Origin of the sequence: Aeromonas sp. QDB54, from assembly GCF_027707385.1 — a bacterium.
Taxonomy (GTDB): domain Bacteria; phylum Pseudomonadota; class Gammaproteobacteria; order Enterobacterales; family Aeromonadaceae; genus Aeromonas; species Aeromonas hydrophila.
This window is the reverse complement of record NZ_JAPCIT010000029.1, coordinates 1-43,196: the sequence shown is the minus strand read 5'-3', so window position 1 is coordinate 43,196 and position 43,196 is coordinate 1. Positions and strand designations below refer to the sequence as shown.

General features: G+C 58.2%; 49 protein-coding genes, 2 tRNA genes, 1 pseudogene and 1 other annotated feature. Of the genes and pseudogenes, 15 read left to right on the top strand and 37 right to left on the bottom strand.

Going from position 1 to position 43,196, the window contains the following annotated elements; translation table 11 throughout:
• From PG881_RS21280 to PG881_RS21260, 5 genes are all read right to left on the bottom strand, one after another.
• Positions 1 to 302: contractile injection system protein, VgrG/Pvc8 family (locus PG881_RS21280; RefSeq protein WP_270802723.1), on the bottom strand; the 302-nt coding region annotated here is incomplete at its 3' end.
• A 10-nt stretch (positions 303 to 312) separates the two neighbouring features.
• Positions 313 to 612, bottom strand: a complete 300-nt coding sequence (locus PG881_RS21275) for a hypothetical protein (protein WP_270802721.1) — start codon at positions 610 to 612, stop codon at positions 313 to 315.
• Between the two features lie 186 nt (positions 613 to 798).
• Complete coding sequence (gene hcp1, locus PG881_RS21270; RefSeq protein WP_270802719.1) at positions 799 to 1,317, bottom strand: type VI secretion system effector Hcp1; 519 nt, start codon at positions 1,315 to 1,317, stop codon at positions 799 to 801.
• Between the two features lie 230 nt (positions 1,318 to 1,547).
• Entirely contained in the window at positions 1,548 to 2,318 is a 771-nt protein-coding gene (locus PG881_RS21265; protein WP_270802717.1) for a LuxR family transcriptional regulator, read from the bottom strand.
• 563 nt (positions 2,319 to 2,881) lie between these two features.
• Positions 2,882 to 2,969: transfer RNA gene (locus PG881_RS21260), tRNA-Ser, on the bottom strand.
• A gap of 198 nt (positions 2,970 to 3,167) precedes the next feature.
• Between PG881_RS21260 and PG881_RS21255 the strand changes: the two genes are divergently transcribed.
• A complete protein-coding gene (locus PG881_RS21255) occupies positions 3,168 to 3,917 on the top strand; it encodes a DsbA family protein (protein ID WP_270802715.1) in 750 nt (249 codons plus the stop codon).
• A gap of 174 nt (positions 3,918 to 4,091) precedes the next feature.
• On the opposite strand, the gene galE is transcribed toward PG881_RS21255, so the two are convergent.
• The 21 genes from galE to PG881_RS21150 all read right to left on the bottom strand — a co-directional run bounded on the left by galE (position 4,092) and on the right by PG881_RS21150 (position 21,842).
• On the bottom strand, positions 4,092 to 5,117 hold the full coding sequence (gene galE, locus PG881_RS21250; protein WP_270802713.1) for a UDP-glucose 4-epimerase GalE: 1,026 nt from the start codon (positions 5,115 to 5,117) through the stop codon (positions 4,092 to 4,094).
• Positions 5,118 to 5,201: 84 nt separating this feature from the next.
• Positions 5,202 to 6,221: a hybrid-cluster NAD(P)-dependent oxidoreductase gene (locus PG881_RS21245; protein WP_270802711.1), complete on the bottom strand. Its 1,020-nt coding sequence runs from the start codon at positions 6,219 to 6,221 to the stop codon at positions 5,202 to 5,204.
• A gap of 114 nt (positions 6,222 to 6,335) precedes the next feature.
• The gene (gene hcp / locus PG881_RS21240; protein ID WP_043168651.1) at positions 6,336 to 7,985 is read right to left on the bottom strand and encodes a hydroxylamine reductase; all 1,650 of its coding nucleotides are present in this window, start codon (positions 7,983 to 7,985) and stop codon (positions 6,336 to 6,338) included.
• Positions 7,986 to 8,272: 287 nt separating this feature from the next.
• Positions 8,273 to 8,740, bottom strand: a complete 468-nt coding sequence (locus PG881_RS21235) for a Dps family protein (protein ID WP_011705037.1) — start codon at positions 8,738 to 8,740, stop codon at positions 8,273 to 8,275.
• Positions 8,741 to 8,863: 123 nt separating this feature from the next.
• Positions 8,864 to 9,418 (bottom strand): DUF3833 domain-containing protein, encoded by a 555-nt coding sequence (locus tag PG881_RS21230; RefSeq protein ID WP_270802708.1) that lies wholly within the window; start codon positions 9,416 to 9,418, stop codon positions 8,864 to 8,866.
• Positions 9,418 to 9,969, bottom strand: coding sequence for a chalcone isomerase family protein (locus PG881_RS21225; RefSeq protein WP_242543170.1), 552 nt, complete (start codon positions 9,967 to 9,969; stop codon positions 9,418 to 9,420). The genes PG881_RS21230 and PG881_RS21225 overlap by 1 nt, the downstream gene beginning before the upstream one ends.
• On the bottom strand, positions 9,926 to 10,144 hold the full coding sequence (locus tag PG881_RS21220; protein WP_011705034.1) for a TIGR02450 family Trp-rich protein: 219 nt from the start codon (positions 10,142 to 10,144) through the stop codon (positions 9,926 to 9,928). The genes PG881_RS21225 and PG881_RS21220 overlap by 44 nt, the downstream gene beginning before the upstream one ends.
• On the bottom strand, positions 10,141 to 10,620 hold the full coding sequence (locus PG881_RS21215) for a DUF2878 domain-containing protein (RefSeq protein ID WP_270802703.1): 480 nt from the start codon (positions 10,618 to 10,620) through the stop codon (positions 10,141 to 10,143). Before PG881_RS21215 ends, PG881_RS21220 begins: the two co-directional genes overlap by 4 nt.
• A 2-nt stretch (positions 10,621 to 10,622) precedes the next feature.
• Entirely contained in the window at positions 10,623 to 11,879 is a 1,257-nt protein-coding gene (locus PG881_RS21210) for an SAM-dependent methyltransferase (protein WP_270802700.1), read from the bottom strand.
• Positions 11,879 to 12,661, bottom strand: coding sequence for a DUF1365 domain-containing protein (locus tag PG881_RS21205; protein ID WP_029301628.1), 783 nt, complete (start codon positions 12,659 to 12,661; stop codon positions 11,879 to 11,881). The genes PG881_RS21210 and PG881_RS21205 overlap by 1 nt, the downstream gene beginning before the upstream one ends.
• Positions 12,658 to 13,917 carry an NAD(P)/FAD-dependent oxidoreductase gene (locus PG881_RS21200; RefSeq protein WP_270802697.1) on the bottom strand — a complete coding sequence of 420 codons (1,260 nt, stop codon included), beginning with the start codon at positions 13,915 to 13,917 and terminating at the stop codon, positions 12,658 to 12,660. Before PG881_RS21200 ends, PG881_RS21205 begins: the two co-directional genes overlap by 4 nt.
• On the bottom strand, positions 13,914 to 14,651 hold the full coding sequence (locus tag PG881_RS21195; protein WP_270802696.1) for an SDR family NAD(P)-dependent oxidoreductase: 738 nt from the start codon (positions 14,649 to 14,651) through the stop codon (positions 13,914 to 13,916). Before PG881_RS21195 ends, PG881_RS21200 begins: the two co-directional genes overlap by 4 nt.
• The gene (locus PG881_RS21190) at positions 14,648 to 15,076 is read right to left on the bottom strand and encodes a nuclear transport factor 2 family protein (protein WP_043162963.1); all 429 of its coding nucleotides are present in this window, start codon (positions 15,074 to 15,076) and stop codon (positions 14,648 to 14,650) included. Before PG881_RS21190 ends, PG881_RS21195 begins: the two co-directional genes overlap by 4 nt.
• Position 15,077: 1 nt before the next feature.
• Entirely contained in the window at positions 15,078 to 16,499 is a 1,422-nt protein-coding gene (gene phrB, locus PG881_RS21185; RefSeq protein WP_270802693.1) for a deoxyribodipyrimidine photo-lyase, read from the bottom strand.
• Positions 16,496 to 17,383, bottom strand: a complete 888-nt coding sequence (locus PG881_RS21180) for a MerR family transcriptional regulator (protein ID WP_270802691.1) — start codon at positions 17,381 to 17,383, stop codon at positions 16,496 to 16,498. Before PG881_RS21180 ends, phrB begins: the two co-directional genes overlap by 4 nt.
• Positions 17,384 to 17,446: 63 nt before the next feature.
• On the bottom strand, positions 17,447 to 18,391 hold the full coding sequence (locus PG881_RS21175) for a YbgA family protein (protein WP_016349814.1): 945 nt from the start codon (positions 18,389 to 18,391) through the stop codon (positions 17,447 to 17,449).
• A gap of 172 nt (positions 18,392 to 18,563) precedes the next feature.
• Entirely contained in the window at positions 18,564 to 19,193 is a 630-nt protein-coding gene (locus tag PG881_RS21170; protein ID WP_016349813.1) for an outer membrane beta-barrel protein, read from the bottom strand.
• 183 nt (positions 19,194 to 19,376) lie between these two features.
• The gene (locus tag PG881_RS21165) at positions 19,377 to 19,925 is read right to left on the bottom strand and encodes a DUF3157 family protein (RefSeq protein ID WP_016349812.1); all 549 of its coding nucleotides are present in this window, start codon (positions 19,923 to 19,925) and stop codon (positions 19,377 to 19,379) included.
• A 95-nt stretch (positions 19,926 to 20,020) separates the two neighbouring features.
• Positions 20,021 to 20,893, bottom strand: coding sequence for a hypothetical protein (locus PG881_RS21160; RefSeq protein ID WP_011705023.1), 873 nt, complete (start codon positions 20,891 to 20,893; stop codon positions 20,021 to 20,023).
• A gap of 45 nt (positions 20,894 to 20,938) precedes the next feature.
• A complete protein-coding gene (locus tag PG881_RS21155; protein ID WP_011705022.1) occupies positions 20,939 to 21,217 on the bottom strand; it encodes a DUF6482 family protein in 279 nt (92 codons plus the stop codon).
• Positions 21,218 to 21,242: 25 nt separating this feature from the next.
• Complete coding sequence (locus PG881_RS21150) at positions 21,243 to 21,842, bottom strand: HAD family hydrolase (protein ID WP_270802681.1); 600 nt, start codon at positions 21,840 to 21,842, stop codon at positions 21,243 to 21,245.
• A 169-nt stretch (positions 21,843 to 22,011) separates the two neighbouring features.
• Positions 22,012 to 22,146: a sequence feature (Phe leader region), on the top strand.
• Between the two features lie 38 nt (positions 22,147 to 22,184).
• On the opposite strand from PG881_RS21150, the gene pheA reads away from it, so the two are divergent.
• Entirely contained in the window at positions 22,185 to 23,357 is a 1,173-nt protein-coding gene (pheA, locus tag PG881_RS21145) for a prephenate dehydratase (protein ID WP_011705019.1), read from the top strand.
• Between the two features lie 101 nt (positions 23,358 to 23,458).
• Here the strand turns inward: pheA and PG881_RS21140 are convergent, their stop codons facing one another.
• Positions 23,459 to 23,890, bottom strand: a complete 432-nt coding sequence (locus PG881_RS21140) for an LPP20 family lipoprotein (protein ID WP_011705018.1) — start codon at positions 23,888 to 23,890, stop codon at positions 23,459 to 23,461.
• Positions 23,891 to 23,905: 15 nt separating this feature from the next.
• A complete protein-coding gene (locus PG881_RS21135) occupies positions 23,906 to 24,526 on the bottom strand; it encodes a FlgO family outer membrane protein (RefSeq protein WP_016349807.1) in 621 nt (206 codons plus the stop codon).
• A gap of 194 nt (positions 24,527 to 24,720) precedes the next feature.
• Here PG881_RS21135 and PG881_RS21130 point away from each other — a divergent pair, with 194 nt between their 5' ends.
• The 5 genes from PG881_RS21130 (at position 24,721) to PG881_RS21110 (ending at position 29,237) form a co-directional block, all read left to right on the top strand.
• Complete coding sequence (locus PG881_RS21130) at positions 24,721 to 25,875, top strand: flagellar assembly protein FlgT (RefSeq protein ID WP_029303764.1); 1,155 nt, start codon at positions 24,721 to 24,723, stop codon at positions 25,873 to 25,875.
• A gap of 50 nt (positions 25,876 to 25,925) precedes the next feature.
• Positions 25,926 to 26,002: transfer RNA gene (locus tag PG881_RS21125), tRNA-Arg, on the top strand.
• Positions 26,003 to 26,237: 235 nt separating this feature from the next.
• Positions 26,238 to 27,188 (top strand): DUF932 domain-containing protein, encoded by a 951-nt coding sequence (locus tag PG881_RS21120; RefSeq protein WP_234577999.1) that lies wholly within the window; start codon positions 26,238 to 26,240, stop codon positions 27,186 to 27,188.
• Between the two features lie 94 nt (positions 27,189 to 27,282).
• Positions 27,283 to 28,272, top strand: coding sequence for a YqaJ viral recombinase family nuclease (locus PG881_RS21115; protein ID WP_234578001.1), 990 nt, complete (start codon positions 27,283 to 27,285; stop codon positions 28,270 to 28,272).
• A complete protein-coding gene (locus tag PG881_RS21110) occupies positions 28,269 to 29,237 on the top strand; it encodes a recombination directionality factor (protein ID WP_234578002.1) in 969 nt (322 codons plus the stop codon). Before PG881_RS21115 ends, PG881_RS21110 begins: the two co-directional genes overlap by 4 nt.
• Here PG881_RS21110 and PG881_RS21105 read toward each other — a convergent pair whose 3' ends face one another.
• On the bottom strand, positions 29,238 to 29,588 hold the full coding sequence (locus PG881_RS21105; RefSeq protein WP_139392551.1) for a helix-turn-helix domain-containing protein: 351 nt from the start codon (positions 29,586 to 29,588) through the stop codon (positions 29,238 to 29,240). It abuts the gene before it with no gap.
• 207 nt (positions 29,589 to 29,795) lie between these two features.
• Here PG881_RS21105 and PG881_RS21100 point away from each other — a divergent pair, with 207 nt between their 5' ends.
• The 8 genes from PG881_RS21100 (at position 29,796) to PG881_RS21065 (ending at position 33,223) form a co-directional block, all read left to right on the top strand.
• Positions 29,796 to 30,131 carry a hypothetical protein gene (locus tag PG881_RS21100; RefSeq protein WP_042658366.1) on the top strand — a complete coding sequence of 112 codons (336 nt, stop codon included), beginning with the start codon at positions 29,796 to 29,798 and terminating at the stop codon, positions 30,129 to 30,131.
• Between the two features lie 48 nt (positions 30,132 to 30,179).
• Entirely contained in the window at positions 30,180 to 30,629 is a 450-nt protein-coding gene (locus tag PG881_RS21095) for a hypothetical protein (RefSeq protein ID WP_234578004.1), read from the top strand.
• 83 nt (positions 30,630 to 30,712) lie between these two features.
• Positions 30,713 to 31,060, top strand: a complete 348-nt coding sequence (locus PG881_RS21090; protein WP_024941034.1) for a YkvA family protein — start codon at positions 30,713 to 30,715, stop codon at positions 31,058 to 31,060.
• 19 nt (positions 31,061 to 31,079) lie between these two features.
• The gene (locus tag PG881_RS21085; protein WP_139392553.1) at positions 31,080 to 31,505 is read left to right on the top strand and encodes a DUF2787 domain-containing protein; all 426 of its coding nucleotides are present in this window, start codon (positions 31,080 to 31,082) and stop codon (positions 31,503 to 31,505) included.
• Between the two features lie 9 nt (positions 31,506 to 31,514).
• Positions 31,515 to 31,925, top strand: a complete 411-nt coding sequence (locus tag PG881_RS21080) for a hypothetical protein (protein ID WP_139392554.1) — start codon at positions 31,515 to 31,517, stop codon at positions 31,923 to 31,925.
• A complete protein-coding gene (locus tag PG881_RS21075) occupies positions 31,918 to 32,214 on the top strand; it encodes a hypothetical protein (protein ID WP_139392555.1) in 297 nt (98 codons plus the stop codon). Before PG881_RS21080 ends, PG881_RS21075 begins: the two co-directional genes overlap by 8 nt.
• A 71-nt stretch (positions 32,215 to 32,285) precedes the next feature.
• A complete protein-coding gene (gene radC, locus PG881_RS21070; RefSeq protein ID WP_139392556.1) occupies positions 32,286 to 32,783 on the top strand; it encodes a RadC family protein in 498 nt (165 codons plus the stop codon).
• 95 nt (positions 32,784 to 32,878) lie between these two features.
• The gene (locus PG881_RS21065) at positions 32,879 to 33,223 is read left to right on the top strand and encodes a type IV toxin-antitoxin system YeeU family antitoxin (protein WP_139392557.1); all 345 of its coding nucleotides are present in this window, start codon (positions 32,879 to 32,881) and stop codon (positions 33,221 to 33,223) included.
• 59 nt (positions 33,224 to 33,282) lie between these two features.
• On the opposite strand, the gene brxL is transcribed toward PG881_RS21065, so the two are convergent.
• The 8 genes and pseudogenes from brxL to PG881_RS21025 form a co-directional block, all read right to left on the bottom strand.
• Positions 33,283 to 35,529, bottom strand: a complete 2,247-nt coding sequence (brxL, locus tag PG881_RS21060) for a protease Lon-related BREX system protein BrxL (protein WP_270802671.1) — start codon at positions 35,527 to 35,529, stop codon at positions 33,283 to 33,285.
• A gap of 102 nt (positions 35,530 to 35,631) precedes the next feature.
• Positions 35,632 to 38,277: a BREX-1 system phosphatase PglZ type A gene (gene pglZ / locus PG881_RS21055; protein WP_234578008.1), complete on the bottom strand. Its 2,646-nt coding sequence runs from the start codon at positions 38,275 to 38,277 to the stop codon at positions 35,632 to 35,634.
• Between the two features lie 220 nt (positions 38,278 to 38,497).
• Positions 38,498 to 39,448, bottom strand: a complete 951-nt coding sequence (locus PG881_RS21050; protein ID WP_234578010.1) for a hypothetical protein — start codon at positions 39,446 to 39,448, stop codon at positions 38,498 to 38,500.
• A gap of 39 nt (positions 39,449 to 39,487) precedes the next feature.
• Positions 39,488 to 40,198: a DUF3944 domain-containing protein gene (locus PG881_RS21045; RefSeq protein WP_153006715.1), complete on the bottom strand. Its 711-nt coding sequence runs from the start codon at positions 40,196 to 40,198 to the stop codon at positions 39,488 to 39,490.
• 155 nt (positions 40,199 to 40,353) lie between these two features.
• Positions 40,354 to 41,922 (bottom strand): annotated as a pseudogene (gene pglX / locus PG881_RS21040) (BREX-1 system adenine-specific DNA-methyltransferase PglX); the annotation flags it as partial.
• Positions 41,923 to 41,934: 12 nt separating this feature from the next.
• Positions 41,935 to 42,141, bottom strand: a complete 207-nt coding sequence (locus tag PG881_RS21035; protein ID WP_270802665.1) for a hypothetical protein — start codon at positions 42,139 to 42,141, stop codon at positions 41,935 to 41,937.
• Positions 42,138 to 42,686: a hypothetical protein gene (locus PG881_RS21030; RefSeq protein ID WP_270802663.1), complete on the bottom strand. Its 549-nt coding sequence runs from the start codon at positions 42,684 to 42,686 to the stop codon at positions 42,138 to 42,140. Before PG881_RS21030 ends, PG881_RS21035 begins: the two co-directional genes overlap by 4 nt.
• A gap of 16 nt (positions 42,687 to 42,702) precedes the next feature.
• The gene (locus PG881_RS21025; RefSeq protein WP_270802725.1) at positions 42,703 to 43,077 is read right to left on the bottom strand and encodes an Eco57I restriction-modification methylase domain-containing protein; all 375 of its coding nucleotides are present in this window, start codon (positions 43,075 to 43,077) and stop codon (positions 42,703 to 42,705) included.
• Positions 43,078 to 43,196: the final 119 nt, after the last annotated feature.

Genomic DNA, 43,196 nt, shown 5'->3' with positions numbered 1-43,196 from the left:
CACAGCGCCGGCTGCACCAGCAGCTGATAGCGGGTGCGGCGAAAACCGCTGTCACCCTGCGCGAAGTTACTGACCACCCCGCACACCCGGCGCTGCAGCTCACCGTTGTACCACACCAGCAGCTCGCACGGCTGGTCCAGCACGGCACCAAAGTCGATGTCGGGCTGGGCACTCGCCAGCTCCAGGCGCAGGTTGAACGGGCGGTTGAGCGCTTCCTCCAGCGCAAACTCGGCCACCACGAAGGTGTTCTCGGGCAGGGCCCCCACTTTGACGGTAAATTGTAATCCTGTGCTGTCTGCCATGAAGCGCTCCTTAACCTGCCTGTCCGCTGCCTGAACCAATCACCACGCCGCCACAGCCGACGGCGGTACCGGTCACGGCGATGGACTTGCCACCACACCGCGAAGTACGCAGCCCACAGCCGACCCCGCCCGAGATGCTGCGCGGATGGGGTGGATTGTTGGGTTTGTCGTGGGGGGCCAGCGGCTCATCCTGCCGGGACGCCAATTTGCCACCGAGGGAACACTCAGAGCTGACTGAAATCACGAGAGATGGGAAAAGCCCATCGCGATCGATGAGCACATCACCGGACGATGCAATGGTGGAACACATGACGACTGGCCTCTGTTGTGCTTTGCAATAAGGTCGCCTCGCAGCCATATGGCAAAACACAAAAGCTCCGACCGCATCCAGCTGAACAGGTCGGAGAAAGCTTGCACGGGCCTGACGACAGCTGACACTGCCATCGTCAGGCCATAGGGTGCACTACAAGGAATAACGGCAATAAGAGATCGAGCGTTAGGCCTCGATCGGCGCGCGCCAGTCGTCTGCACCGGAAGTACCGGCAACGGTGTGCTCCCAGTTGATCTTGCGATAGGCCAGAGAGACCTGGATCAGTTGGGTGAAGTCAGACTTCGCCGGATCCTGGCAGTGCGGCATCTGGCAGTCGATGTCGACGATGGTGGCATCGGTCAGCACGGTAGAGAAAAAGTGCTCCTGCTTGCCCTCGACGGAGGTGCGGTACCACTTCAGGGTCACTTTCGGCAACATTTCGCCGGAGGCCAGCGAGTTGTACATCAGCGGTACGGCCTTGTTCAGCGCAACGGTGAACTTGAACGGCTTGTGGACACGCTGACCAGCCGGCTGACCGGATTGCGGGTCAGTCGGTACGGTCACGACGTGCTGGAATTCTTGTACCAGCATCTCGTCTTCGTGGCCCTGCACGAAGATGTTGCCGACGGAATCGGAAGTGAAAGCACCGGCGGTGAGGTTGCCCTGGGTTTTACCTTCGATGCTGATATAACATGGAGTTGGCATGAGTATGCTCCTGATTGGTTGAACGGTAATGACACTCGACCGAACCAGTTAGCAGCGACCATGCCACTCTTTTTTATAGTTATTTTTCAAAGACTTAATAAACTGGCAAGTCGTCCTGCCGGATACATGGCGCAAAAAGTTGCAACCAGCAGACTATTGCACCATTAGTTCTTGCACTCGCAGTGGAACATCTCGCCACTTACGCAACAAGTTGCTTGCGACAAACATAATCACTGCTTTTCATCCACATTGGCAACCAACGCCATCTCCACATTCAACCTGACCATCCCCTGCTTCAATGCCCATGAAATGGCCTGGCTCTTGCTGCTGGCACCCAGCTTGCTGACCACATTGTTCAGATGAAACGTCACGGTACGGGGAGTGATCACCAGGATCTGGGCAATATCGCTCACCTGCTTGCCCTCCGCCGCCCAGCGACACACTTCCAGCTCCCGTAAACTCAACGCATCGTGCGGTGACAGACCCGCCAGACAGACCCGGGCCACCGCCTCGAAAATATGCATGGAGAGCCAGCTGATAAAGGGCACTGCAGAGAGCCATTGCTGGCGGCTACGAGGCGTACTGGTAATAAAAGAGAGCAGGCCGACATGGCCGTTGGCACCGTGCCAGGGCAGGGTGATGCCGTCGCAAATGCCGTACTCGCTGGCCAGCTGCATCACCTCCCGGCCCTGCTCATCACAACGCTCCTGATCGTTCACCACATCGGCCCATAGAATAGGAGTGCTCCTGGTCATGGCGCATTTGACGATGGGATCGATGGCAAAGAAGCCGCTGCTGGTATAGGTATCCACCCAGGCCTGCGGACAGCCGTTGAAAATGATGACATCCGGGCGCTGGATGGTACTGGGAAAGATCAGGGCCAGGCGAAAATAGTCGAATCCCATGCGACCGCTCAGCTCGCGCAGCAGGGTCACTATGGTGCGATCGTCAGCGGCCGTCTCGAACTGGCCGATGAGATCCAGCGCGTGCAGGGTATTCATCTCTGGGGTATGAGGATTGTGCACAAGGTAGGCTAGCCAAACATGGAAACATGCTGAATGTTAACAAGCGTCAACAGATGACACACTCCGGCACATAGGAAAATCAGAACTCTCCCACACTTTATGCTATCGAATCGTAATTTTTGTAATGAAATGCTACAGAAAACCTCAAGCGTTCCGCCAGCGACCAGTCGTGACCCCTACGGATGCTAAGAATTGCAACATTTGCCATGGCTCTCCCCCTCACGGACGGCCAACAACTTTCAGCTCCTTCCTGTATCACGCAACAGAAGGTGCTCAAGTTGTGGCTGAGGAGCCAGCGAAACGAGCTCCCCACCGACCAGTGCGAAGATCGGGGCCGACGGAGATGATCGATACACTTGGTTGTCCGGTGATGGTCTGACAGTGAACACTGAGCAAAATAGGCGGGAAGACAGCAAGCCTTAGCCAACCGCCGGAAAATACGTGGATAAAGATGGCTTGCCCGACCACAGTCAGAATGAAAGCGAGGATTTGAATAGCAAAAAGGCCACCCTTTCGGATGGCCTTTTTGGCTGAATAAATGGCGGAGGAGGTGGGATTTGAACCCACGGATGGTCGCCCATCGCCGGTTTTCAAGACCGGTGCATTCAGCCGCTCTGCCACCCCTCCGCGACAGTGCGGCGAATATTACCCATGGCGATCGCCCTTGTAAATCCCCTCGCCGCTCGTTTGCCGATTTATTGGGCTAAATGACGCACAAAGCCGCCAATTTGAGCATAACCAGCGCTTTTTCAACCAGATAACTTGACTTGAAAACAGACTCACCCACTATAGTCAGCATCACGAAATCCCCAGCAAGATGGACTTATGAAAATCAAACATGCCCTGCTTTGCGCCCTGACGGGTGCCACCCTGCTTGCGGCGCCGGTTCAGGCGAGCGAACTGACCAAGAGCGATGTGGAACAGATAGTGCGCGACTATCTGGTCAAGAACCCGGAGATCCTGGTCGAGATGTCCAACGCCCTGCGCGCCAAGCAGGAGAGCCAGCAGGCCGAGAGCGACAAGACCTTGATCAAGGCACACGCCAAGCAGCTTTATAGCAACCAGGATCCGGAGAGCGGCAATCCCAAGGGCAGCCTGACCGTGGTCGAATTCTTCGACTACAACTGCGGCTACTGCAAACGCGCCCACCCACTGATCAAGCAGCTGCTGGCAGAAGACAAGGACATTCGCTACATCTACAAGCAGTTCCCTATCCTGAGCGAAACCTCCTACTTCGCCGCCCGCGCCGCCCTGGCGGTACAGCTGGGTCAGCCCGACAGGTACCAGGCCTTCCACGAGAAGCTGTACGCCCATCAGGGCCCGCTGGCCGACGAGGCACAGGTGAAGCAGCTGGCAGAAGCAGCCGGCGTCAACTGGAGCAAGGTTGAAGCCAAGATCAAGGATGGCAGTATCGATCAGAATCTCGGCACCAACCGGGCGCTGGCCGAAGCCATGAGCATCTCGGGCACACCGGCCTTCATCATCGGCGATCAGATCCTGCGCGGCGCCCCCCGTGATCTGGCCAGCCTGAAAGGCTTCATCAAGGATGTGCGCGCCGGCAAGAGCATTCAGTAATCCCGCTCCGGCACATAAAAAAACGCCCCGGCATGCCGGGGCGTTTTGCTATTCATGCTGCAAACCATCAGGCCTGATGGGCCGTCGCGAGAAGCTGTCAGCAAGGCGAAGAGCAGCGCAGGGACCCGAGTTTATATGAATAAATGAGGTTCCCGAGCAGCGCATGACCCTTGATCACGGCTTCGCAGCAGGGCCATAACCGTTCGGGTTCTGGCTTTGCCAGCGCCAGGTATCGATCATCATCCGCTCCAGACCACGCTCGGCCTGCCAGCCCAGCTCGGCACGGGCCTTGTGCGGTTCGGCCCAGCACTCGGCGATGTCGCCGGGGCGACGGGGCTTGATCTGGTAGGGAATGGTGCGACCGCTGGCCACTTCAAATGCCTTGATCATCTCCAGCACCGAATAGCCCTGACCGGTCCCCAGGTTGTAGGTAAAGACCCCGGTATCCGACGCGATGCGTGCCAGCGCTTTGAGGTGACCGATGGCGAGATCCACCACGTGGATGTAATCGCGCACCCCGGTACCGTCCGGCGTCGGGTAGTCGTTGCCAAACACCCCCAGCTCCTTGAGCTTGCCCACACCGACCTGACTGATATAGGGCAGCAGGTTGTTGGGAATGCCGTTGGGATCTTCCCCGATAAGGCCGCTCTCGTGGGCACCGACCGGGTTGAAGTAGCGCAACAGCACGATGGCCCAGCGGGGATCGGACTTGGCGAGATCGCGCAGGATCTCTTCGACCATCAGCTTGGAGCGGCCATAAGGGTTGGTGGCGCTGGTGGGGAAATCTTCCCGCAGCGGTACCGAGGCCGGATCGCCGTAGACGGTGGCCGAGGAGCTGAATACCAGCCGGAACACCCTGGCCCTGGCCATCTCTTCGCACAGCACCAGGGTGCCGGTGATGTTGTTCTGGTAGTAGGTGAGCGGGATCTGGCTCGACTCGCCGACTGCCTTGAGCCCGGCGAAATGGATCACCGACTCGATCTGGTGGGCGGCAAACAGCTGCTGCAAGCAGGCCCGGTCCAGCACATCCCCTTCGACGAAGATGACCGGCTTGCCGGTGATCCGCTCGACCCGTTTGAGCGATTCGGGGGAGGAGTTGGAGAGGTTGTCCAGCACCACGACCTGCTGCCCGACGTTTAAGAGTTCAACCAGGGTATGGGAGCCGATATAGCCGGCGCCCCCTGTGACCAGAATTGTCATTTTGTATCCCGCGTTCGACTGAAACTGGAGCTGAGTCTACCCGCCCGGCCCCATTGCGAAAAGAGCGGGATGCTCATGGCCCCCTCAATAGTCGACGCTGACATCCCCGCTGGCGGTGCAGGAACAAGCCAGTGCCACCCCGCTCTCGAGATCCTGTGCACTCAGGGTCATCACGCTCTGGCGCTCGATTTCACCTTCCGTGGTACAGCGACAGGCCCCGCACACCCCGGCACGGCAGGCCGCCATCATGGTTTCCCCCGCCCCCTCCAGCGCCGCCAGCAGGGTCTGACCCGGCAGGATCTTTACCTTCTTGCCGCTCTTTTTGAGGGTCAGCCAGAAGTGGTCGCTGCCGGCCGCAACTGGCGCCGCACTCGATGTTCCAGCAGGCAGGCCGAACGACTCCTGGTGCAACTGCGCTGCCGGCAGGCCCAGCTCCGCCAGCATGGTGCAGACGGCGGTCATGTAGGGGGCAGGCCCGCACAGATAGACGTGGCGCGCGAGCAAATCTGGCGCCAATTCCCTCAGCATCTCCGGCGTGAGCCGGCCAACCCAGGGATAAGCCGTCGGCGCCTCTTCCCGTACTTGCTCCAGCACTAACGCGTGGCGAACGCCGGAATGAGCAGCGGCCAGCGCAGCCAGGTCGTCTGCGAAGATCACATCCTCCGGCGAGCGGGCGCTGTGAATGAAGCGAATGTCGGCGTCCGGCCGTTTGGCCAGCTCGTCGCGCAGCATGGCCCACATGGGGGTGATGCCGGAGCCGGCGCTCAAGAGCAGCGGCCGCTCGCAGGGCAAGGCAGTCAGGTTGAAGTCGCCGAAGGGGCCATCCACCCGGATCTCGTCCCCCACTTGCAGGGTCTGGTGCAGATGGTGGGAGACCAGTCCGACATCCTTGATGGTGACCTGCCAGCAGGCATCCTGCGGGCTGGAGGAGAGGGTATAGGCACGGCAGTGGGGCTGGCCGTCAATCTCGGTGTGCAGCGTCACGCACTGGCCGGCCAGCACGGCGGGCAGGCTGCCCGTCTGCGGCACGAACTGCCAGCTCGCCACATCGTGGGTATCCGCCCGGCGGCCGATGCACCTGAGGGTGAGAGAGGTGGAGGTCATCGCAAGGCTCCTCTTGTTGAAAAATGTTGGAAAGGGGTCGTTAAAAAAAGGCGAGCCATCAGGCTCGCCAAAGGCTTACAACATGCTGAGCGTGTAAGACGGATGTGGCGCCGCTCAGGCCGCCAGGATCTCGGCGAGATCGGCTTCGGCCGTGGTGGTTCCTTTCAGGCCAAATTGCTCTTCCAGTACCTTGAGCAGAGCCGGGGTGAGGAAGGCCGGGGCGGTCGGGCCGGTACGGATGTCTTTCACGCCCAGCGCCAGCAGGGTGAGCAGAATGACGATGGCCTTCTGCTCGAACCAGGAGAGCACCAGGGTCAGCGGCAGATCGTTGACGCCGCACTCGAACGCCTCGGAGAGCGCCAGCGCCAGCTGGATGGCGGAGTAGGCATCGTTGCACTGACCCACGTCCAGCAGACGGGGAATGCCACCGATGTCGCCGAAGTCGAGCTTGTTGAACTTGTACTTGCCGCAACCCAGGGTCAGCAGCAGGCTGTCCTGCGGGATCGCCTTGGCAAACTCGGTGTAGTAGGCGCGCTCGGCACGGTCGCCATCACAGCCACCGACTAGGAAGAAGTGGCTGATTTCGCCGGCCTTGACCTTGTCGATCACCGCCGGGGCGGCCTGCATCAGGGCGTTGCGGGCAAAACCGATGGTGATGAAGTGCTCGAGCTCAACATGCTTGAAGCCTTCCAGCGCTTGCGCCTTGGCGATCACGGCGGAGAAATCTTCCCCTTCCAGGTGGGTCACGCCCGGCCAGCCGACGATGGAGCGAGTGAAGATGCGATCCGAGTAGTTGCCCACGTTCGGGTCGATGATGCAGTTGGAAGTCATCACCACGGCGCCCGGGAAGTTGGCAAACTCCTTCTGCTGGTTCTGCCAGGCAGAGCCGTAGTTGCCCACCAGGTGCGGGTACTGCTTGAAGAAGGGGTAGGCCAGTGCCGGCAGCATCTCACCATGGGTGTAGACCTTGATGCCGGTGCCCTTGGTCTGCTCCAGAATGAGCTTGAGATCCACCATGTCGTGACCGGAAACCAGAATGCACTTGCCCGGTACCGGGGTGACGCGTACCTGGGTCGGCTCGGGGTGGCCAAAGGCGGTGGTTTCACCGAGATCCAGCATCTCCATGATTTTGAAGTTGAGCAGGCCAATGTCCATGGCGCACTTGAACAGCGGATCCAGATCGCTCGGATCCGTACCGAGCCAGCTCATGATGCGATGGAATTCGGCGGCTACCCCGGCATCCTGCTGATCCAGCACCCGGGCGTGCTCCATGTAGGCGGCGGCGCCCTTGAGGCCGTAGAGGCAGAGCAGGCGCAGCCCCATGATGTCTTCGTTGACTTCGTTCTTGCCACGGTTGACTGCGGTCTGCGGTGCCTGGGCCAGTTGGGCCAGCAGATCGGCACCCGGCTCGAAACGGGCGGCAGCGGGCAGTGCATCGGCCTGCACCGCCAGCGGAGCCAGCTTGGCAGCCAGTTGCTGACGATAGCTCAGCGCCTGATTGACATAGGCCACGATGCGGGCGGAGTCGAAGTTGACGTTGGTGAGGGTGGCGAAGAAGGCCTTGGGCACGAAGGCGTCGATCTCGCTGTCGACGATGCCGTGCTCACGGGCGGCCAGCGCCCAGGCGCTGAGCCCCTGCAGGGTATAGATCAGCACATCCTGCAGATCCGAGGTTTCAGCCGTCTTGCCGCACATACCTTGTGCATAGGCGCAGCCGTTGCCTGCCGGGGTACGAATTGTCTGTTCACATTGCACACAAAACATCATGCCTCTCCTAATTGGACATTTCAGTTGTTTGTTTTGTGGCGATTCTATTCCTACGGCTCAGAACTTAATAGGCATTCAATTTGCCAATTCAATTTTCATTGATGCAGATCAAAAACAAAAAAGCCGCCCAAACAGGGCGGCAAGCGGGTGGATAAAAGGAGAGACAACTCAGGTTTGCAACAGAACACGATAATGGAACGGGTCGGGCTGGCGTCTAGTCAGGCAGATCCAGCCCTTCACTTCATCAAGCAGGCATGCTTCGCAGCGTCCGGCCTGGTTAACTATCAGGCCAGGTAAGCGCGCAGCATCCAGACCAGTTTCTCCTGCTGCTGCACATAGTCGGAGAGAATGGACGCAGTCCCTTCATCACCGGCATCGGCGGCTTGCCCCAGGATACGGCGCTGGGCCACCAGCAGTTCGCGGAAACTCTCCAGCAGGGATTCGACGCAGGCACGACCGTCGTGCAGCCCCTTCTGCTCGGGAATGGCGGAAACTTTCAGGTAGTCGCTGAAGCTGTGCAGCGGCACGCCATCCAGGGTCAGGATGCGCTCGGCCAGAGCATCGACCTTCAGCAGCAGGTCGTTGTAAATCTCTTCGAACTTCAGATGCAGCTCGAAGAACTGGTTGCCGCGGATGTTCCAGTGGAAGCCGCGAACGTTCATGTAAAGGATCTGGTAGCTGGCCAGCAACTTGTTCAGCTCGGCGGCCAGCGCTTGTGATTGAACGGTATCAAGACCAATCGGACTCTTCATGTTTCACCTCCAGATTTGACGACCTGGTCATCTTAGAACTCATCAGACTCAAAAGGTAATAGTTAAGATCTAACTGATTGATAGCGTGCGGCTATCATCCCAGCAGTCGCCGGGCTAGGTGGCTCATTCAGGCTGACGCTCGATGTAGAGGAGCACCTCCCCCAGCTGGATGCCGAACTTGCTGATGGCAGCCCGGTTGAGCAGGCGATTTTCATCCAGCAGATACATCCAGTCATCGAAACTCACCCGCACCACGCTGCCGTCAGGCAGCGCCAGATCGAGCTGATAGCGCCAGTTGAGGGCAAAGCCTGCCGTCTTGCCTACCGCCTCCCCCACCACGTCCGCCGCCGTGCCGCGCCAGTGACCATCCGCCCCCTTGCTCAAAAACCAGGTGCGGGTCTGCTGGCGCCCATCGTCAAAATAGAACTGCTCGAACAGCTCTCCCTTGTCCCGCTGCCAGTGCCCGCGCATCTCCACCCGAAAACGGCTGGTCACCTCACCGCTGCGATCGGTCACCAGACCGTGCGCCGTCAGCTTGCCACTGAAGAAGCGAGCGAGATCCCACTCGGGGCCCTGGCCGCGATAATCCTCCAGACTGCTGCCGCAACCAGCCAGCAGCAGTGGCAACAACAGCAGGTAGCGCCAGGTGCGGGTGTATTTCATGAATCCCTTTTGCATCAGCGCTCTCCCCGCAAGCGGCGGGTAAGCGCCGGATCGCGGCTCCCTTGTGCCAGCCAGATGGCAAGAAAGGCCGCCGAAAATTGCGGATCGGCGAGGGTGCCGAGCGGCTTGTCCCGCCACCAGAAATGGCCGGCGCCGCCCCTGTCGACATAGAAGGTAAGCCGGTCACCCGCCTGGACATCGGGCCAGAGCGCGGCGAGCTGACCAAGCCAGCCCTGACGCTGCTGCTCGCTGCCCAGCCCCAGTCGCTGCCACTCGGCGGCGGTGGCACTCAACAGGTCGTCCCGCTCGATGGCTCTGGCGTAGGTGAGGCTCAGTGCCTGAGGATAGTGACCCGGCCGATAGCGGCCGTTCTCGCTGTAGAGGGTGGCGTCATAGAGCTTGAACCAGAGCCAGCTCATCTCGCCGCGCCCAACCGGCTGCAGCTGCTGCCAGGGAGTGACCAGGGCTTGCCCGGTCTGGGCGAAAGGGGTCAACGGTAGGCTCAAGCCTGCCAGCAGCAGGCTAATTCCACCCCATGTGCCAATGGGCGGGATCTTCGAGTTCATGCCAGTCCATCTCCTGTTCCAGCAGCGTGTTGATATCCTGCATCACCACCTGCTGCAGCTGCCCCTGCGCGTCGCGCTGACAGGCCACCACCAGATAGAAACGCTCGGTCAGCTCGTGCCGGCTCTCTTTGGTCCATTTGGAAAACAACAAGGTGTCGGTCGAAAAGGTGTTCATCTCGCTTCACCCTCCAGCTTGACCGTTACCCACAGGAGTACGGGTAACCACCACATCCAGATCACCGCCAGCAGTGCTGCACTGATCCCGATGCCCCAAGGTAAGTGTACTGCCCCCATGGCGGCTCCCGCCACATAGGAGGAGGCCCCCCCAGCCATGCCGAACAGCCCCTGCTGCCAGCGCGGCAAGGGCCGCAGCCAGCGCAGACCGTGGCAGAGGGTCAGGGCAAAACCGCACCAGAGCAGCACCAGCCAGAGCGGAAAACCGGTGTTGAAATAAAACAGCCCGAGTTGCCAGAGCAAGGCATCGAGCAGGCTGCCGGCAAGAGCGACCGGGATGAGCCGCCAGTCGTGCCAGCGGCGGGGAGAGAAAAGAAAATGAAGCAGCAACAGTTCAAGCAGCGGGCCCGGCTGCTGCCACTTCACCGCCAGCAACCAGTAGAGGTTGAACCCCAGCAGATGGGCCCACTGCCACATGCTCAGCGACCGCCGACAGGCAGATCCCCACTCCAGCCGAGTGGGCCCGGTTTGGCCGCTTCCAGCTGTACCAGGCTGATGGTGCGCTCCCAGAAGCCCCCTTCACAGTAGGCGAAATAGAAGTGCCATAACCGAATGAAGTCCTGGCTGTAGCCGAGGGCTGGCAGCTCGGGCACCAGCGCCAGGAAGCGCTCGCACCAGTGAGCCAGCGTACGGGCGTAGTGGTGGCCGTGATCGTGCAGCCGCACCAGCTGCATATCGGTCTCGCGCGCCAGCAGCCCCGCCATCTGGGAGACGCTCGGCAGGCAACCGCCGGGGAAGATGTAGCGCTGGATGAAATCCACCCCGCGCAGGTACTGGGCATGGCGTTGATCCGCGATAGTGATGGCCTGAATGAGCAGGCGACCACCGGGTTTGAGCAGCCGCGACAGCTGGCGGAAATAATCGGGCAGAAAGGCGTGGCCCACCGCTTCGATCATCTCGATGGAGACCAGCTTGTCGTAACTGCCCTCCAGCTTGCGATAGTCCTCCAGCAGCAAGGTGATGCGATCTCCCAGCCCCTCCCGCGCAATCCACTCCTTGGCGTAATCGTGCTGGGCCCGGGAGATGGTTGTGGTGGTCACTCGGCAGCCATAGTGACGGGCCGCATAGACGGCGAGGCCGCCCCAACCGGTGCCGATCTCCAGCAGATGATCGTCAGGGCCGAGTGCCAGCCGCTCGCAGATGGTGCGCAGCTTGGCCTGTTGCCCCTCCTCCAGGCTGGCCTCGGAATGGGGATAGATGGCACTCGAGTACTGCATATGGCTGTCGAGAAAACCCTGATAGAGGGTATTGCCGAGATCGTAGTGGGCGGCGATGTTGGAGCGCGACCCGGTCAGGGTATTGCGATTGAGCCAGTGGCGCACCTTGTTGAACGGAAAGCTGAGCCAGCCAAGGCGCCGCTCAAGGGAGTCGAGCAGCGCCAGATTGCGGGCCAGCAGCCGCACCAGCGCCACCGGATCCGGGCTGGTCCAGAGCCCCTCCACCCAGGTTTCCCCGGCGGCGATGCTGCCCCCCAGCAGCAGGCGGCGGTAGAAAGCGAGATCCTGCACCACCAGCTCGGCATGCAGGTCGGTGCCCGCCACGCCAAAGCTGTGACGCTCAGCACCATCTCGTAGCAGCAGCTGGCCATGTTCGAGGCGTCCCAGCAGATTGAGCAGCAGTTGCCTGGCCCCCTTGTCGATGAAAGAGGCAGAGAGGGTTGATTGCACAAGTTCCATTAGCGGCTCTCCGGATGGGTAAAGATGGGTGTTCGTTTGATAAAAAGACGCAGAGCCTGCCAGTAGATCCCGAGCAGCACCTTCATGGTCATCCAGGGCCAGCGGGCCAGCAGGGCCACCAGCCCCTTGCGCGACAGCGGCGCCCGGCGCAGCGCCAGGGTGGCGTCAAACAGCTTGGCCTCCCCGGATACGGGATGACTCTCGATGTGGATCAGTGTCTCCTGCGCGGGCGGACGAATGCGCCAGTGGTAGCGCATCGCCAGCCCCATGAAGGGGGAGACATGAAAATCCTTGTCGTGGGGGGCCAGCGCCGCCAGATCCAGCAGGTAGTAGTGGCGCTCGTTCCAGGGGGTGTTCGACACCTCCGCCAACAGATAGCGCGCCTCTCTCTGCCGGTAGCAGAAGTAGAAGTTGACCGGGCTGAAGTAGAAGCCCAGACAACGCACGTTGCCAAGCAGCAGCACCCGCCCCTCGGGTTCGGCATCGCCACCCAGTTCGCTCACCTTCTGCCACACCGCCTGCTTGAGCGGCCCCTCGCTGCCACGCAGATAATCGTCACGGTGAAACGAGAGCAGCCCCGAGCGCTCAACCCCGAACCAGCGCCCGCGATCGAGTTGTGGCAGCTCATCGAGGTCCAGTCCCAGCATGAAGAGGCTGTAGGAGAAGGCATGGGCGCGCGGTGCGAAGCGGCGATGGCGCACCGAGCCCTGCCAGATGGCGCTGAGGATACCAGTCATGGCCTCGGCACTCGCCTCCTGGCCTGCCAGAACTGCCCCCTTCATAGCTCGGCCCCGAACCGTCTGGCCACGTCCAACGCGCTGCGCACCCCGTCTTCGTGAAAGCCGTTGTACCAGTAGGCGCCGCAGAAGTGGGTGTGCTGCTGACCGCAGATCTCCGCCCGCCGCTGCTGGGCGGCAATAGAGGCCTGATTGAACACCGGATGGTGATAGACGAAGCGGCGCAGCACCTTGCTCTCGTCCACCTTGCCCTCGGGATTGAGACTCACGCAGAAGGGCTGCGGCGAGCTCACTCCCTGCAATATGTTCATGTTGTAGCTCACCAACGGCCGCAACCCGTCATCCTCGCCCAGCTGATAGTTCCAGCTCGCCCACGCCTTGCGGCGCACCGGCAGGCAGCGCACATCGGTGTGCAGCCAGACGTCGTTGGCCTGATAGGGCATGGCACCGAGAATAGCCTGCTCCCGCTCGCCCGGATCCGCCAGCAATGCCAGCGCCTGATCGCTGTGACAGGCGAAGATCACCTCATCAAACCGCTCCTCGCCGTAGCTGCTCTTGATCAGTACCCCGTCCGCCTGGCGCCGGATCCCCTGCACCGGGCAGGCGAGGCGAATGTGAGCCTGCCAGCCGGCCGTCAGCGGGCCGATATATTCCCGCGAGCCGCCAGGGATCACATACCACTGGGGCCGGTTGGCCACCTCGAGCAAACCGTGGTTGGCAAAAAAACGCAGGAAGAAGCCGAGCGGAAAGGCGCGCATATCGGCCAGCGTCGACGACCAGATGGCGGCCCCCATCGGCAAGATGTAGTGGCGGGCAAAGTAGTCGCTGAACTCCCCCACCTGCAGAAAATCCCCCAGGGTCAGCTCGGGGCCCTCGCCCTGATGTTGACCATCGGCCAGCCAGGCCCGCGCCTCCCGGTTGAAGCGCAGGATCTCGGCGACGAAGCCGTAGAAACGGGGACTCAGCAGGTTGCTGCGCTGGGCAAACAGGGTATCCAGGTTGTGGCCGTTGTACTCCAGCCCCTGCGGGCTTTTCACCGAGAAGCTCATCTCGGCCGGTTGTCGCGCCACCCCGATCCGCTCGAGCAGCCGCAGGAAGTTGGGGTAGGTGCGGTCATTGAAGACGATGAAACCGGTGTCGATGGCATAGCTGCGCCCCGCCTGGTGGACGTCGACGGTGGCGGTATGGCCACCCAGGGTCGGCGCCGCCTCGAACAGGGTGATGTCGTGCAGCTTGTGGAGCAGAAAACCGGCGGTCAGACCTGAAATACCGGAGCCGACGATGGCGATCTTTTTCTTCATGAAGGGCGTCCTTTCGAAACGAGTGCGCGGCCAAGGCGCAGCCAGAGCCCCGTCGGCAGCGCGCCAAGCAGGCGCAACAGCCAGATGAAACGGCGGGGAAAGTGGATCTGGTGACGACCGGCGGTGAGCCCCGCCATGATGGTGCGGGAAGCCTCTTCCACCGTCACCAGACAAGGCATGGGAAAATCATTTTTGGCGGTGAGCGGGGTCTGCACAAAGCCGGGGCGGATCAGGGTCACGCCGATCCCTTTGCCGGCCAAATCGAGGCGCAGGGTATCCGCCAGATAATCGAGGGCCGCCTTGGAGGCGCCATAGGCTTCGGCCCTGGGCAGCGGCAACCAGCTTACCGACGAGCTGACGATGGCAAGGCGTCCGCCTGCCCCGAGCAGCGGCAAAAAGGCGGCCAGGGCATGACCGGTGGCAATGAGGTTGGTCTCGATCACCCGGGCAAACAGGGCGCCGTCAAACCCCTCGGCGACATCCATGTACTCGCAGTTGCCGGCATTGAGGATCACCAGATCGACCCGCGGCAAGCAGGCGGCCGCCTCGCTCACGGCGCTTGCATCGCGCCCGTCAAACTGCAGCGGTGTGATGCCGTGGCGACCCAGTGCCAGCAGCCGATCGCCATCGCGACCGCAGCCCCACACCCGCCAGCCCGCCTGCCGGTAATCGAGCGCCAGCTGAAAGCCGATGCCGGAGGTGGCACCGGTGATCAGCACCCGGCCGCCGTTCATGCGCCGAGCCTCCCCTTGATGGTACGCACCAGGGGGCCTATCAGCGGCAACTGCTCGTAAAGCATGGCGCCCAGATCGAAGTAGTCGCGATGCAGGCACACCTTGCCCGCCGCGTCGAACTCGAGGCGGGTTGCCCCCTCCACCGTCACCGGCGCACCGCCGCGCAATCTGGGATGGGAGAAGGTCATGGTCCAGCCGAGCCAGGCCTGACCCCCCTGCAGCAGCTGGCTGGTGATGACGAAACGGCAGTAGGCCAGACGCTGGTAGAGGACGGCAAAATAGTCGGTGAGCGCTGCCAGCCCCTCGATGCGGTGAGCAGGATCGGTAAAGACCACCTCGTTTGCGTAGACCTCGGGCAAACGGTGCAGCTCGTCTCTGCTTAGCTGCTGATAGAGGGCCACAAAGCGGGCCAGCGACTCATCCATGCTATTTCTCCAGGGCGCGAAACATCTCGATGGCTCTCACCCGGGCAACGGCGTGGTCCACCATGGGGGCCGGATAATCGTGCCGCCCCTTGAGCCGCAACCAGTCGTGAGGCTGATGCAGATAGGCGGCAGGCAGATCAGCCAGCTCAGAGACCCAGGTACGAATGAACTCTCCTTGCGGATCAAACCGTTGCCCCTGGGTGGTGGGGTTGAACACCCGGAAATAGGGCGCCGCATCGGCGCCGGTCCCCGCCGCCCATTGCCAGCCGCCGTTGTTGGCCGCCAGGTCGCCGTCGATCAGTCGGCTCATGAAGTAATCCTCCCCGAGCCGCCAGTGGATGTGCAGATCCTTGGTGAGGAAGCTCGCCACTATCATCCGCAGCCGGTTGTGCATCCAGCCGGTGGTGTTGAGGCAGCGCATCGCCGCGTCGACGATGGGGTAGCCGGTGCGCCCCTCGCACCAGGCGGCGAAGGCATCCGGATCCCAGCTCCACGGCAGGGCCGCCGTCTCCGGCTTGAAGGGCCGATTCATGGAGAGAGCCGGGATCAGCACCAGCAGGTGGCGATAGAACTCGCGCCAGATCAGCTCATTGAGCCAGACAAAGCCGGGCTGAGCCTTCGACTGGGGCCGGTAGCCGAGCCGCTGCTGGAGCGCCGCCACGCACTGGCGCGGGCTGATGATGCCGGCCGCCAGATAGGGGGAGAGCACCGAGGTGCCTGCGATGGCAGGGAAATCCCGGGTCTCGCCATAGTCGAGCACCGCCTGCTCCAGAAAATCATTCAGACGGCCGCTGGCCTCGGCCTCCCCCACCGGCCAGCGGGGGTCTGCCGTCAGCTCGCCAAGGGCGGCATCGACGAAGTGCCGCTCCGCCAGCGGCTGCCACGGCAGCGGCTCACTACGAGCAGTGGGCGCGCGATGAATGACGAAACCATCCTCGTCGAGGGCCTTGAGCCAGGCGCGGCTGAAGGGGGTGAAAACCTTGAACATCTCGCCAGAGCCGGTCAGCACCCGCCCTGGCGGCAGCACGCAGCAGCCGTTGAGCCAGTGGCAACCCACCGCCTGCTCCGCCAGCACGGCGGTGACGGCCTGGTCCCGGCGCAGCTCGTCGATCTCGATGGCCTGATTGGCATAGAGCTGGGTTACGCCCAGCTCGCGGCAAAGCTCTGCCAGCGCCGCCGGCACTTCGCTAAAAGTCTCTACCCGCAGCAGATGAAGCGGGATGCCGAGCGCCGCCAGATCGCGGCCCAACGCATCGACCTGGGCCAGCAAAAACCGCTGACGGACGGGGGCCAGCTTGTGCTGCTGCCACTGGGTCGGTGAGAGGATAAAGAGCGCGGCCACCGGCTCATCACCGGCGCAGGCATGCCGCAGCGCCGGGTTGTCGGCAAGGCGCAGATCATTGCGAAACCAGACCAGCTTCATGATTTTTTCCTCCCGCGTCCGCCGGCGCCACCCGCAGCGGGCCTGCCCGCCATCAGCTCGGCAAGCCTCGCCTGCCAGCCGTGGGCTTGCAGCCACTCTCCATCGTAGAGGCGCCCCAGTTCGCCAAAGAAGCGGGTACCGGCGGGCCAGTCGGCAGCCAGCTCCTGCTTGCCAAGGCCGGCCCCCAGCAGCACCAGCCAAGGGGGGACTGCGCGCCCCTCCAGCAGGCTGGCATGGCGCGGCTCCACCGCCCCCAGCAGCTGCACCTCATGACCCTGACCGATCAGCTCGTAAGCGGCCCAGACCAGATCGAGCGGGCCCACCTGTCCCCAGCTCGCCAAGGTGACCGGTACCCCCTTCTCCTGCTCGATCAGGTGGCGGGCGAAGCGGGTGTGCAGCCAGCCCAGCCACACCTGTTGCAGCAGCTCGCCATCGGGCCGCTCGCGCCACAGCCCCAGCAGCCGCTCCACCAGCGGTTGCAACACCCGGCTGCGTACCAGCTCGAACGGGTAGCTTGCCAGCAGGTCATTGAGCTCAGCCTCGGCCTTGCGCTGGTTGAAGGCGAGCAGCGCCTGACTGAACTGCTCCAGGGTCTGCTGCCAGTGATCGCTCACCGGCTGGGCCAGGGGTTCACTCAGGAGCCCCTTCACCTGCCCGATGCTCACTCCCCGCTCCAGCCAGCTCAGGATCTCGCCAATCTGGCGAATGTCCTGCTCGCTGTAGAGGCGGTGGCCCTTCTCGGTGCGGGCCGGTTGCACCAGCCCGTAGCGGCGCTGCCAGGCGCGCAGGGTCACGGCGTTGACGCCGGTGAGGCGGGAGACCTCGCGAATGGGGTAGATCCCCTCCTCCGGCGAAGGAGAAGCGGCGTGCGGTAAATCAGACATAACGGCATCCAGCAAAGGTTGAGGGAGAGGCCCCGGCCATCCGCCGGGGCCCGCACAGAATATTCAGAGCCCGTAGCGCAGTTTCAGCGTGTCGGGATGGGGATTGAGGTACACCTGCTCGGCGAGATAGGGATTGGGGTATTCGCGCAGGTAGTGGCGGATCAGGGTGAGCGGCACCAGCAGCGGAAAGACGCCGGTACGGTACTTGTCGATGGTGTCGCACAGTTCCTGCTTCTGGGCCGGAGTCAGCACCCGCTTGAAGTAGCCCTGCAGGTGCATCAGCACATTGGTGTGGCTGCGCCGGTTGGCCCGCAGGGTCAGCGCCGCCATCAACCCCTTGATGTAGCTGTCGGCCACCTGCTGCAGGTCGGCCTTGGCCAGATTGCCGAGCAGCTTGCCAAGCGCCCGGTAGTGGGTGGTGGCGTGAGAGAGCACCAGATACTTGTAGCGGGAGTGGAAGCGGATCAGCGCAGAGGCGGTGATGCCGCGCGCGCAGAGCTGCTGCCAGTCGTGGTAGGCAAAGACCCGCAGCACAAAGTTTTCCCGCAGGATGGGATCGCACAGGCGGCCATCTTCCTCCACCGGCAGCAGGGGATTGGCCTCCATCAGCGCCTTGGCAAACAGGCCAACCCCCTCCTTGGCACTCCCCTCGTTGTTGGCGCCATAGATCCGCACCCGCTCCATGCCACAGCTGGGGGATTTGGCGCAGAGGATGTAGCCGGAGATGAAGTCGAGCTGGCGCGCCTTCTGCTCGCTGAAGGCGATGAGCTGGTCGGTGACGTCGAAGCTGCCGTTGCTCGCCTCGGCGCGGATCTCGCCGTGGCGCTTCACCAGCCGGATGGCGGCGCGGGGCGCCCCCAGGCCAATGGCCATCTCGGGACAGACGGGGTGATAGTCAAAGTGGGCACCGAGATCCCGCTCGCAGAAGCTGGAACGCTTGTGGCCCCCGTCGAACCGTACCTCCTGCCCCAGCAGGCAGGCGCTGATACCAACCTTGATCTTGTACATATCATCACTCCTTGTATAAGTCTGAATCAGTTATAGCAGTTATACAAGAAATTGGAAGTTGTATAACTATTGCGGACTGATACGGCGCAAGGGTGAAGGGTGGATCAACCGGAAATGAAAAAACCCATGACCGAAGTCATGGGTAAAAATGAAGACACTACAGGAAGAATGATTAGAAGCTGTACTTCACACCCAGGCTGGTGATGGAGCCCTGTTGCAGGTCCCACTTGCGATAGGTGTAGTCGGCGGTGAGGGCCAGGTTCTGGCTCACCTTGTAGGCGGCGCCCACTTTGAAATCGTGCATGTCGTCGGTCATGTTGGCGTAGCGGTAGCCGGTGGAGAGCTCGACCGCGCCGATGTCGTAGCGCAGGCCGGCCTCACCGTACATGCTGCCGCTGTTTTTGCGGGTGATCACATCCCAGCCGCTGTCTTTGACGTTGGCAGCCACCTGACGCTCCATGGTGTAACCCATCAGACCTGCTTCCCCATACAGGTTCAGACCTGTGCTGAGCGGGGTGTAGACACCCAGACCCAGGCTGGAGATGCCCATGCTGTCGTTGCCATCGTTGCGGGAGGTGTACTCGCTGCCCAGACGACCGTAGAAGTTGGAACCGAAGCTCTTGGAGAGGTCCAGGTTCAGACCGCCGAAATCGCGGTTGTTGCTATCCTTGCCGCCGATGTAATCGGACTTGGTGTGCGCCCAGGTCAGGCCGCCTTTGGCGTAGCTGAAGGCATCCTCAGCCAGAGCAGAAGTTGAAGCGAAACCGGCCAGAACCAGAACTGAAAGTGCAGCTTTTTTCATTTTGATGACTCCATCGTTGAGCTAGTTGGGACCTAGCTGGAATGGGGTCATTGTGCAGAGGGCGGGGAGAAATGCCGAGCGGCAAGCTGTTGCCAAACCATGTCAGATGTAAGCAACTGTTGCAGGTGGTTACCGGGTTAACAATCAAGACAGGCTCCACGAAGGAGCCTGTTGCATGAGGGATCAGCGGAACTCCACTTCCTCAATCTCGACCCGCACCAGGGGCTTGCCGGTGAGACCGGCCGGGCGCGGCACCTCCAGCACCATGGAGGGGCGCTGTTGTCCCTTGCGCAGATAGGACTCCGGCAGACGGTTCTCGCCGACCCAGAAGCGGGCCTCCTGCTTGACCAGCTGGGCCCCCTGCTCGCTGAACAGGGTGACGCTGCCGCGCACCCGCACCACATTGCGGGTGCCGGTGTTGCTCACCATGAATTGCAGTTGCAGAGGATCCGAGCCCTCCACCTTGGCCAGCTTGACGCCGATCCCGTCCTTGACGGCCTGGGCCAGCAGCTCGGGGTTGCTCATCGCCTGCTCGGTCAGCACCGGCACGGCCACCGTGCCCTGCACCGCGCTGCCGTCGGCGGCGGGTTTGAGCAGCAGGTATTCCCAGGTGAAGTCATCGTTGAGCTGCACCTGGCGGCCATCCGGCAGGGTCACCTGGGTGAGCGGAGCGGCCTGCACCAGCAGGGGCGAGAGGCAGAGGGCAACCAGCAGACGGGACAAGGGTTTCATAGGGTGATGACTCGGCGTCGATGGAAAAGGGCGTCAGTATAAAGAGTCCGTCCCGGCTTGCCTATGACCGCACTCACGTTCCTGCCCTCGGTTGCCTAGACCACCAGCTCCTGCCGCTCCTCTTCCGCCGCCATGTCCAGCGTCACCAGATCGAAGGCCGTGCTCTTGAGGGCGGTGAGGATATCCGGCTGCAGATCGAAGGCCTGGGCCCGCAGCCGGGCCGGCACCCGCACCCGGGCCAGGGTGGTGGCCCGATCGGCGAGGGTATGAAAAAACACCTGGGCCTCCTCCAGCCCCATGTCGGCCAGCATCTGCTCTGCCATGTCCACCATCCGCAGATGACGGCGCTCCACCAGCTCGGGGTCGGAGAAACGGTAGCTCAGGCAGCCGTGGGCACTCTTGCCCCAGCGCCCGAGCTGACGCTTGTTGAAGCCGTAGCGAAAGTCCCTGTGGGTCATGCCCTGCTTGGCAAACAGCCAGAGGGTATTGGTCGGCAGGCTGCCGAAACGGCGCAGATACTCCTGCAGCTCCTCCACCGGCGCCGGCAGCAGCATGGGCAGGTGGCTCCAGTCGGTTTCCAGCGCGGTGAGGTGGCAGATATAGCGCACCGGATCGATCACCTCGTTGAGGTGGCGCAGGTGATCGCAGAAGATCATCTCATCGGTCTTGATCACCCGCTGCTCGATGCCGTAACGCTGGCAGTAGCGCTTGGCGCGCGCCACCTCCTTGCGACTGCGGGTCGGGCTGTCCAGGGTGATGGCCCGGATCCGGATACCGCTGGCGCGGCACAGATCCATGCTGTAGCAGGATTCCAGTCGACCGGAGAAGGAGACCGCCAGTTCGCCGTAGCCAGCCAGGGTCTCGATAAGTGACTGTTCCCTGGTCTGAAAGGTCTGATCGTATCCCCGATTCAGCACAACGATATTGGCATCCATAACGACGGCACCGGATGATGAATTGGGCGCCATTGTGCTGCAACAATCCTGAATAAACCCTTAAAGGGCAGGGATAAATCAGAATTTAATGATAATTTCATGCCAATTAGTTTCATTTTCATCCAGCTGGGCATCATAAATCCGAAGTTTCGCCTGATGAACCTGATGCATGCGCAGAAATCCCTCGGCCTGTTCGAGGGAGGCAAAGGTCAGCCGGCCCCCTCCGCTGTCGGTGAGACACTGCATCTCGCCGTCGGCCTCGACGCAGAGCTGATAACCGCTGCCATCCAGACAGGCGATCAGCAGCCCCGCGTCCGGATAGTGACTGAGCCAATTGCGAAACCGGCCATGCTCCATACCCTCTCCCTCTACATCCTGCCATTCAGGCGGGCAGGTAACCCTGCGCCACCAGCTGCTGGCGACAACTGTATGCATCGGTAAACACCAGACCGCCGATCCCCAACGCCTGTGCGGCAGTCACGTTGGCCGGGCTGTCATCGATGAACAGGCACTGCTCGGCCTGCAAGTCGAACGACACCAGCAGATAGCGATAGATATCCGGCTCCGGCTTCATCATCCGTACCCTTGCCGACACCACCTTGCCGCTGAAGAAACGCCAGAAGGGCTGATGCTGCTCCAGCCAGTCGATGCTGGCATGACCCATATTGGAGAGTGCGTAGAGGGTGTGACCCGCCCCATGCAGGCTCTCTATCAGGCTCAGCATAGCGGGATCCGGCACCAGCGAGGCGGGCACCGCCTGCAAAATCGCCAGGTTTTCGGCGGCGCTCAGCCCGGTGCGATGCTCGGCCTGGCGGGCCATGGTGTGCAGTGAGAGGGTACCACGGTCCACCTCCAGCCAGTCCGGGTGGTTGAACAGCCGCTCCGCCAGCTGCTCAGCTCCGTGCGCCCCGCGTACCGAGCGCACGATACCGACCGGATCCCAGCTCACCACCACCCGTCCCAGATCGAAAATAATCGCCATCTTCACCTCCAGCTATCTGCATCATTACGACAGCAAGCGGGTCCGTTTTACCCGGTTTTTCCCCCGCAGGCTCACGCCCCTACCCTGCCCCGTTCGCCTCCCCCGGGCAAGTTTTACTTGCATCGCACGGTCAAATCCCTTAATGGTTATGGCGTTACCTCAAGGACACACTCATGCACGCACCATTCTTTTTTGCTTTCTCGTTTATCCGGCCCTCATGAGGGAAGGCCCGTCGTCACGTGAAGCACTCGCGTAAACAGAAAGCAAAGACGAATCGAGCCTCCCCTAGCGGAGGTTTTTTTTTGCAGCCACCACAATCGATTACTTGGATAGGGAACCATCATGGCAACGCTCGACGAGATCAGACAAGACATCACCCAGTTGGATCAGGAGCTGCTCGCCCTGCTGGCCAAACGCAAGACCCTCAGCATCGAGGTCGCCCGCGCCAAGCAGGCCAATCCGCGCCCGATCCGCGATCCCCAGCGCGAGCAGGATCTGCTGGTCGCCCTGATCCAGAAAGGGCGTGTGCTGGGGCTGGACGCCCAGTACATCACCCGCATCTACCACACCATCATCGAAGATTCCGTGCTCTCCCAGCAGGCCTATCTGCAGAGCCTGCTCAACCCGGAGCAGCAGGAGCCGATGACCAGCGTCGCCTACCTGGGACCGCGCGGTTCCTACTCCAGCCTCGCCGCCCGCAAGTACCTGGCCCGCTACAAGGATCAGGTGATCGAGGTGAACTGCCAGAATTTCCGCGAGGTACTGGATGCGGTGGAATCGGGCCGTGCCGCCTTCGGCGTACTGCCCATCGAGAACACCAGCTCGGGCTCCATCAACGAGGTGTACGACGTGATGCAGCACACCAGCCTCTCCATCGTCGGTGAGCTGACCTACCCCATCGAGCACTGCATCCTCACCGCCGTACCAACTGAACTGGGCCGCATCAAGACCTTCTATGCCCACCCGCAGGTATTCCAGCAGTGCTCCCACTATCTGAGCAAACTGGAAGGGGCGCGCCACGAGATCTGCGACTCCTCCTCCAGCGCCATGATGAAGGTGAAGGAACTGGCGAGCCCGGAGGCGGCGGCCATCGGCAGCGCCGCTGGCGGCGAGCTGTACGGGCTGGATGTGCTGGCCGAACAGTTGGCCAACCAGAAGGAGAACTACAGCCGCTTCATCGTGGTGGCGCGCAAGCCCATCGACGTGGCACCGCAGATCCCGGCCAAGACCACCCTCATCATGTCCACCTCCCAGAAACCGGGCTCGCTGGTGGAGGCGCTGCTGGTGCTGCGCAGCAACGAGATCAACATGACCAAGCTCGAGTCCCGTCCGGTGCAGGGCAACCCGTGGGAGGAGATGTTCTACCTGGATGTCTCCGCCAACCTGCAGACCCCGGCCATGCAGGCCGCGCTGATGGAGCTGACCAAGATCACCCGCTACATCAAGGTGCTGGGCTGCTATCCGAGCGAAGACGTCAAGCCGACCGCCGTGCCGCCGGTGCTGCTGGGCAACTAGCCAGCGCTGCAATCAGCCAGGCTTGGGCGGCCGACACCGCCAATGAAAAAGGCGACCCACCGGGGTCGCCTTTTTGTCGTCCATTCTTCGCGTGCACGCCGTCAGAACTGGCCCGCCATCAGCTGGTTGATGTTGTAGAGGGCGCGGGTATCGAGCTCCATCTCGGTGGCATAGGTGTTGCCACGGGGATAGGAGGCCACCACCCTGGCGCCGCGCACCATGCCGGCCACCGACACGTCCAGCGAGTTGGAGGTCTGGGTCAAGTCCTTGTAGCTGCTCTGGCCGCGCACCTGCTGGCCGTTGAGCTGTTCCGCCAGTTCGCGATAGGCATCCATCTTGGAGGCGCGGATGGCCTGCAGCATCTTCTCGGACTGGGAGGGGCCGGGCTGGATGTCGATCACCGCGTAACCGACCGCCTTGAGCACCGGGAAATCATCCGGCTTGTTGTTGCCGCCGCCATAGTTGACCACCCGATTGCCGCCGCTGCACGCCGTCAGCAGCAGGGCCAGCAGGCATCCGAACAGGATTTTCATTGCATCTACTCCTTGTCAGGGCGTCAGGTTGACCAGATGGCCGCCGGGACGCGCCTGGCTGTCACGCATCAGGTAACCGCGGTTGATCGAGGCCCGGCCAAACGAATTGTTGGCACCGAACAGGTATTTTTGCGGGATCAGGCTCTGGGCCGTGGTCTCCACCATCTTGGTACGCAGGTCGATGATGCGGGCATTGACCAGGATCCCCTGCTTGTTGCGGCTGAAGGTGCCGGTCAGGATGCGGGAGATGGGCAGCCGGGGGGAGAGATCCCGATAGTTGCGGCTCATCACGAAGTCCCCCTGCGGGGTGACCTTGATGCTGCCGGTCAGCTTGAAATCCACCACCACTTCCCCGCGCCGATTCAGCTCGTAAATAAAGCTCTCCTCGATCTGCTGCCCCATCCAGTTGGTGTCCTGCAAGGTATCGAGATCGACGAAAGAGGAGACCGCAATGGGTTCGGTCAGGGTGGAGAGCGACTTGCGCTCCATCAGCTGATCGGTCATGCGCGCCACCAACCAGTTGAGTTCCATCCCCTGCGCCGCCTGGCGAGGATCACCCTGCTCCCGGTTGATGGGGTCGGAGCCGCAGCCGGCCAATGCCAGGGCGAGCGCCAACGCCGTGATGAGTTTGTTCATGGATACCTTTCCTGTATCTGCACCTGATTTGTTATCGGTTCGACCGGCCAAAGCTTGAGCCGGGAATGAGGCATGGATCTTGCTAAATATTCGCGTGTGCTGTGCAACCGGCACGGTTCTGTGATCTGTATCGGCCGGCGACTTCGCTTCGACAGGGGTGAATCGCGCCGACCCGCATATTCAAGGTGCTTGTCATGAAATTACCGCTGCTGTTAACCCTGCTGCTTGCCAGTCTGTCGGCCCGGGCCGAGATCATCGAGGCGCAGGGCAGTGCCGCCATCCTGGGCGGAGACGAGGTCTACGCCCGCGAGCAGGCGACCCGCGATGCCCTGCGACAGGCTCTGCTGGCTAGCGGCGCCGCCGTCTCCAGCATCCAGCGCCTGGAAAACGGCAGCCTGCGCTCCGAGCAGATCCAGATCCGTTCCGGCGGCGACATTCGCCAGTATCGGCTCAAGCGGGAAGAGGTGCGCAACGGCCGCATGTACATCACGCTGCAGGCCGACATCCAGGCCGAACGCCAGATCTGCCAGACCCAGCACTACGCCAAGGATTTGACGCTGGTGCGGCTGCGGCTGCGCTACCCCGAGCAGGCGAGCTACGGCGCCCTCGACGACATGCCCGCCAACCTGTCACGCCGCATGTTCGAGGCCCTGGCCAACGCACCGCAAGGGGTGGCCGTACGCCAGTGGCTGGACGAGAACCTGCGCATCGACCCGCTCCACCTGCAACAGGGGGATCGCAGCGCCCTCGAAGAGATCAAGGCGCTCAGCCTGCGCACCGACAGCCAGTATCTGGTGCTCGGCAGCATCGACGATCTCTCCCTCGAACCGCAGGGCAACCAGCTGACCAGCTGGTATGAAGACCCCATCCGCAACTTTCGCATGCAGCTCTATCTGTTCGACGGCATCAACGGCAGCCTGCTCGGCCGCAAGGAGTACCAGGGCCGGGCCAACTGGACCTTCGCCAAGCGGGATCAAGTGGGCAGCAGCAGCGGCCAGTTCTGGCAGTCGAGCTATGGCCAGGAGGTCAACTACCAGTTGCAGGAAGCGGTGCAGGATCTGGTGGCCCAGCTCAGCTGCGCCCCGGTCACCGCCCGGGTGGTCGGCCAGAACGAGCGCGGCCCCCACATCAATCTGGGCCGCCGCAACGGCGTCCGGCTCGGGGATCAGTTCCGCATCCAGCACGATGCCGATTTCATCGACCCCTACGGCAAGTCGCGCATGATGCGCAACCCCGCCGACGGCCTGTTCGAAGTGGTGCAGGTGTTCGAGGATGGCGCCATCATCAGCAGCCAGAACAAATATTCGCCGTTTAACATCCAGATCGGGGATCTGGCAGTATTGGAATAAGAATCAAGGGTTTAAAAGGGAGCGGCTTCTTGTATAATGCCGGCCACAATGCTCCCGTAGCTCAGTAGGATAGAGCGGTCCCCTCCTAAGGGACAGGCCACTGGTTCGACTCCAGTCGGGAGCGCCATACAAAACAAGGGGTTAGCATCTTCATGGTGCTAGCCCCTTGGTCGTTTTTGGCCTCCTACCCCTCTCCGTACCCCTCCAGTGCAGTTCATTGCACAACACCATCATGCTGTAAAGCCCCTTAAAATAATGAGAATTCAATAGCAAATAAATCCTATTCAATAAACTTTCAAACCTACATCCCCCCCATGAGTTAGCAGGCTGAATGTCTGCATTTCACAATTCTTGGAGGAGATATGGCTCACCTGATTGACACCATGGCCTACACCGGCCAAACCCCTTGGCATGGCCTTGGCAATGTCTTGCCCCCACAACAATCCCTCGATATCTGGCTGCAAGCAGCCGGGATGAATTGGACCATCGAGCAGAGCGACGTGATGTTTAACGTCGCCTCCGATGCGCTACATATCCGCCACTACAGCGACAGCAAGGTGCTGTATCGCTCCGATACCCTCACCCCCCTGTCGGTAGTCTCAAGTCGCTACAACGTGGTACAGCCTCACGAGGTCCTGCACTTCTATCAAGACTTGGTGGAAGCCGGTGGCTTTGAGCTGGAAACAGCAGGCTCGCTCAAAGGTGGCCGCAAGCTGTGGGCACTGGCCAAGACCGGTCAGGATCTCAAGCTAGCAGGTGGTGATTTGGTTAAATCCTATCTGCTGCTGGCAACCAGCTGCGACGGCACGCTCTGCACCACGGCGCAGTTCACCTCGCTGCGAGTGGTCTGCAACAACACCCTGCAGATGGCACTGCGCGGCGCTACCGGCGCCATCAAGGTGCCCCACTCCACTCAGTTCGATCCCGCAGCCGTCAAAGAGTCGCTTGGGCTCGGGCTCTCCCATTGGGATGAGTTCAAAGTCCAGAGCAAGGCACTGGCACAGCGGCCCGTGGCCCCTGAAGAGGCGCTACGCTTTTTCAGCGACTTGCTGGCGCAACCGCTGGATGAGGAGAACATCATCCTCACCAAGCCGGTACAACGCCTGCATGAGCTCTATCAGGGGGCGGGTATGGGTTCAGAGCTTGCCAGTTCCCGCAATACCGCCTGGGGGCTGGTCAATGCTGTTACCGAATACGTGGATCACCACCGCCGCGCTCGTAGTCAGGACCACCGGCTCGATTCCGCCTGGTTCGGCCAGGGTGCCCAACTCAAATCCCAAGCCCTGAATCAGGCACTCACTCTGCTGCAGTAATTCCGCTTCCCCATTTAAACCGCATAACGACCTCACCCGGACTGGCGCAAGCCAATCCGGGCGTCGTCATTTATGCCGTCAACAAGGAATAGTCATGAAAGCAAAAACCAAATACGGCCAGGCCCTGCGGCTGGCCTCCACGACCCAATTAACCCGCGAGCAGTGGCTCGCTATCCGCAAGCTCGGCATTGGCTCCTCCGATGCCGCCGTGGCAGTAGGCCTCTCCACCTACAAATGTCCACTCAGCCTGTGGCTGGAGAAGACCGGCCGCAAAGAGCCGGAGGATATCTCCCACAAGGAAGCGGTGCTGTGGGGCATTGAGCTGGAACCGGTGCTGGCGAAGGTCTACGCCAAACGCACCGGCTATAAGGTGCGCCGGGTCAATGCAGTGCTGCAACACCCCGAGCAACCCTTCATGCTCGCCAACCTCGATCGGGAGGTAGTCGGCCATCCCGATGGGCCGGGCATTCTGGAGATCAAGACCGCCAGCTATCACAGCGCCCCCCAGTGGGAGGAAGGAGTGCCGGTGGCTTACCAGTGTCAGGTACTCCATCAACTGGCCGTCACCGGCCATGCCTGGGCCGAAGTGGCTGTGCTGATCGGCGGTCAGGATTTTCGGATTTACCGCATCGAGCGCGATGAGGAGAAGATCCAGGATCTCACCGAACGGGAAGCGCAGTTCTGGCAGATGGTGCAACAAGACCAGCAGCCTGAACCTGATGGTTCCAGTGATGCCGCCAATGCCCTGAGCTGGCTCTTTCCCCGCGATGATGGTCAGACGGTGGATCTCTCCGATTCTCCTGAGTTCAACCAGCTGTTTGGCGAGCTACTGCGCTTGCGTCAGCAAAAGGAAGCGGTCGAGCTACAGGAGTCGCAACTCAAGCAGCGGCTGCAAGCCACTTTGGGTGAAGCGACAGCCGGGTTGTTTGCCGATGGCAAGATCACTTGGAAGCGCAGCAAAGACCGGCTGGCACCGGATCTGGATAAGCTCGGTCAGGATCATCCCGACCTGCTCACCCGTTATGTCAAACCGGTGCCCGGCGTGCGCCGTTTCACCATTCAACCCTTGAGGCAAACACCATGATCAAAGGACTGGCGATTACCCCGCCCGTGATCGGGCGGATCTGCATCGGCAAGCTGGTGCAAAAACAGGATAAGTGGGTACCGGAGAAGGACGACAGCTTCACCCTCACCACCCAGGTACAGCAAAAGGGGGGATGGTTGCTCCATCCCCTGCATCAACACTACTCATCGCAAAAGAGTGGCCAAGGTCAGGAGCAAACCAAGATCCGCGCCATTCCAGTGCGGGTGCTGTTCAACGACAGCGACTTGAATCTGCGGGCGGAATACAGCGCCTTTGACCGGCAAACCGGCAGGCCGCTCTGTGTCGGGAATGGGGAGGTGGCGAGACGTGTGGGGGCGCAAGGCATGGAGGAAGTCAGCTGCCCAGGACCAGAGCGCTGCGCCTTTGCAGGGCAACAGGGCTGCAAGCTGTACGGACGACTGAACCTGTTTGTGGAGGGGCAAGGGGATGAGCTGGGTAGCTTTATCTTCCGCACCACCGGCTACAACTCGGTACGCACCCTGGCGGCGCGACTGAAGTACCTGGAGGCAGTGAGCGGGGGCCATACCCGCTATCTGCCGCTCACCCTGCGGTTGCGAGCCAAGAGCACCACCCAGTCGTACCGCACACCGGTCTACTACGTGGATTTGACCTTGCGGGAAGAAACCAACCTGACTGAGGCAGTCAGGCAAGCACTGGAGGCCGCCCGGCGTGATCAAGAGGCGGGGCTCGCCATCGACCAGATGGAGCAGGCCGCTCGCGACCTGCTGCGCAATGGCCAATTTGAGGATATCGATGAAGAGGTGCCGATGCTGCTGGAGGAGTTCTATCCCGAAGCCAACAACGACGAAACGGCTAATGGTAACGCTGGAGTGGAGGCGACTACCTCGCATGCCGCACCGCAGAGGCCGCAACCCAAAAGGAGTCCGCTCACCAACAAATTGGGGAAAGGGACCCCATCCCCTCCCCCAGTAAATGGCGGGTGATCAGCGGGGACGCGCCAACCGCTCCACCAACCGTTCTACCGTTTCCAGCAACAGGGTTCGGTCAGCATCATCGAGCCGAGCCAGTTGCTGGCTCAGCACAATGCCCTGCTCGGTCGGGCGGTTACTGGTCTCGCGCAGGAAATCCGCCAGCTCACAGCCGAAAAGTTGAGCGAGCTCCGCCAGCCGCACCACGGTTGGCACCACGATCCCCCGCTCCATTCGTGAGACGGCTTCCATCCCGATACTGAGGTATTCAGCCACCTGCTCTTGCGTGAATCCGGCTTGAGTTCGCTTGTGGCTAATCGCCTTGCCGACGCTCTTGGCTAACAGCTCAAGGTTGATATCTGTCATGGGTCCTCCAGTCAACCTCTATGGTTGACCATGGACCCATTGACGATAAGGACTCAAAAGGTAGACTAAAGACTTAATGAGTCCACAAACGGCAATTGATGCTGATTTGACACAGATGCGAGGCCCTCAACCAATAAACCATCGTGACCAACTCGCAACAGGTGGACTCCATAAGACGCTTTTACTACACGACCAAGGAAACAAAACATGGAAAGACTGACTTATGAAGATCTAGGTACTGACAAGCTGGCCTCACTGATCCGTGCACGAAAATCTTTCGAAGTCGTGGGGCTATCGGGGCGAATGAGCGCTGCTGTTACAAAACTTGAAAACAGCATCGAACCTGCCGGGCTGAAATGCCGGGTGTATACCAAGGGCCGGATCGCAGCAGCAGGGGCCAGCGTCTTTGGAGGTATTACTGGTCTAGCCGGGATCGCATCTGCCGTCACCATCGCGGCACATAATCTCGCCACTTACAATCCAGACTATGAAATCGTTAAGCACTTGGTGGATAACTCACTCAGCGTGCTTTACAAAAAATAACCACGTTAATGGCTCATCTAAATCCTTGAGCCTTTAGGAGTCACAAGGATGAAAAAACTCTTCATTACCTCAACAGCACTGCTGCTGTGCGGCAACGCCTTTGCGTATGGCGAGGCCGGACGCTGGAGCAGTGGCTGGGGTCAGGGCACCAGCGAATACACGGCGGTGGTTAACCAGCAAAACAACCTCTATATCGCCTGTAATGACACCCGCAAAGTCAGCATGACGGCTACTGTGCAGGGCAAGGAGTACGGCTCTTATGCTGGGCAGGCTTTCTCCATCATCGTCGATGGCATCCAATACGATGCGCCCTATGAGACCGAATCCCGTGTCGGTGAGAACAACTTCTTCGACATGTGGGGCAAGTTGCGCAAGGCCAAGTCGATCCGCATTTTAACGGCGGACGGCAAGCAGCTGGCACTGCCGACCCAAGAGGTAGCCGCTGTACTGCCCGCCACTAATACCCCCGAGTTTGACTGCTTGATGTGGGACCAATAGATCACATCCATTCCCATCCAAGAGGAGGCATTTGCCTTCTCTTTTTATTTCTGCAATTCACCCACCCGTGAAGGAGACGCACTATGCCCCCCTGCATTCCCCCTGAATGCGAGCCGTTCGATCACCCAGGCTTTTGGCACAAACTCTTGGCCTTTGCCAAACGTGCCGGTCGGCCCTTTATCGAGACCAGCCTGTTGCTCTACTACACCAGCCAGAAGGATGACCTGCCGCTTTGGGCCAAACTGCTGATCTACAGTGCGCTGGCTTACTTTATCTCACCGATCGATGCGATCCCGGACGTGTTACCGATGGGGCTCACCGATGACATCGCGGTACTCAGTGCGGCGCTCGCCAGCATTACCGCCTTTATTGACGCCCAGATCCGTGCCCGTGTGGCCAAAAAAATGCGCGAGCTGTTCGGCCAAGATTAACCCCCACAAGGAGTACACCATGACCATTCCCTTTTTCCGGGACGGCTTTGCCCTGCCCGTAGCACAAGCATTGCTGGTTCAGCTTAACCAGGAAGTCGCTAAAACCGAGCTCAATCTTGAGCGCTTAACCCAACTGACCTTCAACTTTCGCAATCCCGGCTACAGCGCCGAGCAAGGCGGCGTGCACCCGGTCGAGATCCGCCTGATCCGCGGGCTCGATGGCTGGCTGTTCGATTACGTCACCGACTTCAGCTACCAAGGGCTCGCCCAGGATGCTGAGCTCTGCAAAGAGCTCGATTTCAACTTCCTCGATGGGGAACACACCATGTTGGGCTGGGGACCGCTGCGGCTGGCCGAAGCGCGGGAGTTGTTCGATATCTGGCAAAGCAACTTCATTGCCTACTGCCGGTTGGAATGCTTCAGCGTCACGGTCGCAGGGGATTAGGAGGTCACGATGAGCCAAGAATTAGCGCTCTCCCACTACTCACGTCAATGGTTGGGACAAATCGCCGCCAACGCCAAGCTAACCCCCACCCGCAGTGGCCAGCGCTGGCTGCTGCACCTGACACCGGATAGCCCACAAGCCAGCACAGTCACCTTACAAGTGCGCTGGTCTGGCGTGCAGTGGCAACTGCTCTCTCTCACCAATGCTGAGGACTGGCACACCATGAGCCAGCCGAGGGATGAGATCTGCATTGACCCCAAGCGCAGTTGTTTCTGGCGTTGCCAAGCAGGGCCAGTCTCACTCACCGATCAGCCTCGCGTGCTTGCAAGCTTCCTGACTGACCTGCAGCGCATCTGCATCCATCGCGGCTATCGGGTAGAGAGTGACCCTATTCAGCAACAGGAGAATAAGGATGATTAACACCGTGATCGCCATCGAGCTGGAGGCTTATCTTGAGCACAATTGTCAGATTGAAGTGGTGAATGACCAAGGCCAGCCGGTAGCCGGTTACGCCCTCTACCTACGCTATGAAAACGAACGGGGTGACAGACTGGCGCAATGGCTGTGCGATCACCCGGATCACCGCTGGCTAACCCAGTTCGGCACCCTAGTAGCCACCAGTTACCACATTCCGCTGCACGACTACACCCGCACACCTTGGCGGCCTGAACATTCCCAACCAAGCCTGCTGTCACACCCCATTCAGTAACCCATTAACCAAATAGCTCGCCAACCCTGCCGCATCCAACGCGGTGGGGCGATGGCGTATGGAGCACAATCATGTTGCACCACAAACTGATCGCCGGGGAAACCTCCGGCACCTACCGGGTGACTGACCTTGTCACCGACGATGACCTGCTCACCATCGCCCAAGCCGTTGCCCGGCAGAAACTGGCCAAGGGAGAAGCTATTACCGATAAACACTTGGCCCATCAGGCCCTGCAAGGGCTGCTGCAAACACGGGATCGCGAAGTTTTTGCGGCACTGTTCCTCGATAACCAACACCGGATCCTGACCTACGAGGAGATGTTCCTGGGCACCCTGTCCGCTGCAACCGTCTACCCCCGCGATCTCGTCAAGCGGGCACTGCACCACAATGCTGCCGCCCTGATGCTGGTTCATAACCACCCGTCGGGATACCCGGAACCCAGCCGGGCAGATATCGAGATCACCCTGCGCCTACAGGATGCCCTGGCACTGGTGGATATCCGGATTTTGGATCATCTGGTCGTCGGTACTGAGGGAGTGGTGTCGCTGGCAGAACGAGGGAATTTGTAACTGCCACGCTGGTCAGGGGGCCCGTTCATGGAGGAAGAAGGTATGGCCAGCAGTGAGCTCTACAACGACTTACCATCATTAGGAGTACACAGAAAATGGGAACCATAGGGAGTTGGGGATTACACACCCAAGTTCAACCACGTTTTGGCGCACGTGCAATTGTTGAACGAAGCAGGGTTTCCCTGCTTTGGGATCGCTGCGGCGTCTATGGCGATGCTGACGAGCAATGGCTCACCGACATTGATACCGTTATACCAAGTTTTATTGAGCGCCTTAGCAAGCTCTTTCAACAAGGAGAACTACTGAGTGACCAAGATAAATTGGTGACGTTGCAGCAAGGGGAATGGGTGTGTCTGGCTAATCCCAAAGCCAGCTACGGATATCTCTATCTGGATGTCTACCGGCAGGAATGCAGTAGTGCTCAAGCCACGAAAACATGAATCTAAGGCAGAGGGTGAGCATTTAGCTCACCCTACCTGAGACTTCTTTTTTTGGCTGACTACTGAACCCCTAATGCCTTGTAGACGGCATCCACCGGATCAGCATAAAAGCTGATTTGAAACTTGGAGAAGATCTCCGCCGGTACGGTTGGAATATCCGAGGCAGACGCCATCGGCAGCAATACACGTTTTCCGCCGCTGTCCATCGCCAGTTGCAGACTACCGGCCAAATCCTCAACCGGATTGACCACACCGCCTAGCGTCATGTCACCCAGTACCACCATCTGCTCTTGTACCGGCTTGCCCATCAGAATGGAACAAAACGCCACCAGCGCAGCCAGACTGGTTTTGGTGCTGGGGCCGGAGTTATGTAGCTCGACCACATGCAAATGGTACTCATGCTCGGAGAACTTGGCCGTTGCGCTGACCCGATTTAGGTTGCCTTTGAAGTAATCGAAACCGACCCGGATCGCCTCCTTCGCTGGCGTATTGGAACCCAGGCCTGAGGTTGAATGCTTGCCATTGCCAGGTGTCATTTGGGTTTCAAAACGATAAAGGCCTAATTGCCCTGCCCCGCCCTTGGTGACCATATGCACCACCCCGGGCTTACCCAATCCTTCCGGGATCAACTGGCTGCCACCTTGTTCCGGCACATTGACAAAGAACTCTTCCAAGGTCTGATTATCGAGGTAGCTGAAATGCACATCAAAAAACTCCATACCACCGAGTTTCTTGAGCTGCTCCTTGATGCGCCGACGCAGTTCCAGCGCATAAGTCAAACAGCGGCGCACATCTTCTTTATCAAACACACCATGTGGATGGAGCAACTTCAACAGCCCAGACACAGTACGCCTAACGGCGATCACATCACGCTGATTCAAGTTGTTGCCCAGCTTGAAGTAACGATCGATGGCGTCGGAGAAACTGCGCTTACGCATCTCGCGCATATACTCGGCGAGATAATCGGTGATCAGGCCATAGTTGTTGGTGAAAAATTCTGGCCGCATCTTGGGAATATCCCAACCGGGGATATAGGCATGAAAACGATCGAAGAAGGCCGTATCGATCATCGCCTCCGGGAACGGCGCAAGCAGATGGCTGGTCTTGACCAGGGTCTCGACACTCTGGTTGATGTTACCGACAAAAACCATCGAGGCTTTTGCCTCGATTGAATCACGACCACGGGAGAAGGACCCAGAGGCCATGTAATCCTTCATGATCTGTACGCCGTCTTTATCCTTGAAGGTGATCCCCGCCACCTCATCAAAAGCCACCACATCCCACATGCCCACCAGACCAACCTGGCGCGAACTCATGTTGTAAAACAGGTTAGCTACCGTTGTCTGCCCACCGGAGACCAACAAGGAGTTGGGTGAACACTCCTTATAGACATGGCTTTTACCCGTCCCCCTCGGCCCCAGCTCACAGACGTTGTAGTTATTTTCAACAAAGGGGATCATCCGGGTCAGCAGATGCCACTTAACCCGTTGCTGCAAGTTGGTCGGCTCCATGCCGATGGAGCGGATTAATACATCCAGCCACTGATCGGTATTGAAATGAGCACGCGCAGCGAACAGCTCCTCCATATCCATGGAGGGCATCTGGATCGGCTTCAGGGTAAAAATTGAGAAGGGCGAGATCTTCTGCCCTTCCTCATAGAAGTAATTGAGGGTGATGATGCACCAGATCCCGCCGGTCAGCAGTTTCTCGTTTTGCTTGACGATATTGGCAGGGATCACAGCATCCTTGATGCCGAGATTGGAGAGCTGCGCCTCGTAGACATCCTTTTTCTGATTGAGTTTGACCCCCACCTTGTCAATCACCTTGAAGCTGCCACGCTCACGGATCAGTGACTTGACCTTCTCTGCCTCGTCGGGACGCACATAGTTCTCGGCCAGGATCTTCTTGACGTTTTCTAACCCTTCGCGCACCACCTCATCATCATCAGAGGCGCAATACATCCCGAGCAAATATTCCAGGACATAGACGGGGACATTGGCCCCTTCCTTGAGCTGTTTGGTCAGATCCTTGCGCACCACTTTGCCTTTGAAATAGCGATTCAGGCGAGCATCGAGATCCATGCTGGCATGCTGAGCCAACTCATCTGCTGCCCCTGCGAACGGATAACCGGATATCAAACCGTGCTCAGGAATTTTCTCATCACCACTTGGCTTACTTCCTGGGTACACATCCATCTGTTGGATCAGCACATTGTTGGTGATATGGGTAACAGATGTGGCCTGCTCGTCCGGTTGATCTTTACCGACATACTCGCCTTCAGTTGCACTCATTTCATCATGTGGCATCGGGTCACTCCAAGGCATAACCTGAGCTATGCCTTATTTCATCAATAAAAGTTCAAGAAATTCGGGTTCATCACTGACAAATCGTCTCAACAATTTCCGGTATTAAAAACCGAAGTCGTTCTGGATCGCCAGATCAATGGTCACCGGGTAGCGGGCCAGCTCAATGCCATCCTCATCATCTTCCAGCAGCAACAGATATTGCGCCTTGCGGTCAAAATTGGTACCAGTCAGCTTCAAGCGAACATCCTGCTGGCGCTGCTCAAGGGTGCCGGAAGTGGCATCAAAGCTGAGCTTCTCGATAGCAGATACATGCTGTCCATAGGCATCCATCACCACAAAACGCACCGTGCGCGGCTTATGCCGTTCATCAACGGCATCGGTCTGCAAGAACCGGATTTTGTCGATGGCATTGACCAACTTGATGGGCTGATAGGCAGGTACAATATTCACCTTGCTCTTCTCATGCTGCGCCTGCTTTTTGCCGCGAAGCTCCTGCACTTCCATCACCGGCACACAGATCTCCTGCAACATGGCCCCGCCATGCACAAAACGGGCACCGCCCACAAAGTGGAAACGGCTTACCCCCTTGGGCAGCCAGAATCCGACATCGGAATCTCCGCCGACCGTGTCGCAGATCCGGCCCTGCCAGACATCTTCATTAACAGGCAACTGCCGTCCGATCAGATAGCGTTTTTTGGCCTCAAGCGTGCCAGAAGGCTCTGTCTGTAGTTGGGCTTTAACCCCACTTTCCGGCGCCTCACGCTGGAACAAGAACCCATGATCTGCCGTGACGATGACTCGGGTAACACCAAAACCATTGATGATCTTGCTGACCAGATTATTGAGCTCATCGATGGCCTGACGAACTGCCGAAAATGTTTGCTGCTCAGTCGCCTGCTTGTCACCGATGGCATCAATGACATCGTGATAGACATAGATCACCCGAGCATCGCCAATCGCCTCATTGGCCTGAGCGCGGGTCCAACCTTGCAGCGACTTGGCTGATATCGCAATGCCCCCCACTTTAGCCAAAATTGCACTGCGATTATCCAATCCGGCACTACTTTGACCATCCACCAATACAGTCGCACTCCCTTGTGCATAATCAATCTGCTGGTGGGGTAACAGGGCAGCCATCCCGAGCTGAGTGTAACTGGGCAACACTCCCAGCTGACTAGTGAGCTTGGCGGCAAAACGCTTGGCCTCGTTGATTTGCCCCTGCAACTCATGAGCCACCTCGTAGCGCAGCGCATCACTGATGATCACAAACTGCCGCTTTACCCCTGCCTGGGTAAAACGCTGCTTAACAACGGTATCGTAGAATCGTGCTTGTGTTGGTACGTCCAACTCCCAGCGTGCCAGCAGTTGCTGCTTGGCCAGCAATCCATCCCATGCCAAGCCAAGCTGGTAGAGGTACCAGTTAACATAGAGATCTTCGATCTTGTCGGCTAAAGCGGCCAATACCTCAACTGCCTGCCCCTGCAAATGGAGTAATGCCTCGTTAAAGAGACGATATGCAGCATCAAACTGGAATAACTCGGTTTCATAAGCCTGATACATGGCCTGAGCCGATGAAAAATGAAAACCATCCGGGTAGTTTCTGCGCAGCTCCAACAGATTTTCAGCATGCAGCAGCGCCTGATAGAGATGGGCATACTTGGGCTCGAACCCGGGCCAAAAGCCCTGACGACGGCGCGAGATGAGCTGGCTAAAGTCGCTGCGACTCAAACCGAGATCGCCCCCCATCAATCCAGCAACCAACTCTCGGATCAAGGCCTGCTCAACCGCCTCAAAACTGGTCACCTCTGCCCAACACCAGACCTCTTGAGTCGTCAGGCTATTCAACCTGTTTGACAGCTCAAGCTGCGTCGCCACCTCTTGTGAAAGCTGGGCAAACGCTCCCCTGTGTTGTAATGAATCGCGCCAACCCGCCAGCAATGCCATGGCATTGGCTCGGCCGGTCGGCGTCACCAGCAACTGCGATTGCAACCAAGCCGGGCGCTGTTCCTGCTTGGTCACCTCCAGCAACTCATAACTCTCACTGGCAAAAAGCTTGCGGATAAACTCCCGCAAAGACTCCTTATTTTCTTCGGCGACCTGATAACCATAATCCCGTTCTAACAACTGCCAAAGGCTCGGCAGCAACCCATGTTGGTCAAGTGGGGCCAGAGCATCTGCGGGCTCAAAGTGAGTATCCAACAGGCGAGCGCCTAGTTCCCTGACTACATCAGCAGGTTGAGCAAGACAACCCAACAACACGCTGATCATCTTTAGATCGAGCGACAGCGAGTCTTCCACCCCACTGCGACCATCCAAACGACGCTTGAGGGCAGCGGTACGATCCTTGTTAGCAAAAAAGCTGCTGCGTGACGCGATATAATCACGCAACGCCATATTGGCAAGACCCAGCTCGTTGAGCAGGATCGATGCAGCATCGGCATAAAAAGTAGCGCTGTAGCGACGCATATCGAGCAGCCAATCTTTGGCTGCTGCAGGCTCAGGGCTTGGCCAGTAGAGCAGAAATGGCGTGGTCGGCTCATCGAGTTCTATGCGCCTTCTCACCTGTAATTGGGAGTGCTGTGACATGTTGAGCACCACCACGGGCTGGCCTTCGCGGGACAAACCGGCCTGGGGAGCGGCAAGCTCTGCCAGCTGTGCTGTAAAGCTCTGCTCGGGATCATGCCAAAAGACGATCCGGCTCTGCTCGAATTTCTTATTTAGCCCGGTTTGGAGCTGGGTGATATCCATAAAAATCCGTCACGACAAGCCATTAGGCTCCGATTTACAACAAAACCATATGGTAATCGAAATGCTCTTAGAGTTCATGAAGCAATCCGTATTGGGTAGGGCCTGGAGTCATCGAATGGTCACTTTGGCAAGCGCTACTCGCGGACTCAACCAGGTGGTAGAGAAGACAGGCCAGCCACCTCCCTGTCCTCTTGATAGCCTCTGACAACCCAGCACTATGTTAAGCTGTCACAACACACTCAAGTTGCTGTTTGCATAATTGCTGACTGTTGCCCAGCAGCAGCTGATTTTCGATAGAGTGTAACAAATTGTTAATATCTTCAAATTTATTAACCAGCAGGTGACTACTGCGACTGGCCTTGCCGGTTAACCACTGATCATAACCAACTTTTGCCCATAACCGATAAGAGTTCAAAACAGACTTGTATTTTATTGCTGCCGACTCAACCAGTGCATCTGCATGATGATATTTACCAAGAGTGGTATAAAGTGCAGACTCCACATAAATCGATTTTGGCATGACATCCAATACGCTTGTCACAAAATCAACAATCAATGCAGCATGTTCATCGGTAATTTTATTCTCGATTGCTTTACTGTGGTCGATCCAGCCAATCAGATTCATCAAGAATGTACACAATTCGTTTCTTTGCTGAGCAAGTGTTGCCAATAATGGTGCAATCACCTCAGGGTATGCCTCGCTCTCTTTAGAAACAGCCAACATCTCATGGGCCGCCATAATGCTACCCATATACGATGAAAGTTTTTCAAGATAAAAGAGCTGATTTTGAGTTTGAATTTCAACAGCAATTTTATCTATCGACGCCTGGATTTTATTGAGCTTTTGAGAGAGATAGGCGGTTTGAATCACTATCGCAGCGAGAATAATCCCGGTTGATAACCCGACCGCTAGGCCGATGCTTTTCTGCATGGCGGCGGTGGCTTTCATCAACTGCTCGACATTAACGCCCTGGCTGACATCTACCGTCATCTCTTTAAAGGGAAGGTGCTTGACAATACTCCCCGCCCCTTCTACCAGTTTTTTACCCTTGGCCCAATAAATGACGCCTTCACGCAGGCGCATATGGCCCGTTTCGATCAACTCGCGAATCTCAGGGTCAACTTTGGCCCAATCAGGCACCATAATCACTTTGAGCGTCTCTTCAAGCATCTTAATATCCTTGTGTTGTCAAGACTTGTGTTATCAGATTCAGTTGAACGGGTTACCGTGACGATGGAACTCACGCAACATGGTGATATGGATAACGCACGGCAAGGTGACTCGCAGTGCAGGCCCCTCTACCACAGCACTGAATAATCCGCCGACGAGCCCAAGTGGACTAGAAAATAATAATGCTCTTGGCAGCAGCATAGCTCCAGCCGCAGCAGCCCCACCGAATGCACCCGCCAGTACGCCCGATATCACACTAAAATCCCTGACCGTCCACTTTAAAGGGTCGATATTATTCACTTGATAGTCATTCTTCATGGTTTTAATAAACGCTTCCCGCTCAGCCTGCGTCATCTTATCCATCTGCAACTCCAGCACCTTGGCCACTATCGCCTGCTCGAGGGTCTGCACATCACTCTGCTTGTCTATCACGCAGCCAACGGATTTTGCAGTAAACTGCACAATATCCTTATACGCGGCCCCCTTTCTGGTCACGATATTTAATGTTGTCGAGTTGCCATATGTTTGCAGTTCTGTGCAGATGGCTTGCCATGCCCGAGAAAAATCATGCTTGTTTGCTTTAAATTCGGGGTTATTGGTCAAGGTTTCAGCCAATCTTGGCTTGCCATCACGATCAATAGTCAAATAACTAACCAGTGGCGCGAGTTGCTCATGGGTGCAGTGAGCAATAAATGCCAGATCTTCATCTTCTCTGTACTTGTAATATCTGCTTGCAATATTAATATCCATATTCACGCCACCAATTCATGATAAATATCAATAAAATACTACGCCCTCACCAGTCAAGTCCAAGGGATAACCCTCTACCTTGAACGACAATAAGCAAAATGAGAGCTGCCGCACAAGCGGCAGCTCTCGCCTTGATTTGATGGACGATAGGTCGATCACTCGCCCTTATCGCCGGTGATGGCTTTCACATCGCTAAGCAGGGTACCGAACTTGCCATAGTTGACCTTGACCCCGTCATCGAGATCAAGCCGGATGCGCATATCTGCGTGGTGTTTCAGCTGATCATCAAAGGCGCGCAGCTCGGCCAACTGTTTGGTTAGGCTGTCAATTTCTTTGCCAATGCGCTTGGCATCGCTGGTACTGGCCTCGGTTTGCTGCAAGCGCAAGCGTTCGATACGTCCGGCCATCTGACCGAGCAGCGGCGTCACGTATTCGGTACGCATACGCGGCAAAGTCGCTTCGTTATAGCGGTGCAGATAGACCAAACACTCAAAGGCCTTCTCTTTGCCTGAACTAAACAGCCAGTAGATGGGGCGCTTCTTGTAGGTCTTCATATGGTCTTTGAAGAACTGAGTCGAGAGATAACGGCGCAGGGTTTCACGGGCGGTTTCACCGCCCTTTTTCACCGGTTTGATAGCAGCAAGGCAGAGGCTATCGGCGATGAATTGCAGGTTCTCTTCCAGGGTCTCTTTGCCCCAGACAGTGCAGACAAAGGCTTCAAGGCGGGCGGCTACATCATCCTCAAACCAGCTATCAATGCTCAGTGGCAAGATGCCGTCCTCATCGGCAGCAAAGGTGGCATAGGCCCCCTCCTCTACCAACGCCTTAAAGCCCTCGTTCCCGGCATAGGCGTACACCAGCCCATCACGATCCAGTGAATAGCGGCCCATCATGCAACCGATGGCGTAGGAAATCAGCTCGGCGATGGTGTCCGACTGCAGTCGTGCTTCCCGCTCCTCATCGCTGAGATTGCCACCATAACGATAGTGCAGGTTACAGGTCAGGGTGATTTCGCTCAGCGGTACCTCGGGAGTCAGTTCATCCTGCAGGCCATAGACATCGATAAAGAGGCGGTTATTTTTCTCTTCAAGACGCTGCATTTCTTGCGTTTTTTCTTGCCAGCAGGAGAGGAGGTTTTGGATTGTAAGGCTAAGAAAGGGTTGACGATAATCAAGATGCAGCAAAGGGAGGTTTACAAAATCCCAAGAAACCTCATACGAATCCCAGTCTTTTTTTCCTATTGCAATAGCATCAATACAATCAACTTCCTTTGCGATATATGGAAGCTTAGATACCTGCCCAACTTCAAAACCAATAGTAGGTGAAAGAACCTTCAAAAAATGTAATGAAACTTTGGAGTTCAAATATGCACCAATACTCTCTAGACTTACTTCATCTGCGTATATACCAGGACCTTTATGGCCCAAAACAAATCCATTCGGTGTATATCTAAATGAAGAGTTAGCAGTTGAAATCAATGACCATGTAAATGTTTCCTTAAAATAACACACTCTATTGATCACTCTGCCATTAGATTTAACCTTGGCTCCTGGTGTACTATCTATATACTTACACACCTCACTTCCATTGTTTGCAAAATTAACCAAATAAGAATTATTTCCATACCATTTTCTAAATTCCCCTCCTTTCAGAAATGGAAACCACCTCTTATTAGATTTTATTGCATCATCACTATCTCTAGAGTTAAAACAAGTACTACTAAGGCTAACTTCATGCTATAAGCGCAAAAATTTATCATCATTTGTTGTCGCCATTCCTTGGCGGATTTTTGTAACGGAAGATATTTCTGGTGCTTTTAAAAAAACATCTTTCACTGAAGAACTGCTCCAGTATGCAATCGCCCTCCCTGGTATTTTTTTGAAATCCGCCGCTGATGCGCGGTAAAAAAATTCGGCCATTTTTTTATTTTCTTGCTGGCTCATTCTGGCACCTCTTCATTCAAATTATGTTTTGCGACCAAGGGATCTTTAGTCGTCATTTTGGTCGATTCTTTCACCTTGGCTGATGTAATTTTTGTTTTGCCGTGGCCTTTGAAATTTTTTGCTCCATCAACAAAATGCCAAAAGTCATTTTTTTTCATCTGACAGATGAGTTTTAGCTGTTTTTTATAATGATGTTCAATGTGATAACAGATCGGGTTGCCTTCCATTCGCTCAATATCGGCATGAGCGGCAGCATTACGCAGATGGTAAAAAATACTCTTTAAAATATTGCCTTTGGCGTTATGAAACCAAATCAAGTTTTGTTTGTTATCAACTGTGGGCAGGATAGCCTCGGCCAGCTCTTTTTCGGTCGAGAACGACCGAATTTGTAGGCTGAGCTCGTCCTTTAACTTACAATAGCCTTTGACTTTGGCCGATAAATGCTCAGATGCTAGCCCCTGATGCTGCTCGTAATAGAGCACCAGTTTTTCGTAGATATCGGCCAACTCGGCGCGAGTCAATTTGCAGGGGTTTGAGTTAGGCATAATTCGCTATTTTCCCTTACCGCAGTACCGCTTTAAACATCGTCGCCTTTTCGGCTTCCGAGTTGCCATCCACCAGTCGGAAATAGGCCCCTTGGTAAGTAGGCAAATGGGGCTGGGCCAGCACAAAGGCGGTGGTGGAAACCACCTCTCCACCGATGCTGTCAAAGCCGCGAGCGCCCAAGTGGGCCATCCCCAGAATGGTGTGTTGCCCCAGAATACGGGCGCGCAATGCCTCAAACGAGGAGAGGAACATCCAGCTTTGCATGGTGATCATGGCAACCGTACCTGCAGCGGTGGTGAGATCCAGATTGCGTTCGATAAAGATGGCAAACAGGTCTGATTTGCTGTTGGGGAACTGCTTTTTAGCAAATTCTTTAAGTTCAGCATTCATACCCTTGCTCCCCATATAAGGCGGGTTGGCAATCACCGCATCATAGGGAAGGTGCGAACAAGTCCCTGATATGAGATCATGTTTGTCATCTGGAGCCATGGAACAGGGTTCATCATGAG

Bases quoted from the DNA above. Each gene is read 5' to 3' on its own strand.
- PG881_RS21275 (WP_270802721.1), bottom strand. From the start codon at position 612: ATGTGTTCCACCATTGCATCGTCCGGTGATGTGCTCATCGATCGCGAT.
- hcp1 (WP_270802719.1), bottom strand. From the start codon at position 1,317: ATGCCAACTCCATGTTATATCAGCATCGAAGGTAAAACCCAGGGCAAC.
- PG881_RS21265 (WP_270802717.1), bottom strand. From the start codon at position 2,318: ATGAATACCCTGCACGCGCTGGATCTCATCGGCCAGTTCGAGACGGCC.
- PG881_RS21255 (WP_270802715.1), top strand. From the start codon at position 3,168: ATGAAAATCAAACATGCCCTGCTTTGCGCCCTGACGGGTGCCACCCTG.
- galE (WP_270802713.1), bottom strand. From the start codon at position 5,117: ATGACAATTCTGGTCACAGGGGGCGCCGGCTATATCGGCTCCCATACC.
- PG881_RS21245 (WP_270802711.1), bottom strand. From the start codon at position 6,221: ATGACCTCCACCTCTCTCACCCTCAGGTGCATCGGCCGCCGGGCGGAT.
- hcp (WP_043168651.1), bottom strand. From the start codon at position 7,985: ATGTTTTGTGTGCAATGTGAACAGACAATTCGTACCCCGGCAGGCAAC.
- PG881_RS21235 (WP_011705037.1), bottom strand. From the start codon at position 8,740: ATGAAGAGTCCGATTGGTCTTGATACCGTTCAATCACAAGCGCTGGCC.
- PG881_RS21230 (WP_270802708.1), bottom strand. From the start codon at position 9,418: ATGCAAAAGGGATTCATGAAATACACCCGCACCTGGCGCTACCTGCTG.
- PG881_RS21225 (WP_242543170.1), bottom strand. From the start codon at position 9,969: ATGAACTCGAAGATCCCGCCCATTGGCACATGGGGTGGAATTAGCCTG.
- PG881_RS21220 (WP_011705034.1), bottom strand. From the start codon at position 10,144: ATGAACACCTTTTCGACCGACACCTTGTTGTTTTCCAAATGGACCAAA.
- PG881_RS21215 (WP_270802703.1), bottom strand. From the start codon at position 10,620: ATGTGGCAGTGGGCCCATCTGCTGGGGTTCAACCTCTACTGGTTGCTG.
- PG881_RS21210 (WP_270802700.1), bottom strand. From the start codon at position 11,879: ATGGAACTTGTGCAATCAACCCTCTCTGCCTCTTTCATCGACAAGGGG.
- PG881_RS21205 (WP_029301628.1), bottom strand. From the start codon at position 12,661: ATGAAGGGGGCAGTTCTGGCAGGCCAGGAGGCGAGTGCCGAGGCCATG.
- PG881_RS21200 (WP_270802697.1), bottom strand. From the start codon at position 13,917: ATGAAGAAAAAGATCGCCATCGTCGGCTCCGGTATTTCAGGTCTGACC.
- PG881_RS21195 (WP_270802696.1), bottom strand. From the start codon at position 14,651: ATGAACGGCGGCCGGGTGCTGATCACCGGTGCCACCTCCGGCATCGGC.
- PG881_RS21190 (WP_043162963.1), bottom strand. From the start codon at position 15,076: ATGGATGAGTCGCTGGCCCGCTTTGTGGCCCTCTATCAGCAGCTAAGC.
- phrB (WP_270802693.1), bottom strand. From the start codon at position 16,499: ATGAAGCTGGTCTGGTTTCGCAATGATCTGCGCCTTGCCGACAACCCG.
- PG881_RS21180 (WP_270802691.1), bottom strand. From the start codon at position 17,383: ATGTCTGATTTACCGCACGCCGCTTCTCCTTCGCCGGAGGAGGGGATC.
- PG881_RS21175 (WP_016349814.1), bottom strand. From the start codon at position 18,391: ATGTACAAGATCAAGGTTGGTATCAGCGCCTGCCTGCTGGGGCAGGAG.
- PG881_RS21170 (WP_016349813.1), bottom strand. From the start codon at position 19,193: ATGAAAAAAGCTGCACTTTCAGTTCTGGTTCTGGCCGGTTTCGCTTCA.
- PG881_RS21165 (WP_016349812.1), bottom strand. From the start codon at position 19,925: ATGAAACCCTTGTCCCGTCTGCTGGTTGCCCTCTGCCTCTCGCCCCTG.
- PG881_RS21160 (WP_011705023.1), bottom strand. From the start codon at position 20,893: ATGGCGCCCAATTCATCATCCGGTGCCGTCGTTATGGATGCCAATATC.
- PG881_RS21155 (WP_011705022.1), bottom strand. From the start codon at position 21,217: ATGGAGCATGGCCGGTTTCGCAATTGGCTCAGTCACTATCCGGACGCG.
- PG881_RS21150 (WP_270802681.1), bottom strand. From the start codon at position 21,842: ATGGCGATTATTTTCGATCTGGGACGGGTGGTGGTGAGCTGGGATCCG.
- pheA (WP_011705019.1), top strand. From the start codon at position 22,185: ATGGCAACGCTCGACGAGATCAGACAAGACATCACCCAGTTGGATCAG.
- PG881_RS21140 (WP_011705018.1), bottom strand. From the start codon at position 23,890: ATGAAAATCCTGTTCGGATGCCTGCTGGCCCTGCTGCTGACGGCGTGC.
- PG881_RS21135 (WP_016349807.1), bottom strand. From the start codon at position 24,526: ATGAACAAACTCATCACGGCGTTGGCGCTCGCCCTGGCATTGGCCGGC.
- PG881_RS21130 (WP_029303764.1), top strand. From the start codon at position 24,721: ATGAAATTACCGCTGCTGTTAACCCTGCTGCTTGCCAGTCTGTCGGCC.
- PG881_RS21120 (WP_234577999.1), top strand. From the start codon at position 26,238: ATGGCTCACCTGATTGACACCATGGCCTACACCGGCCAAACCCCTTGG.
- PG881_RS21115 (WP_234578001.1), top strand. From the start codon at position 27,283: ATGAAAGCAAAAACCAAATACGGCCAGGCCCTGCGGCTGGCCTCCACG.
- PG881_RS21110 (WP_234578002.1), top strand. From the start codon at position 28,269: ATGATCAAAGGACTGGCGATTACCCCGCCCGTGATCGGGCGGATCTGC.
- PG881_RS21105 (WP_139392551.1), bottom strand. From the start codon at position 29,588: ATGACAGATATCAACCTTGAGCTGTTAGCCAAGAGCGTCGGCAAGGCG.
- PG881_RS21100 (WP_042658366.1), top strand. From the start codon at position 29,796: ATGGAAAGACTGACTTATGAAGATCTAGGTACTGACAAGCTGGCCTCA.
- PG881_RS21095 (WP_234578004.1), top strand. From the start codon at position 30,180: ATGAAAAAACTCTTCATTACCTCAACAGCACTGCTGCTGTGCGGCAAC.
- PG881_RS21090 (WP_024941034.1), top strand. From the start codon at position 30,713: ATGCCCCCCTGCATTCCCCCTGAATGCGAGCCGTTCGATCACCCAGGC.
- PG881_RS21085 (WP_139392553.1), top strand. From the start codon at position 31,080: ATGACCATTCCCTTTTTCCGGGACGGCTTTGCCCTGCCCGTAGCACAA.
- PG881_RS21080 (WP_139392554.1), top strand. From the start codon at position 31,515: ATGAGCCAAGAATTAGCGCTCTCCCACTACTCACGTCAATGGTTGGGA.
- PG881_RS21075 (WP_139392555.1), top strand. From the start codon at position 31,918: ATGATTAACACCGTGATCGCCATCGAGCTGGAGGCTTATCTTGAGCAC.
- radC (WP_139392556.1), top strand. From the start codon at position 32,286: ATGTTGCACCACAAACTGATCGCCGGGGAAACCTCCGGCACCTACCGG.
- PG881_RS21065 (WP_139392557.1), top strand. From the start codon at position 32,879: ATGGGAACCATAGGGAGTTGGGGATTACACACCCAAGTTCAACCACGT.
- brxL (WP_270802671.1), bottom strand. From the start codon at position 35,529: ATGCCACATGATGAAATGAGTGCAACTGAAGGCGAGTATGTCGGTAAA.
- pglZ (WP_234578008.1), bottom strand. From the start codon at position 38,277: ATGGATATCACCCAGCTCCAAACCGGGCTAAATAAGAAATTCGAGCAG.
- PG881_RS21050 (WP_234578010.1), bottom strand. From the start codon at position 39,448: ATGCTTGAAGAGACGCTCAAAGTGATTATGGTGCCTGATTGGGCCAAA.
- PG881_RS21045 (WP_153006715.1), bottom strand. From the start codon at position 40,198: ATGGATATTAATATTGCAAGCAGATATTACAAGTACAGAGAAGATGAA.
- PG881_RS21035 (WP_270802665.1), bottom strand. From the start codon at position 42,141: ATGAGCCAGCAAGAAAATAAAAAAATGGCCGAATTTTTTTACCGCGCA.
- PG881_RS21030 (WP_270802663.1), bottom strand. From the start codon at position 42,686: ATGCCTAACTCAAACCCCTGCAAATTGACTCGCGCCGAGTTGGCCGAT.
- PG881_RS21025 (WP_270802725.1), bottom strand. From the start codon at position 43,077: ATGAATGCTGAACTTAAAGAATTTGCTAAAAAGCAGTTCCCCAACAGC.